This window comes from Sphingopyxis sp. (genome assembly GCF_035998965.1).
In the GTDB taxonomy this organism is placed as follows: domain Bacteria; phylum Pseudomonadota; class Alphaproteobacteria; order Sphingomonadales; family Sphingomonadaceae; genus Sphingopyxis.
Map to the genome: position 1 here is coordinate 1 of NZ_DASYHE010000062.1, position 56,635 is coordinate 56,635.

Sequence of the window (56,635 nt, forward strand, 5' to 3'; positions counted from 1 at the left end):
ACAGCTTCTTGCGGCCCTGGGCGCGGCGGTTGGCGAGAATCTTGCGACCGCCGACCGTCGCCTTGCGGGCGCGGAAACCGTGGCGACGGGCGCGCACGAGGTTGCTCGGTTGAAAGGTACGCTTCATCGCGGTTGTCCCTAAATCTCTTGCAAGGCTCTAACAGAAAAGGGCCGCCAAACGTGGGCGGCCACTGATGGAGGCGCGGATAAGCGAGAGTCGGCGGAAAGTCAATTGCCCCCGATCGCGTTCGGCGATCAATTGTCATCGCGGCGGTTTTTCCAGCGCTTCGCCATCGGCGGCGATCACCGCCTCGCGCGCGCGCCGCCGCGCTGCGCTGGTCCGCCGCATCACCCGGTCGGTCCAGGCGGCATAGCGTGGGTGGCGCCATTTGAAGCGGACATAGACGCGCTTGGCCCACGCGCTGTTCTGGAGGCACAGCATCAGCCCGAGCGGGAACAGGATCAGAAAGCCGGGGCCGGGGAGCACCCCGACGATCGGCGAAATCAGGATCAGCAGCACGCCGAGCACGAACAGCGCGAGCCGCACCTGCGCGGTCGATCGCAATCGCTGGTAAAGGCTGCGTTTGGCCATGAGGACCGATGTGGGTAGGACAGCCCCGCGCAGCAAGACCAAAACAGTGGGGGCGCGGCAGCGACGCACCCCGCATTCGCCCCGGCCCAGCGGTCTTTTGGAACGCTTCGGCCAGCGCGCCACCGACACCAAGGAACGATCCTTTCACCCCACCGTTGCCCAAGCATCGAAACGAAAGGGGCGGTTGGCCCTGGTGTCGGAGAGAGAGAATGAAAAAGCTTCTGACGATTTTTGCGATCAGCGGGTCGATGTTGTTCCTGTCTGCGTGCAATACCGTTGACGGTGCAGCCAAGGACGTTGAATCGGTCGGCGACTGTGCCGATGGTGTCCAGGGCAACTGCTAGGCGCTAGGAGCGCCCGACCCATGATGATCAGTTGAGCGTGACGAACCGCGCCATGTCGTCGCGGGTCAGGTAACGCACCTCGTCGAACGGGGTGCTGTTGGTCAGCGCGTAAAAGGCGCGTGCCTTGGCGTCGTCCATCCCCATTTCGCGGTAATATCCCAGATATTCGGCATGCACCGGGTCGCTTGCGGCATAGTCATTCGCCTCGCGCCCCGTGTCGTCGGCCCAACTGTGCACGCCGAATTCGGCGTCGGGCGCGGCGCGGCGTGTGGTTCCTGCAAGCCAAAGCTCGACCGCGCCCGACCGCACCGAACCGCCCCTCGGCACGACGGTTTCCATCCCCGCGCGGCGGATCGCGCGCGCCAGGATCAGATTCGCGTGCTCGTCGAGGCTGCCGGGACAGTCGACCATTTCCAGCCGCTTTAGCCGCGGAAACGCCGCGAGCATCGCCGCGAACTGGCGCGGCGTCGCCGAGGTCACGTCGCCCGCCATGCGCACGGTGCTCGCGTCAATCACCGCAAAGGGACCATAATGCGCCTTGGCCCGGCCCAGCGTGGCCAGCGTCGCGCTTGGTGCGTAACGCCGCGTTGCCGCCATATCGGCGTCCTCGGCCAGCGCGTCGCCGTCGAGCAACGTATCATCGTCGTCGAAGACCGCGCCATCGTCATCAACGTCGCCGGACTCGTCCCACGTCCAGCTCACGCTCGTGGTGACGGTCAGCCCCTGCTGCGCCTGCGCGGGCGCGAACGCCAGCACCGCCGCGCAAAGCGCGACGAACAGGGTGCGGACAAGAGCGACGGGCGAAACCATGCCCCCGCTCTCGCGCCCGCGCGCTTGCCAAAAAGCAAAGCAGCAACGTCAGCGCCGCGTTAACCCCGTTGCGGGACGCTTTCCGCGTCAGTCGCGGTCAGGGGCGCCGCCGGGGAAATAATGGCGATAGGGACGTGCGCCGTCGATCGCGCGCGCGACCGACGGCCGTGCGAGCAGCCGCGCGCGATAGGCGCGCAGATTGGCAAACTGCGCCGGAATTTCATGCACCCAGTCGGCGTAGAACAGCGACGGCGCCGCGGCACAGTCGGCCAGCGTGAAGCCGTCGGGGGTCGCCCAGCCGCCACCCGCCAATTGCGTGTCGAGCCAGCGATAGATGGTGTCGAGCGCCGCCCGCGCCTTGGCGACGATCATCGGCGCATGTCCCTCGGGGCCGCGAATGCGGTCGTTCACAATGTCCTGCATCACCGCCATCACATGCAGGTCGAACACGCGGTCCATCTGCCGCACCCGCAACGCTGCATCGGGATCCGCGGGAATCAACCGCGGCTCGGGCTGCACGCGGTCGAGATATTCGATGATGATCGACGTCTCGAACTGCGTCCGCTCGCCATCGACGAGCAGCGGAAATTTCCCCACCGGCCACAGCGTGCGCAATTGCTCGCCATGCTCGGGAAATTCGGGATCGACATTGCGATAGTCGAAATCGATCCCCTTTTCATCGAGCGCGATCTGCGCCTTCCAGCTGTAGGACGAAAAGGGGTGGGCATAGAGGATCAGCATCGCTCAGCCCTTCACCGCGGCTTCGATCGCCGCAATGTCGATCTTGGTCATCGTCATCATCGCCTCGAACGCGCGCTTGTTCACCGCCGGGTCGGGGTTCGCCATCGCGTCGGTCAACACGCGCGGGGTGATCTGCCAGTTCAGACCCCATTTGTCCTTGCACCAGCCGCACGCGCTTTCCGCGCCGCCATTGTCGACGATCGCGTTCCACAGCCGGTCGGTCTCTTCCTGGGTGTCGGTGTGGACCTGAAAGGAAAAGGCCTCGCTGTGCGGAAAGATCGGGCCGCCGTTGAGCCCGATGCACGGCACGCCAAGTACAGTGAATTCGACGGTCAGCACGTCGCCTGCCTTGCCGCCGGGGAAATCGCTCGGTGCGCGGTGGACGGCGCCGACATGGCTGTCGGCAAAGGTCGCGGCATAGAAATTCGCCGCCGCTTCGGCGTCCTTGTCGTACCACAGGCACAGGCTGACGGGGTGTCGGTTCGTGCTCATCTGTCTCTCCTTGTTCCGTGCGCCTCTCTGGCGGGGAGGCGCGTCAGCGCTTGCGCGGCCCGACAAAGCCGACGGCGGCGCCTTGCGGGTCGATCGCGTTCAGGGAAAATTCGCCGCCGGGGATTTCCATCGGTTCGCTGGTCACTGTGCCGCCATTGGCGGTTACCGCAGCATGGGCGCGGTCGATGTCATCGACGCCGATATAGAAATTCCACACCGGGACCGGATAGCCCTCCATCAGTGGCATCACCGCGCCGATCATGTCGCCCCCGCGCTGGATAAAGCGATAGGCGCCGAGTTCGCCCATCGGCATCTCGCCCTCCTGCCCCCAACCGAAATGCTTGGTGTAGAAGGCGATGGCTGCATCCGGGTCGGATGTCGCCAGCTCGTTCCAGCGGATATGCTGCGGCTCGGTCATCGAAAACACGTCGCTGGGTCCTTCGGGGGCATCGGCGGGCGGGATCGGGTCCATGATGTAAAAGGGCGCGCCCTGCGGGTCGGTGACCATCGCCATGCGCCCGACGGGCAGGTCGGTCGCAGGCATCTGCACCGCGCCGCCATCGGCCTTGATCGCCGCGATTGCGGCATCGACATCGTCGACTTCCAGATAGCCGATCCAGAGCGGCCGCGCGCCACCGGCGAGCATGTCGGCATTCAGCGCCAGCACCCCGCCGGCGTTGCCGCCCCCGCTGCGCCCGATCATGCGATAATCCATGTCGCCCGCGGCGGGGTCGGCGTGGGGGGCGATCGTCCAGCCGACCACGGCGCCATAAAAGGCGGCGGCACCGTCGGGATCGGGGGTCATCAGTTCGTACCAGATAAAGTTGGTGGGGTTGTTCATCGTCTCTCTCCTTTCAATCCTCCCTGTCGCGGAGCGATGGGGAGGTGGCAGCGCGGAGCGCTGACGGAGGGGCCATTGCGCGACGTCGCCGCCCCTCCACCACCGCTTCGCGGCGGTCCCCCTCCCCATGGCTTCGCCACAGGGCGGATGGTTGCATCACGCCTCGACGATCGGCGTAAAGCCGCCATAGATCATGCGTTTGCCGTCGAACGGCACTTCGGTGCCGTCGGGCTGCATCCGCTCGTCGGCCATGACCTTTTCCCAGCCCGCGACGCGCGCTTCCTTGCTCGGCCATTCGACCCAGCTGAACACGACGGTTTCGCCGTTCTGCTTGTGCGCGGCGCGGGCAAAATCGGTGACCTTGCCGTCGGGGACATCGTCGCCCCATGCCTCGACGACGCGCGTCGCCCCATGGTCGCGGAACACTCGCGACGCCTTTTCGGCGAGCGCGCGATAGGCGTCCTTGTTACCGTCGGGGACGGGCAGGACATAGCCATCGGCGTAACCCATTGTGCCGCCCGCGCGGTCATCGACAATCGAATCGAAACCGCCGATGATCATCCGCTTGCCGTCGAACGGCATTTCGCCGCCCATCGCCGCCATGCGCGGGTCGCTCATCATCTTTTCGTTCGCGGCGTCGCGGGTGGCCTTGTCGGGATATTCGAACCAGCTGAACACGACGGTCTCGTCGTCCTTCGCCTGCACCGCGCCCTTCAGGTCGTTGACCTTGCCGTCGGGGACATCGTCGCCCCACGCCTCGACCATTCGCGTCACGCCAAATTCCTTGAACAGCGGCGCCGCATCGGCGGCATGTTGGCGATAGGCTTCCTTGTTGGCGGTCGGCACCGCCACGACAAATCCTTCAACATAGGTCATCTTGTCTCTCCTTAGGGGGGTGGGAAATTCAGGCCGTAACCGGCTCTTTGCTTAACGATAACAGCTGCGCGTCCATCGCGCGCTGGAAGGCCGGACGTGCCGTGCAGCGATCGAGATAGGCGGCGAGGCGCGGATATTCGGCGATCAGCCCCGCCTCGACGCCTTCGCGCAGCACCGTCGCCATCGCGATGTCGGCGATGCTGAATTCGCCGACCAGATAGGGCTTGTCACCCAACGCATCGGACAGGCGGCCAAAGCGGGTGCGAATAAACTCGATCAGCCCGGGGCGGCGCAGCTTCGCCCATTCCTCGTCCTTCGAGAATATATCGACATTGCCCAGTTCGAACATCATCGGCTCGACGCTGTTCAGCGCCGCGAACACCCAGGCGGTCGCGTCGGCGCGGGCCTGCGCCCCGGTCGGCAGCAACCGCGCATCCTTCGCCGCCAGATGCAGCATGATCGCGCCGCTTTCGAACAGGGTGATGGCGCCATCGCGCAACACCGGCACCTGCCCCCAGGGTTGCAGCCGATAATGATCGGCGGGGCGATCGACCGCGCTGATCAGCTTTTCGGCATAATCGATCCCCAGTTCCTCGCACGCCCAGCGCGGACGCAGGTCGCGGACAAAACCGCGGGCAAAGTCGGGAACCCAGTCGAAGGCGATGATTTCGATATTGGCATTGGGATTGACGGGCATGATCTAACTCCTCTTGCCTTTGATGTACGCGACGATCGACATCGCGTGACCGTGGCCCAGGTCGAAATCGCGCTTGAGCCAGTCGATCACCGCACCGGGCTTGACCCCGGGCGCGAGACCGGTGGCGTCGGCCAGCCCCGCGTCGATCGCAATCGCCTTCAGTTCGTCGGCCGACTTGCCGGTCTTGGCCTCGACATTGTTCAGATAGGCCTGGAAACTCATCATCGGTCTCCCGTCGGGAAGGGAACGGCGGCCTTTTTTGCAAGGGTGGCTATCCGTTCCCCTCCGCGGCTCGGTCAGGCGGCGGCTTCGGCGGGCTCGCCGGCAGGGATCGCGGCGGGGTCCATCCACATCACTTCCCAGATATGGCCGTCGGGATCTTCGAAGCTGCGCCCGTACATGAAGTCGCCATATTCCTGGGTCGGGGTCGGGTCGGGCTTGCCGCCCGCGGCGGTCGCCTTGGCAACTTGCGCATCGACGTCGGCGCGGCTGTCGGCGGACACGCAGAGCAGCACCTGCGCGCTCACATGCGCGTCGGGGATCTCCTTCGACGTGAAGGTCGCCCATTTTTCATGCGTCAGCAGCATGACGTGGATCGACCCTTCGGCGACCACCATGCACGCAGCGGTGTCGTCGGTGAAGGCGGGGTTGTTGACCGCGCCGACCGCTTCATAAAAGGCCTGCGACCGGGCAAGGTCGGTCACCGGCAGGTTCACAAAAATCATCTGGGGCATCGTCTCTCTCCTTGGGGGGTAGGTTGGGGTAAGTCAGCGCGGGGGGCTGACGGGGCAATGACCTGCCACGTCAGGGTGCACCGCGCGGTTCAAACAACATGCGGACATAACGCTTCAGATGGGTGACGCTTTCCCGCGCAATCGCCGGGTCGTTCGTCGTTTTGGCCAGGATGAAGCTGCCCTGCAGCACCGCCTGGATATGCTGCGCCAAACCGAGCGCGGTGACATCTTCGGGGGCGCCGTAAACTTCCATGGCGGCTGCAACATCGGGGGCGAGAGCTTCGCAATAGGCGTTGATGCTCGCCTCGCACGCCGCGCGGATCGGCTCGCTCGTCGCAAAGGCTTCCTGCACCATCGTGCCGACGAAGCAGGTGAAATCCTCGACCGGACCGTCGAGCATCGCAAAGCGGAAATCGATATGGCCGAGCAGACGGGCGAGCGGGTCATCCAGCCTGGTGTGCGGCGGCATTTCGAACATCGGACGCGCGCGCTCGGTCCACGCCTCGGCGGCGGCGACTGCCAGCGCTTCCTTCGACGCGAAATGGTGGAAAAATGCGCCTTTGGTGACCCCGGCGGCGGCGCAAATCTGGTCGACCGTCGTCGCGGCATAGCCCTGTTTGCGCACCGTCGTGTGCGCCGCCGCGATCAACGCCGCGCGCGCACTGCCGCGCGGCGCGCGGACCGCGGCGATGCCCGCGCCGACGCCCGCCACCGCCTTGTCGGCGGGGCGAGCCTCGGGGGTGGAAGAGGGCTGATTCGGGTTCACGCGAATGGGCATACCGACTGGTTGGTATGTTGTCAAATGCCGATCCGACCCCACGCTACGCGGCACCTTCGTCAACATCCGAACCGGTACAAAAAGCGACTCGACCGCGCCCCATTTTGTCGCCAAAAAGGACGGAACAAACAGGGGACATTGATGGTCGCGATCGTTTCCACCGTCGCCTATCTCGGGCTCGAGGCGCGCGGGGTCGAAGTGCAGTGCCAGATTACCCCCGGCCTGCCGCGCTTCGTCGTCGTCGGCCTGCCCGACAAGGCGGTCGGCGAAAGCCGCGAGCGCGTCCGCGCTGCGATCGCCGCGATCGGCCTCGCGCTGCCGCCCAAGGTCATCACGGTGAACCTGTCGCCCGCTGACCTGCCCAAGGAAGGCTCGCATTACGACCTGCCGATCGCGCTCGCGCTGCTCGGCGCGATGGGGGTCGTCGATCCCGAAACGCTGTCTTCCTATGTCGTAGTCGGCGAACTTGGCCTCGACGGCCGCGTCGCCGCATCACCCGGCGTCCTGCTCGCCGCGCTCCATGCGGGCAGTCAGGACCGCGGGCTGATCTGCCCGGTCGCGCAGGGGCCGGAAGCGGCGTGGGCGGGGAATGTCGAGGTGCTCGCGGCACCCGACCTCCTCTCGCTGCTGAACCATTTCAAGGGCAATGCGCTGCTCCCGCCGCCGCGCCCGGGCGAGGTTGAGCAACCGCGGCGCATGGCCGATCTGGCGCAGGTCAAGGGGCAGGAGGTCGCCAAGCGCGCGCTCGAAATCGCCGCGGCGGGCGGGCATAATCTGTTGATGGTCGGGCCGCCGGGGGCGGGCAAGTCGCTGATGGCGGCATGTCTGCCGGGCATCTTGCCCGACCTCGACCCCGCCGAAGCGCTCGAGGTGTCGATGATCGCCTCGGTCGCGGGCGGGCTGGAGGGCGGCCGGCTGATCCGCGCGCGGCCGTTCCGCTCGCCGCATCATAGTGCGTCGATGCCCGCGCTCGTCGGCGGCGGGCTGCGGGTGCGGCCGGGCGAGGTCAGCCTCGCGCATCTGGGCGTCTTGTTCCTCGACGAACTCCCCGAATTTCAGCGCACCGTGCTCGATTCCTTGCGCCAGCCGCTGGAGACGGGCGAGGTCAGCGTCGCGCGCGCCAACGCGCATGTCACCTTTCCGGCACGAGTGCAGATGGTCGCCGCGATGAACCCGTGCCGCTGCGGGCATCTGGGTGACCCGGCGCTCGCGTGCAGCCGCGCGCCGCGCTGCGCCGCCGATTATCAGGCGAAGGTCTCCGGCCCGCTGCTCGACCGCATCGACCTGCATGTCGAGGTGCAGGCGGTCAGCGCCGCCGACCTTGTCCTGCCGCCCCCCGCCGAGGGCAGCGCCGAGGTCGCCGCCCGCGTCGCCGCGGCGCGGGCGCGCCAGACCGCGCGCTACGCCGAGCACAAGGCGCGCACCAACGCCGAGATCGACGGCGAGTTGATGGAGGCAGTCGCGACCCCCGACGAAGCGGGGCGCAAATTACTCGCACAGGCGGCAGAGGCGATGCGGCTGTCGGCGCGCGGCTATACGCGGGTCCTGCGGGTGGCGCGGACGATCGCCGATCTGGCCGGGGCGGAGGCGATCGGGCGCATCCATATTGCCGAAGCGCTGAGCTATCGGCGGCAGGCACCGAGGAACTGATGCTGAGCTTTGAGACCGACATCATCGAATGGCGCGGCCCGCCGCCCTATCTGTTTGCGCCGGTCCCCGATCATCTCGTCGGCGAGGTCCATTATGCCGCGCGCGAGGCGAGCTATGGCTGGGGCATGGTCCCGGTGAAGGCGCAGATCGGCGGAACAGAATTCACCACCTCGCTGTTCCGGCGCGGTGACACCTATGTCCTGCCGATCAAAGTCGCGGTTCAGCGCGCCGAGGGCTTGGGGCTGGGCGATCGGGTCGCGGTGACGATGGAGATCAGCCGCGTCATCCGCCGCTGAGGTCGCGGTTGAGCGCGGTGCATGGCCGCTATCGACCCAATTGCGGACATCAAATTAACGTGTAGATTGACGAGCAATGGGCAAAGTCACGACCACATTTCGGGGGATTTTGAAGCAGGTTGTGGAGACGTTTTCTATCGTTTTCACTGCTGCGGCGCTGACTTCCCATTTGCTGAGGGGCGATGCCCGCATCGAATCCGCTGTGCTAATTGCGGGTTTCTTGGCCACCGTCCAATTTCTGTATTGGTTTTTCCCGGTACTTTTTCGCGCCGGAGTAGCCGGAAATCAATTCCGCAGATACTAAGTAGCCGAACCCGCAGGTTGAGAGCGGCAGCTTCCCACCCCGTAGCGGTCCTTCCCCGTAGCGGTCGTTAGCCCAGGGTCAGATGCCCAGCGCCGACTTGTTCTCAACGACTTCCAGCGGTGGCGGCGCTTTGACGGCGCCCGCCCCGTGGCGGCGATGCGCCAGCTTGCCGTCGATCTTGCCGCCATTTTCGATCGTGATATTTTCATACACGACATCGCCGGTGATCCGTGCGGTGGCGTGGACGATCAGCGTCTTGGCCTCGATCGACCCGTCGACCAGCCCCGCAATTTTCGCGGTCTCGGCGACGACGGCGCCCTTGATCTCGCTCGCCTCGCCCTGGACCAGATTGGCGCATTTCAGATCGCCGTCGATCTTGCCGTCGACGTGCAGGTCGACGCTGGCGGCGACATTGCCGGTGACGACGACGTCCGATCCCAGGATCGAAAAGGTCGTGTGCCGCGCGCCGGTCGCCATCTTAGCGGGCGCCACGGGCGGCAGCGACGGATCCGACTCGCTGCCTTGCGTCGTCTTTGACTTCGAGAACATCGGCTTTGGCCTCCAGGAAGCGGCGCGGGTTGACCGCGACACCGTTTAGACGGACTTCGAAATGCAGGTGGCTGCCGGTTGAACGACCGGTCGAGCCCATTTTGGCGATTTGCTGGCCGGCGGCGACTTGCGCCCCGACCTTCGATGTAAACCCCGACAAGTGGGCATATCGGGTCATGATGCCCTGACCATGATCGACCTCGACGACATTGCCATAACCCGATTTGGTGCCGACGAAGCTGACGCGGCCGGGAGCGGCGGCAAGGATCGGGGTGCCAATCGGACCGCGGAAGTCTAGCCCCGAATGCATCGCGGCGCCGCCGGTGAAGGGATCGCTGCGATAACCGAAACCCGACGACATCATCAACACGTCGGCGGGGTTGCCCGACGGGACGGCGACGAGGGTGCGTTCGAGCACTTCCATGCGGAACAACGCGCCTTCGAGCGCGGCGAACGAGGGGCCGAGCGACTTCGCTTTGCCCATGCGGCCCTTATACGGAATGAACGGACCACCGCGGCCGGTTGCGGCGCCGCGTATGATCGCGGTGGGATTGAGCCCGAGCTGCGCCACGGCCGTTTCGGCATTGGCGGCGCGTTCATTGACCGCGGCGAGCAGGCGCGTGGACAGCGCCTCCTGACGCGCGGCGACGCGCGCGAGCGCCTGTGCCTCGGGGGGGAGGCTGGGGTCGATGGCACTGGTTTTCAGGGCAGGCTGGGCGGTTTCGCCATTCGTGTCGCTCACGCCTTCGGCAATCGCGGCGGGCTCGGACCCGAAATATGTTTTCTGCCACTCTTCGAGCTGGTTCTGCCGCTCTTCGAGATCGGCGGCGGTTTCGGCGACGCGGTCGCGATATTGCGCGATCCGCTTTTCGGAAGCAGCAGCCGCCGCGGATTGCTGCGCAACGGCGGCGCGTTCGTCGGCGGTGAGCAGCTGGGTGACCAGCACCGCGAGCGTCGCGCCAGCCCAGGCAAGCAGCACGACGGCAGCGATCAGCGCGACGCGCTTTTGCCAGACGGCGCTGATCCGCAGGAACCGGACATGGCCGTGGGTGCGAATGAAGATTTCATGGTCCTGAAACAGCGCGTTAAAGCGCTGGCGCCAATGGCGCAGGCCCGTAGATTTCGATGACAAGTGGCGACCCCATCTTGTTGTTCTGTGGAGCCCTCCGCCCCGATTGATGGGCGCCTTAACAGGCCGTTTGCGGCGCGGCGAATCTTTGCAGGGCGACTCGCGCCGAGTCGAACCGGCCATGCGGTGAACGGTGTCAAACGACGGGAACGCTGCCATTTTGGCGAGAAATCCGCCGCGAATCGCCGAAATATATTGACGGCTTGCTTACCAATTTTTGCTAGGGCCAAGCGCATGGATTCCATGGTCGAAACCGCCGCTCCGGGCACTCAAGACGCGTCCGGGGCGCCGCCCTCGGCCCGCACGACGCGCCCGCGGTCGGCGGTCAGCGCGGGGGTAGGCATTGTCGGCCTCGCGGGGCTAGTCGGATATTTGCTGCTCGCGCGCTACGCGCCCGACATCGCCGCCTTCCTCGGTATTGATTGGGGTACGCGCGGGCCGATGAACGGCCCGAACTCGGCGATTGCCAGCGTGCTGGCGTGCGGGGTGCCGATGGTGTTGTGGTCGGTGTTCGTCGATAAGGTGCATCGCAATCCATCGACCGGGATCGACTGGGCGCAGCGCCGTCCGTGGCGCGAAACGGTCGATATCAGCCTGACCAAGCTCGCCGGGCTCTGGGCGACCTGGGGGCTGATCGCGTTGATTTACGCGACGATGCGCTATTATTGGACGGGCAATTACGCCTTTTCGATGGATCTGCTTGAACGGGTGGCGCCGTGGCTGCTGCTCGTGTCGGTGCCCTATATACTGTGGCTCGACCGCCGCATGGTCGAACCGCGCGACGGCTGTTATCAGTTCGGCCGCTGGCTGATTGCGCCCGGCCAGCCGGTCGACGGCCGCGCGATCGGCCATCATCTGCGCGCCTGGGCGGTGAAGGGGTTTTTCACCGCCTTCATGCTGTCGATCGTGCCGGGGAATTTCTCGGCGCTGGTGACCGTGCCGATGAACGAGGTGCTGGCCAATCCCTATATGACGGGCATCTGGACACTCAATTTCCTCTATCTGATCGACGTCCATATCGCGACGGTTGGCTATATCCTGACCCTGAAACCGCTTGATGCGCATATCCGCACCGCCAACCCCTATGGCATGGCGTGGGTCGCGGCGCTCGTCTGTTACCCGCCCTTCATCCTGATGAGCGGCGGCCCGCTCGACTATCAGTTGTACGGTGCCGACTGGGGGCATTGGCTGGCGGGCCATGAGACGTTGCTGATCGTCTGGGCGATCATGCTGGCGTTGCTGACTGCGATCTACAGCTGGGCGACGATTGCGTTCGGCATCCGCTTTTCCAACCTGACCCACCGCGGCATCATCACCCACGGGCCATACCGCTTCACCCGCCACCCCGCTTATGTGTCGAAAAATCTGAGCTGGTGGATCGGCGCGATGCCCTTTCTCGTCACCGCGGGTGGCTGGGTCGAGGGTGTGCGTAATGTGGTGCTGCTCGGGCTGGTCAGCGGCGTTTATTATTGGCGCGCCAAGACCGAGGAAAAGCATCTCCTCGCCGACCCCGCTTATGTCGCTTACTGGAACTGGGCGCAGGCCAACGCCTTGGTCCCGCGCCTGTTCGCGCGGCTGACAGGGCGCGAACGTCCACTGATCCGGCTCGAACCCGACGAGCGCGTCGGACCGGTCGCTTGAAATCTCGTCCTCCCCATGGTTTCGCCACAGGGAGGATGGAGCGGACTCAGAACTTCACGCTGGCTTCGACCCCATAGATTCGGGGTTCGTTGACGTAGCTGGTGATGTTGTTGAAATCGATGCCGCCGGTCGGCGATGCATCGTTGGTGATGTTGCGGACGAACCCCGCGACATCGAAGCGGTCGGTGCGATAGCCGACGCGCAAACCACCCTCGATCATCTTGTCGTCCGAGAACTCGACCGACTGATAGAGGAAGAACTGGATTTTTGAGCGGTAATACCAGTCGGTGAAGGCGTAGATCGCGCCGTTGCCGACGGGGAATTCATAACCCGCCGTCCCGTTCAGCGTCCATTTCGGCGACTGCGGCAGCTGGTTACCGTCGATCGAGAAGATGCCTGGGCTACCAGGACGCGCCGGATCGAGCACGGTGCAGGGCGTCGCCGAACCGCAGCCCGCGACGAAGGCATTGGCGTCGTCGATCTTGGCGACATTCCACGCCCCGCCGATCGAGAAGGTCAGGCCTTTGGCGGGTGCCGCCTGCAATTCAGCCTCGATCCCGTGGCCCTTGGCGTCGACGTTGAGCAGGCTCGCCACGTTAGACGTGCCGCCGACCGCCGTGAGCTGCAAATCCTTGGTGTCGAAATAATAGCCGGTCAGGTTGAAGCGGACGCGGTCGTCGAAGAACGCGGTCTTGATCCCCGCTTCATAGGACATCGTCTCTTCCTGATCGGCGGTCGAGATGGTGCGCGAGAAGGTCAGGCGGCCCTGCACCGACGGCGCACGGTAACCGCGCGCGACACGGGCGTAAAAGGTGAGGGCGTCGGACGCCTCATAGGTTGCGCTGGCGTCCCACGTCAGCAGCTTGCCCTTGACCGTCGCGGCCTGCGGCGGGACCGGGGTGTTCGGATCGACGACGAAATTTGGGCGGGTTTCGATCGGACGCGACGCGACGAAATCGCGCGTGTCGTGGTTGTAGCGCGCGCCGGCCTGCAGTTTGAAGCCATTGTCGAATTCATAATTGACCGAGCCGAAGATGCCATAAGCTTCGCTGTCCTGGCGCTGGATCGCGATCGCCGACGGGGTGGCATCGGTCGGCCCGCCGAATTCGAAGCTCGAGATGTCGAGGCCTTCGTCGAAATAGAAGGCGCCGAACTGATAGCCGAGGCCGCCGCTGTTGTTGGACGCGATGCGGATTTCCTGCGTGAACTGGTCGAGGCTGGGTACATTGTCCTGGCTCTGCGCCTGGAACGGGATGAGCCCCGGACCCGATACCGGCAGGAACACCGCGCCGAAGCCGCCGTCGATGTCGCCGCGGCTGCGGAAATTGCCGTTCCAATAGGAGGTGATCGAATAAGCGGTCACCGGCCCGAAATCATATTCCAGGTTCAGCCCGACATTATAGGTGTTGAGCTTCTGGAAGTTCAGGCCGTCCTGATAGACTTCGTCGCGCTCGAATTCGGTGCCCGCGCCGCCGAGGCCGACGAGCTTGTTGCTGCCCGGCACCTGCGTGTTGGCGCGGAAGATGATCGCCGAACCGTCATAGATGCGGACCTGACCGGTCACGCGGCCGGTAAAGGGACCGCTTTCATATTGCAGCTGGAACCGCGCGGCGATGTCGTCATAGCCGCCGAGATCCTTGGCTTTCGTCGTCGCGATATTGTCGACCCAATTGTCGCGGTGCTGGAACAGGGTCGACAGGCGGACCGAGAAGCCGTTGTCGTCCGCGGCGCCCGCCGCGACCTCGACCTGGGTGGTGCCGTAGCGACCATAGCTGGCGCGGGCATAGCCGCCGGTCTTGCCGGGCTTGACGGTGTCGAATTTGACGATGCCCGCGGGGGTGTTGCGGCCGAAGAGCGTACCCTGCGGCCCGCGCAGCACCTCGATGCGGTCGAGGTCGAAGATCGGGAAGCCCTTGAGGATCGGGTTTTCGAGCACGACGTCGTCATAGACGAGGCTGACCGGCTGCGACGCGTTGAGGTCGAAATCGGTGTTGCCGAGACCGCGGATATAGAAGCGCGGGAAGGTGCGGCCGAACGAGCTTTCGATGTTGAGGCTGGGGACGCGGCCCGCGAGCACGCGCACGTCGCTGCCCGACGAGGTGATTGCATCCAACGTATTGCCCGACAAGACGCTGACGGCCACCGGCACGTCCTGCAAGCTCTCTTCGCGGCGCTGCGCGGTGACGATGATATCGCCGAGCCCGCTGTCTTCGGCGGCGGCAGGCACATCTTGCGCGGCGGCGGGCGCGGCCCAGCCAGCCGAGGCGAGTGCAAAAGCTATAGCGGTGGCGGAAGGAAAGTGGCGCATGGGCAAGCTTCCTGAAACGGAGTGACGATGGGAGAGGCGAAAGACCAACTTCTCTTTGGCTTTCGGCGCGCGCACGATCAATCGCGGAAGCGGGCGCTGCTGACTTTCGTGTCAGCAGTGTTGCGCAATTGCTGCACTTTTGGGACGAAAATACCCCTAGAAGCTGAGCTCGTCGTAGATTTTCGACAGGTCGTGGTTCCACGGTCCTTCGTAGCGGTCCATCAAATCATGCGCGGGCGATTTGCCGCTCTTGGCGATGCGGCGCAGCGGTTCGAGGAAGCCGACTTCATTGTCGCCCATCGAATTGACCTCGCCGCGCGCGGCAAGGCCAGCCGCCGCGATGTCGAGCACGCGGTGGGCAAGCTCGCCCACCGTGCCACCGCCGGGAGCCGGGGCGTCGAGCCCTTTGCTGGGAACTGTGTCGCGCAGCAGCTGCTGGTCCTCGATGCTCCAGCCTTTGACCAGATCCCACGCGGCGTCGAGCGCACCCTGATCGTAGAGCAGGCCGACCCACAAGGCAGGGAGCGCGCAGATGCGGTTCCACGGGCCGCCGTCGGCGCCGCGCATTTCGAGGAAGCTTTTCAGTCGCACTTCGGGGAAGGCGGTTGAGAGATGATCATTCCAGTCGGAGATCCTCGGTTTTTCGCCGGGGAGCGCGGGCAGATCGCCCTTCAGGAAGTCACGGAAGCTTTGCCCTGCGGCGTCGATATATTTGCCGTCGCGGAAGACGAAATACATCGGCACGTCGAGCATATAGTCGACATAGCGTTCGTAACCGAAGCCCTGCTCGAACACGAAGGGCAGCATCCCGGTGCGCGCCGGGTCGGTGTCGGTCCAGATATGGCTGCGATACGACATGAAGCCGTTGGGCTTGCCCTCGGTGAACGGCGAACTGGCGAAGAGCGCGGTCGCGATGGGTTGCAGCGCCAGCGACACGCGGAATTTCTGCACCATGTCGGCTTCGGAGGAATAATCGAGGTTGGTCTGGATGGTGCAGGTGCGCAGCATCATGTCGAGCCCCATGCTGCCGACGCGCGGCATATGGTCGAGCATGATCTTGTACCGTCCCTTGGGCATGATCGGCAGTTCGGCGCGCGTCTTGTCGGGCCACATGCCGAGCCCCAGGAAACCAAGCCCGAGTTCGGCGCCGACTTCCTTCACCTGTTTCAGGTGGCGGCCGGTTTCGGCGCAGGTCTGGTGCAGATTTTCGAGCGGCGCGCCCGAGAGTTCGAGCTGGCCCGCGGGTTCGAGGCTGACGGTGCCGTCGCTACCGGCGAGCGCAATCACCTTGCCGCCCTCGATCACCGGTTCCCAGCCGAAGCGGGTGAGCGCCATCAACAGATCGTGGATACCGCCGGGTTCGTCATAGGACGGAGCGCGATGATCGGCGGTGCGATAGACGAATTTCTCATGCTCGGTGCCGATGCGCCAGCGGTCCTTCGGCTTTTCGCCCTTGATCATGGGGACCGCGAGCTGATCGCGGCTTTCGACGATGGGATCGTTGCTGTCCGAGGCGGTGCGCGTGCTCATGTCGCGCCATTATACGGTTCGGTACAGAATGCAATCGACTGTTGAAGGCGCGCTATTTTACCAGCCCGCGCAGGTTGAGGGTGAAGCTCGACCCCGGCACCATCGCTCCCTTGGGACGAATGCGGACATGGGTGACATTGGCGTCGACGCCATTGGCATCGATAGTCGGCACATAGGTCCAGCTCGCGCCGCCATTGTTCGAAAATTCCAGATCGTCGGTGGCATTCGCCAGACTGGTGAAGCTGTAGGTCAGCCCGCTGCTGCCTGCGGTAAAGCGCACCGGGCCGGGGCCGGGGGCATAGGTGCCGACGAACAGGCTGAGGTTCGCGGGCAGTGCGTCGGTGACGATGACGCTGTTGTTCGTCGGGCTGGTGCTGGCCGGTGCGGTGACGGTCAGCGTGTAATTGGCAAAGCCGCCGGGGATCAGCTTGGGATTGGTGAGGCCATTGATTGGGTCGCTGAACGCGGCCGACGTCTTTGTGATCGCCAGCGGCGCCACATAGCTGTTGGTGAAGGTGCAGACGATCGCGGTGTCGGCAGCATTCACCGTCAGGAGGTTGCCCGCGAGCGCGGTCGCGTTCCCGGTGCAGGCCAGTGCTTGCCCGTAATTGGCACCATTGCCGACGGTGAAGGTCTCGCTGAGCGTGGCGCTTTCGGCGGCATAGACAGTGACCGCGGCGTTGGTGTCAGTCTCGTTGGCGCTGTTGGCGACCGACGCCAGGATGGCGTTGTTGATCAGGCCGCTGGTTGCCACGGTGACGGCGTTCGCCAGCACCGCATTGACCCAGGTCTTGCGCACGACGAGCGTCGCCGAGCGGCGGCTGTTGGTCCAGGTGCAGGTGAGCGAGCTGCCCGAAGGCATTACGACGGTGCGGCTGAGCCCGCTGCCCGCGGTGGCGACGATGGCATTGTCGCTGTTGCGGCGGCATTCGATGCTGCTGTTATAATTGACCGCCGCGCCGGTCGTATAGGCTTCGGTCAGGGTCAGCGTGCTGCCGGGAGCCGCGACTGCGGTGGCGTTGGTTGCCGCGCCGCCGACGGTCGACGATCCCGCGGTCGGTGCCGAGCCGCCGGTGATCGCCAGGCTGACCGCGTCGCCAGCGATGCCGGTGACCCAATTCTTGGTCAGCACCACCGGCGAATCATTGTCGGTGATCGTATAGGTGCTCGCGGTGCGTGCCGCGCCGCCGCAACTCGACGTACTGGAAACGGTGTAGCCGGTACCCGTTCCCAGCGCGATCTGGATCGTTTCGCTGCCTTCGGTCAAGGCGTCATCGATAATCTGGATGCCGAGCGGAACCGCGGTGTTCTGATACGTCCCCGCGGGAATGGTGACGGTAAAGCTCGCGCCGCCGCCGGGGGTCGTATAGTCCGTACCGCGCACCGCAGTGCCGCCGGTGATGCTGACATTGACGGTGCGCGCGGTGAACAGCGTGCCGTTGACGGTCAGCGTCGGCAGGTTCGCCGTCGCCAGCGATTCTACGCCTGACGCCGAAGTGGTCGACAGCTCGACAAACGGGTTCAGCGTGATCCGGATATCGTCAAGGAAGTTCCCAAAACTGCCCGGATCGGTGGTAATGAACTGGACGCGCTGGACGCCGGACGCGCCGCTATAGGTCGCCGCACCGTTGTTGACGTTCCACACATTGTTTATCGTCGATGCCTGGGTCGCGAGATTCTGGATGAGCGCGCCCGACATATTGGCGATTTGAAACCGCGCGGTCTGCGTCGCGGGGCCGCCTGACCGGGCGCGATGGGCAAATGTCCACTCGATCGACTCGCCATTGACCATGCAGATATTCTGGTAAAAGGCGCCGGGAACATTGGCGTTCATTTCGGCAAACACCGACCCCGCGAAGGCCGGGACGCCGTTGAAGTTCGTGTCCCAAAGCTCGATTTCGCCTGATGCTGAATCCCAACCGGGTACCGCGCCGTTCGAGTAGATCTCGTAATTTGCGGCGCCCGGTCCCTGTGGGTCGTTCGATTCGAACGATGGGTTGACGATGACGCGCTGGGCCAATGCCGGGGGCGCCGTCACGAACGCGGCAAGCATAAACAGGGCGCTGCACCGGAATCGACAAGGGCGCGGCATCAGTTGATCGTCACGTTGAAGATGATCGCGAGCGCGGTTGCGGGTGCCAGCGTCGGCGCGGTGGCAGCCACGGTGGTGCCGGTGATCGATGCGCCGAAGGGGTCGCTTTCGTCGGCACCGCTGGCATTGTCGTCCTCGACCGTCGCCGCCCCTGCGCAGGTCGTGCCGCTGCGTAGCGAACCGGGGACAAAGGCCGTTGTCGCGGGCAGCGCATCGGCGACGTTGATCGCGGTCGCGGTGCCGCTGCCATTGTTGGTGACGAGGATGCAATAGCGCATCGTCGCGCCGGGGGTCGCCTTGGGATCGGTGGTGCCGTTGGTCGGATCGCTGATGACGCTGCTGGTCTTGGCGATCGTCAGATTGGCGGTCGGACGACAGAAGGTCATGTCGTGGATCGCGGCGCCTTGCTGCCCCGGATCGGCGGGCGCCAAGCCATGGCTGCCATAGGTGATGACGATCGTATCGACCGGCGTCGCAAAGGTGACGACGACATTGCCGTTGGCGCTGTTGTCGGCCGAGGTCACGTCGCCATAGGCGCTGTTGCCGATGACATAATTACTGATCCCGTTGGTCAGCGTCGGCGTGACCGGCGCGCCATTGAAGCTGCCGGTCACGGTCAGCCGGTCGGCGAACTGGCCCGCGGCATAGTCGATGTCGAAAACCCGGAACTGGGCACCGGGGACCGCCGTCGGCAAGGTCATCGTCGTGGTGATCGCGCCCGACTGGCTGGCGAAGTCGGCGATCTGGAAGATCGAAAATTGTGCTGGGGACAGGCCGCCGGTGACGATATTCTGCCGTGTCGGCGACTGACCGCCATAGGTGGCGTTATTCAGAAATACCCCGCCGCTGATCCCGATATTGAAATTCAGCGTGCCAATCGCGGTCAATGCATAGGTGCCGCTGGTCGATCCTGCGGCCCAGCTGACGCCGTCCCAATCATGCACCGTGCTGCCGACCGGGCAGACGAGGGTCGGCGGCGTCCCGGCGACGCGGGTTCCCGTTACGGTGAAGCTGGCGGTGTCATAGTCGTCCTCGCCCGCCGCGCCATTGCCGGGGGTCGAATCGAAATCGAACGCCGATGAGGCGCTGACTTCGGCGACATTGGTGATTGTTGCACCTGCGGTCGCGGTAACGGTGCCGGTGATCGTCAGGGTGCGGGTGGTGCCGGGCGGGATGCTGCCGACCGTCCAGACTCCGGTGGTGCTGTTATAGCTGCCGAACCCTGAGGCGCCGGTGAAAGCGAAACCGGCGGGCAGCACATCCTGCACCGTCACCCCGCTCGCGGTCAGTGCCGATCCGCTGGCGTTGGTGACGCTCAGCACATAGTTGATGCTGGCGCCCACGGCAGGCGCGGCGTTGCTCACCGATTTGGTCAGCGACAGATCGGCCGATGGCGCGATGGGCACCGTTGCCAGCGTCAGGTCGCTGCGGGTGAAATTTCCGGTGTCGCCGTTCAGCGAATCGCAGATGGTCAGCTGCCATATGCCGGCAGACCCTTGGCCGTTGAAACTCGCGAGCGAGCCCTCCGGGCTAAAGGTCCGTTGATAGGGCGGCGCGGCGGTGGTATTATCGTTTGCGGTGTGGGTGGTTATGCTCGTCGCGGCGCTGTCGTCGAACAGGACGTTCAGATGGTCAGCCGACGTGCCGACATTGGTGATCAGATTGACCACCGTGCCGGTCGGCGACACCAAAGTCGCCCGAATGTCGCCGCGATAGCTGTGGCTGAATTGCACCCCGATGTTCACGTCGCTGATCTGTGCGTTCGCGGCGACGGTGAAATTGCGCACCATCGGACTGGTACAGGTGGTCGCGGTCTCGCTAATCGTGCCGGTGATGGTGTTGCTATAGGTCGTGGTCGTCTGCGCCACCGCCGGATTGGCGACGAGCGTCAGCGCCAGCCCGACGAACGCCACCAAGGTTCGTATAAGCTGCGCATACTGGCCCCCACGCCAGCAAGATCGGCTCTGGTCCTGCCGTTGCATCGGGCCGCTATGCCCATGCACAGCTAATATGCGGTTAAAATCGGGGACTTGGATCGAAATCTGTCCGGGAACGGAACAGCTTCGCGCGTTCAGGCGCCGTCCGTCCAATCACCATGCTGCGCCATCCACAAGCCGATGGCGGCAATCGCTGCCGTCTCGGCGCGCAGGATGCGCGGACCAAGCGCGATACGGCGCACCTCTGAGGTGGCGAGCAACAGGTCACGCTCGCGCGCTGTAAAGCCGCCCTCGGGGCCGGTCAGGATTGCGGCGGGGGCGGGCGCGTCCACGGCGGACAGCGGGACGCCGCCCGCTTCGTCGGCAAACAGCAAGGCGCGGTCGGCGGGCCAATCGGCCAGCAACTGCGCCAATTTGATCGGTTCGCCCAGCACCGGCAGCGCGGTGCGACCGCATTGCTCACATGCCTCGACAATCTGCGCCTCCAACCGCTCGCGCTTGACGCGTTCGACGATCGTGCGTTCGGTAATCACCGGCTGTAATCGCGCGACGCCCAGCTCGGTCGCCTTTTCGATGATCCAGTCGAGCCGGGCTTTTTTGACCGGCGCGAAACACAGCCAAAGGTCGGGAACGCGTTCGATCGACCGCGTCTGATGGTCGATACGGACGGTGAGCGATCGTTTCCCTGCATCGGCGACGCTGGCCAGCCATTCGCCGCTGCGGTTGTCGAACAACAGGATCGGCGCACCGATTTTCAACCGCATGACATTCAGCAGATAATGGGCGGCGGGACCGTCGATCGTCGGCCCGGCATCGACCGCCAGCGGCATATCGACAAACAGGCGGGGCGTGCTGGCGGGCGGCCAGGCGGGCGTTGCGGGCATGGTTCAGCGATAGCAGACGCCGACATTTTGCACAGCCGCCGCGTGCAGCGCGCCAACTTGTCCCGATCCGGGTCAAATACCGCCATTCGGCGGCATATCCCGCGGCCTCCGATTAGCGATTTGGTAAGCAGTTCCGCCCTAGTGCGAACTACCAGCCACGCATCTGTAGTGGGCCGCGTGTCTGGACCAAGAGGGGTTAGACCATGCGAGGGACCGTTTTCAGCCGACTGCGGCTGGGTACCAACAGTCTGTTGCGCGACAAACGCGGCAACGCGATGATGCTGACGGCGGCGGCCATTGTACCCGTGCTCGGTATGATCGGCTCCGGGATCGACATCGGCCGCGCCTATATGGCGCAGCTGCGGCTGCAGCAGGCGTGTGACGCGGGCGTGCTGGCCGGTCGCCGCGCGCAGGCGGGCGGCACCTATACGGACGCGGCGAAGGCCGAGGCGAACAAGATGTTCGCATTCAACTATACCGCCGGCGCCTATGGCAGCACCGGCGTGACCTTTTCGTCGCAGGCTTTGAATGCGTCGGATGTCACCGGGTCGGCATCCGCCCGCCTTCCGACCGAGATCATGAAGATATTCGGGTTTGACGACTTCAACCTGGCCGTGACCTGCACCGCCAAACTGGAAGTGTCCAATACCGACATCATGATGGTGCTCGACGTGACGGGGTCGATGAGGAACGTCAATTCGGGCGACTCCGTAACCCGTTTGGAGGCGCTGCAGGCAGCGTCGATCGATTTTTTTGACACGCTCACCACTGCCGACATGGGCGATGGTCGCCTGCGGTTCGGCATCGTCCCTTACAGCAACACGGTAAATGTCGGCGCGATCCTGCTGGAAGAAAATCCAAGCTGGATCGCGGACCAGGTGGAAATGCCGACGCGTTTCCCGACCTTTATCGATGTGTGGGGCACCGGGACAACAACGACCGGGTCGCCCAGTGGCAGCACCTATCCAGGCAACCCCACGTCGGGCAGCAACTGGTCCGGCTGGTCCAACTTTGGAAGCGGCATCACGCAAGCCAATTGCAGCATTCCGACGCAGGCAGAAGGTGGAACAGCGAGCAAGTCGGGCGCCGCGCGCAGCACGCAGACCGACCAATATGTCGATGGCAACGGCAACCGCATTACCACGTCCAACGTCGAACAGGACTGGACCTACACGCGCTATGAATATCGCTGGAACACCGGCTCCAACCCCAATCGCTGCCAGCGCCGCACCAGACCGCACATCTATACCGAAACATCGCCCTCCACGCTGACGCAGCCGCCGGTGAAGCAGTTCAGCTATTTCACTTATAAAAATAGCAGCGAAGATGACGAAATGGACGTCAGTCCGGCCAAATATGGCAATCCGCTCACCTTCAAGACCGGTACGCGCGGCGTCGAAGAGACTTTCACTTGGGATGGCTGCATCATCGAGCGCGCGACCAAGCCGTTCGGTCCGACCAGTACCGCGCCGTCCGACGCCTATGATATGAACATCGATCTGGTTCCGACGTCCGATCCGCTGACGCAATGGCAGATGTTTCTGCCGGAATTTGCCTATAGCCGCAGTTCGCAGACGGAAACCACATCCAATGCCATAACGAACGTCAACAGTTTCGGCGATCAAGCGGATAGCGGTTCGGACACAGCTGCTTGCCCACCGCCAGCGATGCGGCTGACCACCATGACCGCTGCTGATCGCGACACATTTATCGACCGGATCGAAACCTTGCGACCACAAGGCTTTACCTATCACGACGTCGGAATGGTATGGGGCGCGCGGCTGTTGTCGCCGACGGGCATATTGGCGGGCGATAATGCGACCGCGCCGAACAACCGCCCGATCAACCGCCACATCGTGTTCATGACCGACGGCGAACCGACCGCGCCGCGCAACAATTTCTCGTTCCAGAGCGAGGAGCGCTCGACCGGCCGTATCGGGGCATCCAGCGACACCGATGCGGTCAACCGGCACACCAACCGCTTTCAGCAGATCTGCGCGCAGGCCAGGGGCAACAATACCACGATCTGGGTCGTCAGTTTTGGTACAAGCCTGACCACGAACCTGCGCAACTGCGCGTCGCCCGGCGCCGCCTATCAGGCGAATAACGCCGCGCAGCTCAACGAGCAGTTCCAGGCGATTGCCCGGCAGATTTCCAAGCTGAGGCTTTCGCAATGATCCGCCGGTTGATCATCAATCGCCGCGGCCTTGCGCGCGATCGCCGCGGCACGGCGATGGTCGAATTTGCCCTGACCGCACCGGTCTTTTTGCTGCTGCTGCTCGGCATCATCGATTATGGTTGGAAATTCTATGCCCAGCATGTGCTGCAAGGCGCCGTCAGCAATGCGGCCCGCGCCGCAACGCTGGAGGGCAATGCGCTGAATCAGGCTGGCCTTGATGCGTCCGTCCGGGAAAAGGTGCTGGTGGTATTCAAGGATGCACAAGTCAGCTTTTCGCGCAAAGCCTATGAAAGTTATGACGCAATCGGCAGGCCTGAGCCGTGGGTCGAAAAGTTGCCGGCGAACGGCGTCCGCGACGCCAACGAGTGTTTCACCGATCTGAACAACAACAATAGATATGATGATGACCGTGGTCTGGAGGGCAATGGCGGTGCCGAAGACGTCGTTCTTTATACCGTCAGCATGACCTTCACCAACGTGTTGCCGGTCTGGCGCATGCTGGGTCAGTCGGACCAGACGACGCTCCGATCGACCACTGTGCTGCGCAACCAGCCCTACAACAACAACACCGAAACAAGCAGGCCCATATGCCCATGACCGCTTTCCCTTTTTGGACAAAATTGGCTGTCCGCCGCATGGCGCGGCGTCGGCTCGCGCGCGACAACCGCGCGACCGTCTTGATCGAAATGGCTTTTTGCATTCCGCTGCTGGTCCTTGTCGGTTTTGGCGGAATCGAAATGGCCAATCTGGCCTTGGTCAACACCCGAATCAGCCAGATCAGCCTCAGCGCTGCCGACAATGCGTCGCGAATCGCGTTCGGCACCAATATGTCGCTGCCGCAGGTCCGCGAACTCGACATCAACGAGGTTTTCACTGGCGCCGAGGAGCAGGCGCGCGGGCTGAATCTGCGGGGGAGAGGGCGAATTGTCTTGTCCAGCCTGGAACGCAACGCCGATGGCGGCCAAACGATCAAATGGCAGCGCTGCTATGGCGACTTGCCGGTTCAGTCCCTCTATGGCCCCGCGGGTACTGGAGCCACCGGGACGGGATTTCCAGGCATGGGACCCGTCGGCAAGCGGGTGGTCGCGGTTCAGGGCACCGCGGTGATGGTGGTTGAACTCACCTACACCTACCAACCGATTGCCTATGGCAGCTGGCTGGGGCCAAAGACGATTCGGTCGGAGGCCGCGTATAATGTTCGTGAAGGACGCGATCTGACGCGCGTCTATCCGTCCGCGGGCGTGACGCCGTCGCTTTGCACCACGTGATGAACGCCGTCGTCTGACGAACAATCGGGCATTTATCGACGACGCAACGGCTGCTATCGCCCGCGCTCCATGACCGCCACCCATCCTCCCGACTCCCAGCTGCGTGGTTTTGTGGCGCTGCTGCCCGCTGCGGTGCGGCCCTATGCGCTGCTCGCACGGTTCGACCGGCCGATCGGCTGGTGGCTGCTCTATTGGCCCTGCGCTTTCGGGCTGGCGCTGGGTGGCGGCGCGGTCAGCCATTGGCCCCTGTTTTTGTGGCTGCTGCTCGGCGCGATCGCGATGCGCGGCGCAGGCTGCGTTTACAACGACATCGTCGATCGCGACTTGGACGCCAAAGTGGCACGCACCGCGTCGCGCCCGGTCGCCAGCGGCGCGGTTTCGGTGCGCAATGCTGCGCTATGGGCGGTGCTGCTGTCGCTGGTCGGCCTGCTCGTGCTGCTCCAATTGCCGTTGCCCGCGCAGATCGTCGCGCTCGCCAGCCTCATTCTGGTCGCCGGTTATCCCTTCATGAAGCGCATCACTTGGTGGCCGCAGGCGTGGCTGGGGCTGGTGTTCAGCTGGGGCGCGCTGGTTGCTTGGGTCGCGGTCGGCGGCGGCGGCGGTATGGCGCTACCCCTGCTTTACGCGGGCTGCATCGCGTGGGTGATCGGTTACGACACCATCTATGCATTGCAGGATATCGAGGACGATATGCTGATCGGGGTCAAGTCGAGCGCGCGCGCGATGGGGCGCCATGTGAAGGGCGGGGTCGCGCTATGCTATGGCTTTGCACTCGCTTGGTGGGGCGGCGCGTTGTGGGCGGTACGGCCCGATCCGCTGGTGCTGATCGCGCTGCTGCCCGCGGCAGTGCATCTGACGGGGCAGATCGTGACGCTCGATCCAACGAATGGCGAGGATGCGCTGGCGAAGTTCCGCAGCAACCGTTTTGCCGGGCTCCTGGTATTTGCCGCGATGCTGGTCGTCGGAATGGCGCCCTGATCACTCCGCCGCCAGCAGTTCCTCCGCCGCTCCCAGATCGACCGACACCAGCCGACTGACCCCCTTTTCGATCATCGTCACCCCGAACAGGCGGTGCATGCGCGCCATCGTCACCGCATTGTGGGTGACGATCAGATAGCGCGTGTTGGTCTCGCGCGTCATGCGGTCGAGCAGGTCGCAGAAACGTTCGATATTCGCGTCATCCAACGGCGCATCGACTTCGTCGAGGACGCAGATCGGCGCCGGGTTGGTCAGGAACAGGCCAAAGATCAGCGCGACTGCGGTGAGCGCCTGCTCGCCACCCGACAGCAGGGTGAGCGTACCAAGGCGCTTGCCGGGCGGCTGGGCCATGATCTCCAGCCCCGCTTCCAGCGGATCGTCCGAATCGACGAGTTCGAGATGCGCCTGGCCGCCGTCGAACAGGGTCGTGAACAGGCGCTGAAAATGGCCGTTGACGGTCTCGAACGCGGCGAGCAGGCGGACGCGGCCCTCGCGGTTGAGGTTGCCGATCGATCCGCGCAGGCGGTGGACGGCTTGCGTCAGCTCCTCGATCTCTGCGGTGCTCTTTTCGCGCTCGGCGTCGAGTTCGACCAGTTCGTCGGCGGCAACGAGGTTGACCGGGCCGAGTCGTTCGCGCTCGGCGATCAGCCGGTCGTGCAGCGCGGACTCTTGGGTCGCGTCCGACACGCTCTCACCGTCGAACCCGACCTTTTGCGGCAACAGCGGCGGTGGACATTCAAAGCGTTCGCCCGACAGGCGGCCCATCTCGATGCGGCGCAGCTCGGCATTTTCGGATCGCGCGATCGCACCCGCACGGGTTTCGCGCGCCGCGGCGACACGCTCGCGGATGGCACTCAGTGCGGTTTCGGCCTCGCGCAGCGCGGCTTCTGCGGCGCGCTCCTGTGCTTCCGCCGCCGCGACCTTGTCGCGCAGCGCAGCTTGCTGCGCTTCGGCGGCGGCGCGCTGTTCGGCGAGCTTGGCCGGGACGTCGGCGAGCTTGGCGGCTTCGGCAGTGAGCGCATCGGCGCGCTTGTCCATCTCGGTCACCCGCCGCGCCGCTTCACCCGCCCGGGCCTTCCAGCTCTTGATTTCAGCGCTTACGACCGCTTGCCGCTCGCTCAGGCTGGCGAGGCTGCGTTCGTGCGCGGCGAGGGCTTCGCGGGCGCTGTTGGCGTCGCCTCGCGCGCGTTCGGCGACCTGTTCCTCGGCATCGAGTGCGGCGCGCGCGATGCTGTCATCGGGGAGCGCGGCAAGCGCCGCTTCCTGCACGGCCAACGCCTCGGCAGCTTCTTTTGCCGCATCAGCGATCTCGGCGAGCCGCCGGTCGAACAGCGCCGTGGCATCGCGATGCCGATCGAGCGCAGCCTGCGCCTGATCGGCGGCGCGCAGCGCCGTGCGACGCGCTTCGTCGGCCTGCGCCAGCGCCTTGCGCGCCGCGGCGGCGGCTTCGGTCAGCTCGGCGGCTTTGGCGGCGGTGGCATCGCGCCGGTCGCGCAATTCCTGCACGCCCAGCTCGACTTGCGGGCGCTGCGCCGCCAGCGCGTCGAGGCGGTTCTGGCGTTGCAGGCGCTCGGTCGCGGTGGCGCCGTCGCCGCGCGCGACAAAACCGTCCCAGCGGCGCATCACGCCATCGGTCGTCACAAGCCGCTGGCCGACCGCGAGCGGCTGGCCGCTGTCGGTGTCGGCGACGGCAACTTGCGCCAAGCGGCGCGCGAGTGCGGCCGGCGCTGTCACGAATTGCGCGAGCGGCTGGGTACCGGTCGGCAGCGCGGGATCGTCGGCTCGCGTCTCAGCGCCGCCCCAGCTGCGCGCTGCGCCGCCGTCGGTCCCGGCGTCGAGATCATCGCCCAAAGCAGCGGCGAGCGCGGCCTCATAGCCCGGCGTGACGCGCAACTGGTCGAGGATGCGGTCTTCGTCGCGACGCCCGGCGGCCAGGGCGCGTTCGAGTGTCGCCGCTTCGCCGTCGAGCGCAGCGAGTGTGGTACGCGCTTCGGCCAGTCCGGCTTCGATGCCTGCCAGATCGGCGGCGGTCGCTTCGCGGTCGGCTTCGGCGTTTTGCAGTGCGGTTTCGGCGGCGGCAATCGCGGCTTCGGAGGCTTCGGCGGCCGTCACGCTGTCGGCATGGGTCGCTGCGAGCGCGGCGCTGTCGCCCAGCGCGGCGATTTCGGCCTCTACCCGCACCTTGTCGCTCGCGATGCGGCGGACCGTGGCGTCGGCGCTGTCGCGCGCCGATACCGCAATGCGGCGATCGGCGGCCTCGCTCGCGGCCTTGGCACGCGCCTGTGCCAGCGCAACCTCGGCGTCGCGGAGGCGCGCCTGCGCCGCGAGATTGGCGTCGGCGAGCGCCGCCTTGCCCGCGTCGTGCGCGGCGATGGCCTGCGCCAGGGATTTGGTTTCCGTATCGAGCGCGGTCAGCGCGCCATGCGCTTCGCGGGCCAGCTCGCCTTCGCGATCCCGGTCGTCGGCGAGGCGCGCCTGCTGCGCCGCCAGATCGTCGAGGCGCTGACGCGCGGCGCGCTCTTCGCCCTGCAAGCGGACCTGCGTCGCGGTTGCTTCGGCCAGCGCGTCGCGCTGCGCCTGCGCATCTTGGCGCGCGGCGGCGACCCGCGTGGCGACCTCGGTCTGCGCGGCAGAGACGGTTTCCAGCTCGTGCTGCGCGGTTTTGACCGCCGCCTCGGCGGCATCCGAGTCACGGCGCGCCTGATCGGCGGCGGCGGCGGCATCGCGCCAGCGTGCGTAGATCAGTCGCCCCTCGGCGATGCGGATGTCATCGCTCAGCTTCTTGTATTTCTCCGCCGCGCGCGCCTGCCGCCGCAGTGCATTGGCGCGTACCTCCATGTCGGCGGTGATTTCGGACAGCCGCGTCAGGTTGGTTTCGGTCGCGCGCAATTTCTGCTCGGCATCCTTTCGGCGGACATGCAGCCCGGCGATCCCGGCGGCTTCTTCCAGCATCGCACGGCGCTCGGTCGGTTTGGCGGCGATGACATTGGCGATCTTGCCCTGGCTGACCAGCGCGGGGCTGTGTGCGCCGGTTGCCGCGTCGGCAAAGATCAGCGCGACGTCCTTGGCGCGCACGTCGCGGCCATTGGCGCGATAGGCGCTGCCGGTACCGCGCTCGATACGGCGGATGATTTCCAGGTCGTCGCCGTCGCCGCCATCGGACAGCCCCGCGACGAGGGCGCCTTCGGTGTCGCAATGGAGTGCGACCTCGGCAAAATCTCGCGCCGGGCGCGATGCGGTGCCGGCAAAGATGACATCTTCCATGCCGCCGCCGCGCATCGATTTGGGGCTGGATTCGCCCATCACCCAGCGGATCGCCTCCAGCAGGTTCGATTTGCCGCAGCCATTGGGACCGACGACGCCGGTGAGCCCGGGCTCGATGCGCAGTTCGGTGGGTTCGACGAAGGATTTGAAACCGGTCAGGCGCAGGCGTTTTATCTGCACGGAATGGCCCCGTGCAGGTCAGCGAATCGCGGATGGTGCAACGCTGCTGTCACATTTCCCCCTGCCAGCCGTCATGCCGTGCGGGCGGGGGAGTCGCAAGGGGCAGATATCGATCCTCCCTGTGGCGACGCCATGGGGAGGTGGCAGCGCGAAGCGCTGACGGAGGGGCTTTGGCGCTGGCGTCGCTGCCCCTCCACCACCGCCTGCGGCGGCGGTCCCCCTCCCCACCGCTTCGCGGCAGGGAGCATTGCATATTTTCAGCGCGCGCCCATCGTGCGCAGGCGGTCGCGGAGCGGACCCCAGGTGTTGATGCCTTCGACGACCTGGCCGTTGAGCACAAAGGTCGGGGTGCCGGTGATCTGATATTTCTCGACCCCGGCATTGGTGCCCTTTTCGATCGCCGACACATTGTCGACCTTGCTCAGGCACGCCTGGATGGTCGCGGCGGGGACGCCGCGCTGCTGGTAAAATTGATCGATGCCCCAGCCCTTGGCGAGCGCGGTGAAGCGCTGTTCGGGGGGCAGCTGCATGGCGGCCTCGATCCCCGGCTGCGGCTTCTGCGCCCCGGCGATGAACGCCTCATGCTCAAGGAAGGTCGCGTCGGCGAGCGGGAAGAAACGGTCGGGGCCGGCGCATTTTGCAATGGCTCCGGCGATGGCATCGACCGGATGCAGCATGAACGGGGTCAGCTTGTACGACACACGGCCGGTGTCGACGAAATCGCGCTTCAGCTCATCGTGCGAATCCTTGGTGAACTGGGCGCAATGGCCGCAGGTAAAGGCGCCAAATTCTTCGAGCTTGATCGGCGCGTCGGGGTTGCCCATCACCACCCCGTCGCCGTCGAAGCTGACGACCTGCGACCAGCTCTTGCCTGCGGGCGCCGCCACCTTGGCGACGACATCCTGTTCCTTGGTGGTGTCGCTGGCGCCGCCGCCGCAACCGGCCAAGGCGAGCGCGCCGAGCGAAGAGAGAAGGGCGGTACGAAGCGATGCGGTCATGATATGCTGTTCTCCGGAAACAAGATGGCAGGCTTTTACGATCCCTTGATCGCGAGGTCGAGTTTCGATTTGAGCGCCGGCCAGGCGACGACTTCGGCGTTGCGGCCGTTGATGAAAAAGGTCGGGGTACCGCCGACGCGATCGGCGCTGCGTCCGATATTGGTCATCCCGGTGAGTTCGGCCTGTGCCACCTCGCTATCGAGCGCGGCGTCGAGCTGCGCCTGCGTATAGCCGCGCGCGCGCATCAGCGCGGTGAGGCCCGTATCGGCGGCGATCTTGCGCGCGCGTTGGCCAGTGGTGCCTTCGAACCAGCTGGTCTTCTGGGCGTCGGTGGCGTTCTTCACCTTGGCCGTCCACGTATCGAAAGCAGCAAAAATCGCCTGATGATTGCGCGCGAAGGCGGCAGGACCGCCACAGCGTGCGAGCAGCGCCGCCGTCATGTCGAACGGGTCGCGCACCAGATTGCGATATTCGAACAGGACCAGCCCGCGGTCGATATACTGCGTCTTGAGCGGCGCCGAGCCCAGCTTTGCGAAGTCGGCGCAGACGTGGCAGGTGTAGCTGAAATATTCGACCAGCCGGATTTTGGCCGCGGGGTTGCCGACGACATGCGCACCGATCGGGCTGGTGGTCACGGTCGCGGACCACAGTTTCGCCTTGGTAGGCGTCGCGGCGATCAAGGTCAGTGCGGCGCCCGACAATGCCAGTACCGCAGTACGGCGATCGAGCGGGGAATCGTCATATGCGGCCATCGTCGGCGGGTCTTTCTTCAACTGATCCGGGGAAGTTTGGGTGCGGCGGCCAGTCCTGCCGCCATGCGTTCGAGCACGGTGCGCAGTTCCGGGTCGCCAATGTCGCGCAGGCTGTCCCCCAGCTCGGCGGGTACGGGTTTGAGCATGGCTGGTGGCTGAACGGGCGCGGCGGGGGTGACGTGGCCATGCGTCATCCGCACCTGCGCGACCGCGGCATAGCCAAAGAAGCGGTTGACCGCGGCGATGATGTCGGGGGCGAAATGCTGCAACATCGGGGCGTGCGCGCCGCTGATCGTCAGGTGCAGCGTGCCGCCTGCTTTCGCGCCGACCGGAAAGCGGATCATCGCGGGCTGGGTCACATCGGCGAGCCGGTCGCCGACGATCTCGCGCCAGCGGCTGACCACCGAGCTTTGGATGAAACCGAATTTGCGAAAGGCGGCGCGGCCGATTTCGGGGACAAGGTCGGAAATCATACGCGCCTCGCCGCCGCGCGGACGTTCATAGACGCGCGGCGCGGGCTTGGCGGGCTTTTTCGCCCCGCCTTTCGCCTTGGCCTTCTTGGTCGGCCCGTCGTCTCCCGCGTCTTTCGTCATCGCGGGTGCCATGCCATAGGCGGGGGGTGAGCGTCCAGACTTCCGACATCGATGAGGTTAGCGCGCGCGATTTCGCGCCGCGGTTGCTGGCGTGGTACGACCGCGCCGCGCGGGTGCTGCCGTGGCGGATCGCGCCGGGCAGCGGCGCAGTGCCTGATCCCTATCGCATCTGGCTGGCCGAAGTCATGTTGCAGCAGACCACCGTCGCGGCGGTTGCAGCCTATTTTGCGCGCTTTACTGAACGCTGGCCGACGGTTGCCGATCTGGCGGCGGCGGAGGACGCCGATGTCATGGCGGCGTGGGCGGGGCTCGGCTATTACGCCCGCGCCCGTAATCTGCTCGCCTGCGCGCGGGCGGTGGTTGCCGAGCATGATGGGCGCTTTCCCGATAGCGAGGCGGCTTTGCGCGCGCTGCCGGGGATCGGTGACTATACCGCGGCATCGGTCGCGGCGATTGCCTTTGGCCGACCGGCGGTCGTCATCGATGCCAATATCGAGCGTGTGATCGCGCGCCACCGCCTGATCGAAACCCCGCTACCGCTCGCCAAACGCGAGATTCGTGCGGCGTTGGCACCGCTGGTGCCGCCGGATCGCCCGGGCGATTTTGCGCAGGCGCTGATGGATCTGGGCGCGACTATCTGCACCCCGCGCGGCCCCGCGTGCGCAATCTGCCCGCTGCTGGCCGATTGCCGCGCGCGCGGGCGCCCCGATATCGAGCGCTTGCCGCTCAAGCCGCCCAAGAAAGCGAAGCCGCATCGCCACGGGCTGGCGCATTGGATCGAGCGCGACGCGCAGGTGTGGCTCGTCCGCCGCCCCGACAAAGGCATGCTCGGCGGGATGCGCGCGCTGCCGGGAGGCGAATGGACCGATGCGCGCCCGAGCGAGTCGGGCATCGCCGAGGTCGACCATGGCTTCACCCATTTTGACCTGACGCTGAAACTCGTCCGCCGCGAACCTCCCCCCGAAACCCGCGATGCCGCAGCGGAAGGCATATGGTGGCCGATCTCGGACCTTGACGCGGCGGGGCTGCCGACGCTCTATCGCAAACTGATCGACAAGATGCTGGAGAGAGACGGATGAACATGATGGTTTCGCGCCGCGCGCTGCTGGGCGGTCTGGCGCTGGGTGGCAGTGCCGCGCTGCTGCCGCGCGCTGCCTTCGCGTGGAAGGAAAGCGGCGCACAGCTTTACCCCGCGACCCACGCTTTCATCAAAGGCTTCGTCGACCGCCGCGAACTCGCCGGTACCCTCGCCGCGATCGGCAAGGGACAGGCGCCCGCCGACTTTTTCGGCGCCGGGGTGCAATCGATCAGCGATGCGGTGCCGGTCGGCCCCGACACATTATGGCGGCTCTATTCGATGACCAAGCCGGTGACCGGCATCGCCGCGATGCTGCTGATCGAAGACGGCAAGATGAAACTCGACCAGCCGATCGCCGATTTCCTGCCCGCTTTCGCCCAAATGCAGGTGCAGGTTACCCCCGACGGGTCGATCATCGACCTGCGCCCCGCCAAGACACAGATTACGGTGCGCCATCTGCTCACCCATACCGCGGGGCTTGGCTACAACATCATTCAGAAAGGCCCGATCAAAAAAGCCTATGATGACAATGGTATCGTCGGGGGGCAGGCGAGCCGGATGGCGCTGCCGGGCTTTGCTGATGTGAAAGCCGCGCCGAGCTTGGCGGTGATGGCGGATCGACTCGCGGCGCTGCCGCTTGTTTATGAACCCGGCACCAAATGGAGCTATTCGATCAGTCTCGACCTGCTCGGCCGGGTCATCGAGGTGGTGTCGGGGCAGCCGTTCGACGCGTTTTTGAAGGCGCGGCTGTTCGATCCGCTGGGGATGACGAGCACCGGCTTCATGGTCGAGGCCAAGGACGTCGGGCGGTTCACCAGCAATTACGCGGCGTTCGGCGGCGCGTTGATCCCGTTCGACCCGGCGACCAGCTCGATCTATCTCGACCCGCCCCCTTATCCCTTTGGCGGGGGTGGGCTGGTGTCGAGCGCGCGCGATTATGACCGCTTCCTCGCGATGCTGCTGGGCGAAGGCGAGACGGACGGCAAACGGGTCATGAAGGTCGAGACGGCGCGCCTTGCGATGTCGAACATGCTGAGCGATGCTGTCGATCGCAAGGGCACCTTCGTCGATGGCCAGGGCTTTGGCGCCGGGGGGCGGGTGTCACTGCCAAGCTCACCCGGCGGCGAGGGATTGTTCGGCTGGGCGGGCGCCGCGGGAACGATCGGATTTGTCCACCGCAAACTTGGTTACCGCGTCGGCGGCTATACGCAGATCATGCCCCCCGAAACCGTGTCGTTCCAGGCAAAGTTCGGTGAGACGGTGATGAAGGATGTGATGGCCTGATGCCGCTCCCGCTGGGTTTCACCGGGGCGTGGCTGGACCGCGCCGACCAGCTGCGCAGTGATACCGCGAAGTTCGCAGCCGCCGCCGCCGATCCGCGCGCGCGCTGTCTGGCGCTCGACGGGATCGATTTCGTGCCGGGCGAGGGCGGGGGGCTGCGCTGGGACGCGCTTGATCTCGCGGACGACCGCGCGCTGCTGCTGCTCGGCCTCGACGAAGGGGGCATTCCGCATTTCGTTCGCGAAGCAGCGCCGGGTGGGCGCATCGACGCGCGCTCACGCACCGTCATGCGCCTGCTGCCCTTGTTGTCGGGGCCGGAAGCGGCGCTGTACGGCGGGGCGCGTAGCCTGATCGACTGGCACGCGCGGCATCGCTTCTGTGCGGTGTGCGGATCGCCGACCGACGTATTTCGCGCCGGCTGGGGGCGCCGCTGCGGCAGCTGCAACGCCGAACATTTCCCGCGTGTCGATCCGGTCGTGATCATGCTCGCCGAGTGCGACGGGCGGGTGCTGGTCGGGCGGCAGGGCGGCTTTCCGCCAGGCTTTTTCTCAGCGCTGGCAGGGTTCGTCGAACCCGGCGAATCGCTGGAGGAGGCGGTGGCGCGCGAATTGTTCGAGGAGGCGGGGATTCGCGTTGCCGACGTAACCTATGTGGCGAGCCAGCCGTGGCCCTTTCCGTCATCGCTGATGATCGGCTGCCGCGCCGTGACCAGCGATCCGGCACTGACGCTCGATACGACCGAGATCGAGGCGGCGATGTGGGTCGACAAGGCCGAGGTGCGCGCCGCGCTGGCGGGTGACATGGGGGCGCCGTTCCTGGCGCCGCCGCCACTGGCGATCGCGCGTTATCTGCTGGAGGATTGGGCGGGATAGATCCTCCCTGTGCCGCAGGCATGGGGAGGGGGACCGTTCGCGAAGCGAATGGTGGAGGGGCCTTGCGACGGTAGCGCCAAAGCCCCTCCGTCAGCGCTTCGCGCTGCCACGTCCCCATGGCTTTGCCACAGGGAGGAAGTTTAGATTAAATCCGCCGCCCGGTAATCCGGCTGATTTCCTTCGCCACCATCGCCTCGACCAGCGACGGCAAATTGCTGTCGAGCCAGTCTTTCAGCATCGGGCGCAGTGCGTCGAGGACGACGTCCTCCATCGTGCGGCCCGCAGCGGCAGGCGCCGCAACCGTCGCGGCGGCAACGGCGGGTGCGATCGCGGCGGTCAAGGCTTCGAGCGATTGGCGCGCCGCATCGGCGCTGGCTTCGGATACCAGCTCGTCAGCCGCCGCAGCGGTTCCGGCGCCGTTGTCATCTTCTTCGTCCTGGAGGTCCAGAATGTCGTCGGCTTCGGGGACGCGGATTTCGCGCGCGGCACCGGGGGCTTCATCGCGTGCGATCACGCGCCTGATCGACGACAAGATATCTTCCATCGATGGTTCCCGCGACATATCGCCCATAACCAACCCCCTAAACCATCGCGATTACCGGATGGTTAACTATGCTCTTACCGATTGGGGGCGTGTTTTGCCAAGCCTTATTGTCGCGGCAGCGCGGGCGGGCCAACCGGAACGCTCGCGGTCGCGGCGGGAACGGCGCGGGTGTCGGTCGCCTGTTGCTGCGGCGCGGGATCGTCGGCCCAGTCAGAGATCTGACCTTTGACGCGGTTGTAGTTGACCTCTGGGTCATAAAGCGCGCCGCCTTCGATCCCCAGATCGCGGGCCTCAGCCTTGCCCATCGCGGCGAGGACCGAGAAGGCGGCGACATAGGAGTTGCGCTGCGCCGACACCAGCTGGACCTGCGTGTTCAGATATTCCTGCTCGGCGTTCAAAATGTCGAGGATCGACCGGGTGCCGACACTGTTTTCGGCGCGCACGCCCTCCAGCGACAGGCCGTTGGCGCTCACCGCTTGCTGCGTCGCGGCGATGATCTGCTCATTGGCGCGCCACGCGGCATAGGCGCCGCGGGTCTGGGCGATGACGCTGCGTTCGACCTCGACGTAATTTTCGATCGCCTGGCTGGTGCGCGACTGCGCTTGGCGCACCTGCGCCGACGGGCGGCCGCCCTGAAAGATCGGGATTGACAGGGACAATCCGGCCGAGGCGCTTTTCGTGACATTCTCGGACGTCGGATCGTTCACCGAATTCAGGTTGTTGTTGTACCCGCCGCTGGTCGTCGCCGACAGCTTGGGCAGGCGGCTGGCGCGCGCGACGCCGATGTCGGCGCGGCTGGCGTTGACGATCTGGTTCGCGGCTTCGATGTCGGGATTACTGATCAGCGCGATCGCGACCGCCTCGTCGGGCGAGGCGGGCAGGTTCGGCAGCTGCGGCGGCTGTTCCAGATCGACGGGCGCCTCGCCGACCAGGCGGGTGTAGGATTCGCGGCTGGCGACCAGGTTCGCCTCGGCGGTGCGCAGATCGCCTTCGGCGAGCGCGAGACGCGCCTCTGATTGCGCGACGTCGGTGCGGGTCAGGTCGCCAATTTCGAAGCGGTCGCTCGTCGCCTGCAAATTGGTGCGCAGCACCGCGACATTTTTCTGGTTGAGCTGGACGATCGCCTGATCGCGGATGACGTCCATATAGGCGCCGACGGTCTGGGCAAAAATGCTCGCCTCGGTCGCGCGAAGGTCCGCTTGGCCCGCCTCGACGCGAAATTTGGCGGCCTTGACGGCGTTGCGTACCGCGCCGCCTTGATAGATCGGTACCGACAGCTGGCCGCCGACGCTGACGAAGCGCTTGGGCGAGAAAAAGCTGTTGCCCGGGATCACCAGATTTTCCTGATAATCGACCCCGACGCCAACATTCGGCAGGCCGCTCGCTTTCTGGATTGGGACATTTTCATCGTTCGCGCGCTGTCCGGCGCGCGCCGCGGTCAGCGTCGGGTTGTTTTCATACGCCTTCGCCAGCGCCTCCTGCAAAGTTTCGGCCTGCGCCGCCGACGACAGGGTCAAGGCGCCGACGGCCAGACCGGCAAGCCAGCGGGCGCGGGGGAGAGGCCGTTTCTTATCGGTATCGAGCATCGTCATGTCAGCCTGAAACAGGGAGGGAAATGGCTTTTAGAATGTAAAGCCCGCCGGCGCGGCAAAGCCGGGCAGCGGCGCGACGTCCATGTCGGCAAAGCTGCGCAGCGTGATCGCATCGCCCGCCTTGACCCCCTGGACCAGCCGCGTCACCGCGCCGTCGGGACGCGCGGCGACCAGGCGGCCGCCTTCGGCCAATTGCGCGGTGAGCGCGTCTGGCAGCGTTTCAATCGCGCCTTCGACCAGGATGCGTTCGAACGGCGCGGCGCTCGGCGCGCCCGCGCTTAGAGGTCCGGCGACCCAATGGATATTGGCGTCGGCGGTCGCCGACTGCGCGATCGCCATCAGTTCAGCCTGTTCCTCGACCGCATGAACTTCGGCGCCGAGCCGCGCGAGCAGCGCCGCAGTATAGCCGGTCGCGCTGCCGATCAGCAGCACGCGCTGGCCGGGGCGGATCGCGGCGGCCACCAGCATCCGACCGGTGACCAGCGGTGGGTTGAGCGCGCGGCCGTGGCCCAGCGCGATCGCGCGGTCCATATAGGCGACGCTCGTCAGATGGGCGGGCACATGCGCCTCGCGCGGTACCGCCGCCATCGCGCCGACCACCGCCGCGTCGATGACGTCGTTGGTACGCAGCTGGCTGTCGATCATGGCAGAGCGCATGTCCGCCGCGGTGATTTCGCTAAACTTGGTCGCCATCAGCCTTTTCCGATTCCCTGGGGGCATGAACCTGTGCGGGGCAGCTCTAGCCCAACCCATGCTGTATTGCAATAGTAATACAGCATCTGTCCGCATAGACGCGCATAGCGGGCAACGCCAGCGCCGCCAACCCCGCATCATGGGCGCAGCGCGGTGCGCGGGCGAATCCTTGACAAGGCGGCGAAACCCCCTCACTAGCGGCGCCGTCCAACCCCCGGCCCATCCTTCAGGGATGCGGTTATTTGGCATGAGGCCCGATGGCGGAGTGGTGACGCAGCGGATTGCAAATCCGTGCACGCCGGTTCGATTCCGGCTCGGGCCTCCAATACCCTGTCAGCAGACGGTTGCTGATGGTTGAAAAACCCCTAGTTTTCTGCTAGTTATGGGGCATTCACTGATTGCCGGTGATGGTCCCTGATTGCCCGTAATTATGGCTGTTGGGGGCTTTTTTTGGGGCAGCCGAGGCCCCCAAATTTGCGAGGCCCCCAAATGGCTCTGACCGATGCGGCGATCCGACACGCCAAGCCAAGAGAGAAGCCCTACAAGGTTGCGGATGCAAAAGGTCTGTACCTCCAGGTCAACCCGAGCGGCAGTAAGCTGTGGCGGGTGAAATATCGCATCAATGGAGTTGAGCGGAAGTTGGCACTCGGCTCGTATCCCGAGATCAGTTTGGCCGAGGCGCGGGAAGCACGTGACGCCGCCCGCAAGCAGATAGCGCATTCGATCGATCCAAACTTCACCAAGCGGGAAGCGAGAATTGAAGCGGCTGTGCGCGCTCGCAACAGTTTCGCGCATGTGGCCGACGATCTGATCCAGAAGAAAACTCGCGAAGGTCTGGCCGCGCCGACGCTGAAAAAGATGCGTTGGTTCGTAAAGCTGCTCGGTCCTGAATTCGGCAGGCGTCCTATCACCGACATCACCCCGCATGAGATTTTGCATGAACTCCGCAAGCATGAGCGTCGGGGTCGGCTGGAAACAGCAAATCTCCTGCGGTCGTTCGTCAGTCGTGTCTTCCGTTATGCCGTGGCGACCGCGCGCGCGGACCGCGACCCTGCGCATCTATTGATCGGCGCGCTGACCATTCCGAAGGTGAAGCATTTTCCTGCAATTACGGAACCCGTGGCGTTCGGCGGATTACTGCGCGCGATCGATGATTATCAGGGTGATCCGGCCGTCATGGCGGCCTTGAAGCTAACGCCGCATTTGTTCCAGCGTCCCGGCGAGATGCGCCAGATGGAATGGAGCGAGATCGATTTTGACAAGGCGGTCTGGACGATCCCGGAGGGCAAGATGAAGATGCGCCAGCCGCATGCCGTGCCCCTTTCGCGGCAGGCGCTGGCTATCCTTGCGGACATGCGGATCCTCTCGGGTTCCGGCCAATATGTCTTTCCGTCGGTTCGCACGCGGTCCCGGCCCATCAGCGACAACACGCTGAACGCCTCGCTGCGGAGAATGGGATTTCCGAAGGACCAGATGACGGCGCATGGATTTCGCACCTCCGCATCATCGCTTCTCAACGAATCGGGCTATTGGAATCCCGACGCGATCGAACGGGCACTTGCGCACGCGGTCGGCGGCACAATACGTCGTATTTACAATCAGTCAGCCTATTGGGCCGAACGCGTCGAAATGGCCCAATGGTGGAGCGACTATCTCGACGATCTGCGTGAAGGAGGAAACCGATGCCCGTCGCCGAGACCTCAGCTTCGACCGGCGTATGGCATCGGCCGGCCGATGCACATCGGAGCCTCGCGCGGATTGCCGCTCGCCTCTTATACGCCAAGGACAAGGAGGAGCTGGGGTTAGAAGAAGTCGACCGCGTCGCGGTCGCCATCGAGCGCGCGGTCAGGCGCCGATTCCTGATCCTGGCTACGTCATTCCTGCTCTGCATTCTGCTTTTGTTGCTCCTTCTGGTCGTCTGGGGCGCGGCGGCATTGAATGGAGATGACATGGGTCGGGCCGCTTCTGTTGCGGCGATCGCCCTGCTCGCGATTGCGGCCTGCGTTGCGGCGTACTGGCGGCATTTTCAGTACGGATTGGGGATCGCCGAGAAAAAGCGAGCTCCCCTCTACGGTAGTAGCCGCCGTTCAACCGTCGAAACGCTCGAGAAGCTCTTCGACTATCTCGGTCGCCGAACCGGGCCTGCAGCCTATTACTACGACCGCGGAGGCAGGCGGCATCCAATCCACCGCCGCCACTTTTACGGACGGCTGCGCGGCTTGCTGTTGTCCGAAGTCGCCAGCGACCGCGCGATCGTGCTCCCACCGCATGGCTTCTGGTTCAGCGCTCAGATCTTCGTCGATGCTGAGCCGGAGGACGTAATTCAAGCTCTGAAGGTCCGGCCCAGTAGCGGGGGGCGCCCGAAGGAATATGATTATGCGGCAATGCTGCTCGCCTTGATCGAGCACCCGACGCTTCGCGCGATCGATCCGGACGAATATCGCGCCGAAAGCAAGATCATGGATCTCATCAGAGATCGCTGCGAACCGAGCGACGAGCACGGTAACGATATTCCCGTTCCGGAGAACACGCGACTGCGGCAATTTGCGAAGGACATCGTCGCGGCAGTAAAAATAAATCGGGGCGCCGGCTAGATCGGAGCTTCGGGAGATACCGAAAACTCGCCGAAAAGCGCCAAAATCATTAGGACGCAGTTACCGAAATTTCCAACCGCTCGCAGATTTGCGCGGGTTCGGGTTACCGGACGACGCATGCGCAATCATGTGCAACCTGAGCTGTCTCCCACCAACAATCGTCACACACGGAGACCCTCATGGAACCTCTCGTCCTTTCGATCAACGAAACCGCCAAGGCGCTCGGCATTGGCCGGTCGTCTGTGTACGCCCTCATTAAATCGGGATCGCTCGACGCGATCAAGATCGGTACGCGCACCTTGCTGACGACAGAATCGATCCGGCGCCTGGCTCAATCCGACAGATGATATAGTCGGCGGCAAAACCGCCGATTTTCTTCGCAACATTAAAACAGGAAACACAAAGCCGAGTTCAAATGGAGCGCGGCCTGAAATGAGCGCGCACTGGCGGCGGCAGGCTGCCGCCAGAGATCGCGCGTTTTTGCGGTAGGCCGCGCAGCGCTCTCGGCTCGCTGATCTTGGCGGGGCGGCGGCTAAGCCCAAGCCCGCACGCACGCCGCCCCGCCTGCGGCTTCGCCAAGGGCGCGTCTGTTGTCCGATGTTGACGCCGCGCTGACCGCACGGCGGCGTTGCCGGGTTTGCCGGCCACGGACTGCGTGTCGTTCGGCGCACGGCTATGGGACCGCTCGGCCGTCGCGCAAGCCGGGCGATGCCCGGCTCTTCCACTTCGTTGCAGCCCTTCGGGTGCGCGCCGGCCTTTGGCGCGGTCCCGTCGCCTTTTCTCGCCGCCCGCCCCGCCGTCCGGGGCCGGGTGTGGTGAGAAAAGGAAGAAAGTCATGAAGCTGGATTTCATTGATCTGGGCAACCTGTCCATCGCAGCCGCCAACATGCGCGGGAAGGGGAAAGACCCCGACGTCGCAGACCTTATGCCGAGCATCCGCGCGCGGGGCGTGCTCGTTCCGCTGCTGGTCCGTCCGAACTGCTCGGAAGGCCATTACGAGATTGTCGCGGGGCGTCGGCGTTTTACCGCCGTGGGCGCGGTGGTGCGCGAGGGTGGGGCAGTTCGGCCCATTCCCTGTGCCATTCTCGACGAGGGCGACGACGCCGATGCGCTTGAAGCCTCGATGCTCGAAAATCTCGCACGGGTGCAGCCCGACGAGGTCAGTCAGTGGGAGGCGTTCGTCGCGCTCGTGAAAGCGGGGCGGTCGGTCGAAGAGGTCGCGGACAGCTTCGGGTTCGAGCCGCGCGCGGTGAAGCGCATCCTTGCGCTCGGCAACTTGCTCCCCCGCATCCGCACCCTCTATCGCGGCGGCGAGATCGATGCGGGCACCGTCCGGCATCTGACCCTGCATCGAAGACCCAGCAGAAATCGTGGCTGGCGCTGTTCGACGATGAAGGGGTTTATTGCCCGAGCGGCCATCAGCTGAAAGCATGGCTGTTCGGCGGCACCGCCATCGCGGTCAAGCACGCGCTGTTCGATATCGAGGAAGCGAAGCTTGCTGTCGTGTCCGACCTGTTCGGCGAGGACAGCTTCTTTGCCGACGCCGATGCCTTCTGGTCGGCGCAGACCGCCGCCATCGAAGCGCGCAAGGCCGCCTATCTCGAAGCGGGGTGGTCCGATGTGGTCATCATGGCGCGCGGCGACTGGTTCCGGTCCTGGGATTATGCCCATGCGGGCAAGCGCAAGGGCGGACGCATCTATGTCGAGGTTCGCGAGAGCGGCGAGGTGAGCTTCCACGAAGGGTTCGTCACGACCAAGGAAGCGAAGCGGCTTTCGGGCGGCGGTGGGAGGGGCGAGGGCGATGCCGTGATCGCCAAGCCCGTTCGTCCAGAAGTGTCGGGTCCGCTCAATGCCTATATCGACCTTCATCGCCATGCGGCGGTGCGCGCCGATCTGGCAGGGCATGGCGGCGTTGCGCTGCGGGCGATGCTCGCGCATGTCATCGCGGGTGCCGACCTCTGGAGTGTCGATGTCGAGGCCCAGCGCGCGCCGAAGGAAGATATCGCCGAGAGCGTGGAGACATCTTCGGCTGAAACGGCGTTCGACCTCAAACGCCGCGCGGTGCTGGCGGTGCTCGGGTTCGACGAGGAAGCGTCCACCGTCACGGGAAGGCCGATGAACCGGCCCCCTTTTGCCCCACTATTCGCGCGGCTGCTCGAACTTCCCGATCCGGTGGTGCTGGAAGTTGTGGCGATTGTCATGGGCGAGACGCTGCAGGCGGGAAGCGAGGCGGTGGAGATGATCGGACTTCATCTGGGCACCGACATGCGCCAGCACTGGTCGGCGGACGCGGCGTTCTTCGACCGGCTTCGCGACCGCGAAGTGCTGCTCGCCATCGTCGGCGAGGTCGCGGGACCGGAGGTTGCCGCAGCGAACGCCGGTGAGAAGGGCAAGGCCTTGAAGGCCATTGTCTCCGATTGCCTTGAGGGGGCCAACGGTCGGGGCAAGGCCGAACCATGGGTGCCGCAATGGATGGCCTTTCCACCGTCGGCCTACACAACGCGCGGAGGGGTGGGCAGCGTGAAGTCGGCGGCGAGTGTCCGCCATGAGCTTGCGGTCAGCGCCGAGGGCGAGCTCGCGGAAGCCAACGAGGGCGATGGCGAGGAGCATCCGCCTCTCGCAGCCTGAGAACATGGGGCGGGCGGCTTCGGTCGCCTGCCTTTTTTCGCGCGGGGGAATTGACGCGCCGGTCTCGACCGGCGCGGCGTAGTTTATCCCGCGCGCGCCGCTGCCGCAAACGGCAGCGGCGCGCGCCCATAAAAAGGAAAAGCGGCGCGAAGAGTCCTTCGCGCCGCCCGACGATGGTGGTGATCATCGCCCCCCACCCCCGACGCAGGCTTTAGGTCGCATGGCCCGCGCCGACGGAGAATCGCTTCGATCTGGATATGGCCATTGCGTGTTACCGAATAGCGAAATGCGATAAGACGTTACGGAATCTTCGCTCCAGACCCTGCGACGTTGGGTTTCGGCATGATCGACGGCTCAGAATAGGACCGCGGCGAGGCCACACGTTAACGCCACAAACGGGAGCCGGACCTTTATGAGGCGGTTGGGAGCGGTTGCCGCCACCCCGATGCCTCATCATGCCGGTCAATCCAAAAGACTGCCGTCCTCTCCGACAGACGACGGCCCATCCCCGGCGACGGGCGATTGGACCTGGACCAGCGCGGCGCCCCGCGAAAGTGCGGCGCCGCGATTATTTCCCCGCCGGCTGCGCCGGCTCCTCGCGGCCGCTTCGCTTCAAATAATCGCGCCGCCGCACTCCTCCGCTTCGCTGCGGCCCTGCGGGTTCACGGGAACACCTCATGCGCCGGCCCTTGGTCCGCCCATGCCGCAGGGATGGTCCCGCGGCTCATTCAAGGAGACGACCAATGGCAGCTATCGGCTTTGTAAACGGCACCATCGAACAGGGCTTCGTGGGCCAGCTGAAAACCCTCTCGATCCGCGCTGCGATCGAAATCCGGACCAACCGATCGAAGGCGGGCGATGTCCAGCCCGACTACCGGGTCTATTCCGAGGGCGTCGAAATCGGTGCCGGCTGGATCCGCGTCGGTCAGGTTTCGGGCGAACAATATGTGTCGCTGAGCCTCGCAGCTCCCGAGTTCGGTCCGCGCCGGCTCTATGCGAACCTCGGCCGCGCCGCCGGTCAGGACGGCGAAGACGGTTTCGCCCTCATCTGGAACCCCGCCGATTGAGGCGGGCTTCCACCCCGCGCCGCAGATGCAGCGCGGGGCTTTGTCGTGCAGATCAGGCGGCGTCGCGATCGTCGTCGCGCTTGAGGTCGGCGACGGTGAACGAGATCGGATTGCGGAGCCAGATATCGACTTCGCCTGCGCGCCAGCCGCAGCAGCGTTCCGCAAGCTTGTGCTGCGGCGGGAAGGTGCCGGCTGCGATCTTCCGGTAGAGGGTCGCGCGGCTGAGGCCGGTCAGGGCCAGGACTTCATCGAGGCGCATCATGCGCAAGGGTGACTGATATGCCAAGGGGTATTTCTCCATATGCTGGGGGTTCATACGTCGACGTGAGATCATAGAAGGGTATTGACCGGGCCATCGTCAACACCGCAGAAAAGCGCCACTAATGGCGTCGTGCGCTGTCGTTTGGCCGCCCGCATCCGTGGCCGTATCTTGGCATCTGCGGATGATCATAGTGCAGGCGACAATATTTTTCTCACAGCGTCTCGCCACGCACGTCCGAAAGCGAAAATGAGGCGGTCGGCGACGGCCGCGCCTCGAAATGACGCGCCGATTACGGCGCGGCGCGTGTCCGATTCGCGAGGGGAGGGCGCGTCTGGCGCGCGTACTGTCGCCGCGTCGCGGCGGCGTCGATGGTCCCCGGCAGGACGGGGGCAGGGTGGGCGTCACTCGCCTTAGCCCCGCCCGGCCGGGCCGCAACCCACGTGCCGCGGGTCCTTCTCTTCGTTCCGGTCCTTCGGATGCAGACCGACCGATGATGCGGGTCTGCCGGCTCCCTCCTGCCGCCCACCCCGCCCCCTTCCGGGCCGGGGTGCGGTGGCTGGAAGGAGAAGGGACATGCGTGCAGAACGAAAGGAGCGGGCCAGCCTCTACAGCGAGGTCACCAATCGTATCATCGCGGAACTGGAAGAAGGACGGCTGCCTTGGGTGCAGCCGTGGGATAGCGCTGCGTGCGGATGCACGATGCCGCAGAATGCGGGCACCGCTCGCAAATATAGCGGCATCAATGTGCTGATCTTATGGGCCGAGGGCATTGCCAAGGCCTATACCTCGCAGCGCTGGCTCACCTACCGGCAGGCCGAGGCGGCAGGCGGCAATGTCCGGCGCGGTGAGAAGGGCACCGTCATCTGCTACGCGGACCGGTTCACGCCCAAGGCCGAAGCCGAGGCGGCGCGGGGAGAGGATCGCGAGGCGCGGCAGGTGGCGTTCCTGAAGCGCTTTGTCGTGTTCAACGTGGACCAGTGCGAAGGTCTGCCCGAAGATTTTACCGCCCCAATGGTCGGCCCCGATCCGGTGCTTGCCATCGCCGAGGCCGACGCGCTGATTGCGGCGAGCGGCGCGCGCTTTCAGATCGGCGGCGATGAAGCCTTTTACAGCCCGAGCCATGATTTTGTGCAGGTGCCGCCGCAGGCCGCGTTCCACGAACCGGTGAACTGGTACCGCACCGCGCTTCATGAGCTTGGTCATTGGACTGGTCATAGCAGCCGTTTGGATCGCGAACAGAAAGGCGGGTTCGGGTCGGAGGCCTACGCCAAGGAAGAGCTTGTCGCCGAGATGGCGGCGGCTTTCACTTGCGCATCGCTCGGCATCGCGCCGACGGTCCGGCATTCGGACTATCTCGCGTCGTGGCTGTCGGTGCTGCGCGATGACGAGAAGGCGATCTTTCGCGCCGCGAGTGGGGCGAGCAAGGCGAGCGATTATCTCCTCGCCTTCGCGGGGGATGATCGGTGAGCGCGCGTATTGCCCGCGACGACCGGCTGCGACTGTGGCGAGCCGAGCGCGCCGTTGACCGGATGGAAGAGATGGACCGCAAAATCTTCCTCGCGATCCGTGTCGAGGAACTGAGCTATCCCGAAATCGCCGTGCGGTTCGGCATCACGGTCGCCGAGGTTGAATGGCATTTTGCGGGCGCCCTCCGCGTCCTCATGATCGCCATGGACGAAAAGGATCCATGGTGGTGGCGATTCCGGCTTTAGGAGGTCGCGCGGGCCCGATGGCGCTTGCCATCCGGCCCGCGCAATTACAGGGTGAAATCAATGCGTACCGGCCTTGATCATCTTCCGTCCAACAAGCAGCGCGAAATCGAGCGCGTGAAGAACATCATCTTCGAAGAATTTGCCGACAGCATCGCGCTCGCCACCCAGAACTGGAAGAAGAAGGGGCGCATCGAGAAGCTGATCCTTTACGGCAGTTACGCGCGCGGCGGCTGGGTCGACGAGCCGCACACCGCCAAGGGCTATCGCTCGGACTTCGATCTGCTCATCATCGTCAGCGACAAAAGGCTCACCGACAAGGTCGATTATTGGCTGAAGGTAGAGGATCGGCTAAACCGCGAGCTCGCCATCAACAAGACGCTGCACACGCCGGTGAACTTCATCGTCCACACCATGCAGGAGGTGAACGACGGCCTCGCGCACGGGCGCTATTTCTTCATGGATATCGCGAAGGACGGCATCGCGCTCTACGAGTTTGATGACAAGGAACTGCACACTCCCAAGCCGAAGACTTCGCAGCAGGCGCTCGCGATGGCCAAGGAGTATTTTGACGAGTGGTTTCCCGCGGCGATGCGTCGGAACGATTTTGCGAAATTTGGAATCGAGAAGGGACACTTGAAGGAAACAGCGTTCGAACTGCATCAAACCGCAGAAACGCTCTATCATTGCGTTCTTCTGGTCTGCACCTTCTACACGCCGCACGTCCACAATCTCGGCTTTCTTCGCACGCAAGCCGAGCGCATCGACATGCGCCTCGTCGATGCCTGGCCGCGCGAAATCAAAGCCGACCGTTCGCGCTTCGAAAAGCTGAAAGAAGCTTACGTCAAGGCGAGATATTCAAAACACTTCCGAATCACCGAGGAGGAGCTTCTCTGGCTCGGCGAACGTGTCGAAGAACTGGGTCGCGCAGTGCATGCGATTTGTTCGGAGCGCATCGCGCAGCTAGAAGCTGCGGCAGCCAAGGCCAAGTAGCTGGCGTTATTGCCCGCGATAGGGCTCGCACGCGATCCCGTCATTGTCGGCATCGAGGCCATCGCGGTATCCCGGTTCGCCGCGATAGATCGGCGCCGATCCCGCCGCGCGCGCATCGTCGCAGCGCCGCCAATGATCGCCCGCCTGCGGCGCGCGCTCGCGGGCGAGACCGGTGGCGACGCTGAACTCTTCGGCGGCGGCATAAAGCTGCGCGCGGCCATCCGACGTCGTGCTGACCGAGCCGACACCGACGATCGCGCCGAGCAGTCCGGCGCCCAACAATATGTGGGACGCCGAAGCTTTGCGCCGATGACGCCTGCGAGGTTTCCAGTGCCGCGCCATCGGACCGACATAACTGTGCGTGGTAAATGTTCGGTATCGCGACCGTCATGCCGCATTATCCTCGAAGGCGCGTTTGCCGCGACGGCGCCAGAGCAGCAGTTGCTGTTCGCGTTCCTCGCCGCGAAGCTTCGCGCCCGCCTCGACAAGAAGGCCGAGGATCACCGCGCGATCGTCACCTGTCAGCTCGATCAGATCGGCCTTGGCGACGAGCCCGCCGAGTTCGATTAGCTGCCGCGTGCGTTCGCGGCGCTTCACCTGCCACTCGCGTTTATCATGCCGCGCCCGCTTCGCCTGAAGTCGATTGCGCGCCTGCACCGCTCGGCGCGCCGCCGCCCGCGTTCCGGCCAGCGCCTTTGCGAGCGCGGGCGCCTTCGCCACGAAAGAATGCCGCGCCGCTCTTGCGCCACGTCTCCTTCCGCGCCGCGTCGGCGCCGATGGCGTCAAGCAGCGCGCCCGCCAGCTGCTCGATCGACAGCGCATCGGCACCGGTGGCAACGACTAGCTCGCCGAGCTGGCCTTGCTTCTTCACCTTCAACGCCCTCGCCTTGTCGGTGAGTGCCTGGAGTTCGGCATCGAAATCACGCGGTTTCCGCATCGTCTGTCCTTTCCATGAAATGGGGTCGGACGATCCAGCTATGTCAGGTTTCGATGGCGCACAAGACGCTGAAACCTCTTGCGACTTTGTGATCCCGAGCGCGATGAAATCGTGTGAGGGCGCGCTTATACGTCGTGCCGACGTGCCCGTTTTGCTGTAAATGGATCGCCCTCATGGCGATCTATCATTTCTCGGCAAAAGTCATTTCCCGCGCGGTCGGCAGCAGCGCGGTCGCCGCGGCCGCCTATCGCTCGGCCGATCGGCTGCACGACGAGCGGCTTGGCCGCAGCCATGATTTCTCGAACAAGGCGGGCGTGGTGCACAGCGAGGTGCTGCTGCCCGACGGTGCCGACGAACGCTGGCAGGACCGCGAGCAACTCTGGAACGATGTTGAGGCGGCCGAGCTTCGAAAGGACGCGCAGCTCGCGCGCGAGATCGAGTTCGCGATCCCGCGCGAGATGACCGAGGCAGAGGGCATCGCGCTGGCTCGTGATTTTGTGCAAGCCGAGTTTGTCGATTGCGGCATGATCGCCGACCTCAATGTCCATTGGGACATCGGCTCCGATGGTCTGGCGCGGCCGCACGCGCATGTCATGTTGACGATGCGCGAAATCAAAATCGGTGAGGACGGCAGTGCCGGGTTCGGCGCCAAGGTGCGCGACTGGAACCGTACCGAGCTACTGACCCATTGGCGCGAAGCTTGGGCCGAGCATGTCAATGAGCGGCTAGCTTCGCTGGATATCGATGCGCGCGTCGATCACCGGACTCTGGAAGCGCAGGGCATCGACCTTGAGCCGCAGCACAAGATTGGACCGGCGGCGTCACGTATGGCGGCGCAAGGGCTGGAGTCCGATCGGCATGGCGAACATCTCGAGATTGCCCGGTCGAATGGCGACAAGATCATCGCCAATCCGTCGATCGCGCTCGACGCGATCACGCACCGGCAAGCGACATTCACGAACCGCGATCTTGCGGTGTTCGTGCATCGGCACAGCGACGGCAAGGAGCAGTTTGATGCCGTGATGTCGGCGGTCAAATCCGCTCCTGATCTGGTCGCGCTTGGTCGGGACGGACGCGGCGAAGACCGGTTCACTTCACGCGCGATGATCGAGACCGAACAGCGCCTCGAACGCGTGACCGCGACGCTCGACGCGCGCCGCAACCACGCCGTCCCCGATCGCCAGCGCGAACGTGCGCTTGCGCTTGCGTCGCAGCGCGGCCTCGACCTCTCCGCCGAGCAGCGCGGCGCGCTAGAACATGTCACCGGCGCGCGCGGGATTAGCAATGTCATCGGCTATGCCGGGACGGGCAAGAGCGCGATGCTCGGGGTCGCGCGCGAGGCATGGGAGGCGGCGGGCTATCAGGTGCAGGGTGCGGCGCTCTCAGGCATCGCGGCCGAGGGGCTCGAGCTCGGTTCGGGCATCGGCTCGCGCACGCTCGCCAGCCTCGAACATCAGTGGGGGCAAGATCGCGAGCGGCTGACCGACAGACATATCCTCGTGATCGACGAAGCCGGAATGGTCGGGACCCGACAACTCGAACGTGTCGTGTCCGAAGCCGAACGGCAGGGTGCGAAGGTGGTGCTGGTCGGCGATCCGCAACAGTTGCAGGCGATCGAGGCAGGAGCGGCGTTCCGGTCTGTCGCCGAGCGCCACGGCGCCGTCGAGATCATGGATATCCGCCGGCAGCTGGCGGAGTGGCAGCGCGAGGCAACGCGCGAGCTCGCAACCGGGCGGACGGGTGAAGCGATCGCGCGGTATGCCGAGGCTGGCCTTGTGCATGCAGCCGAAACGCGGGAAGCGGCGCGAGCCGACCTGGTTGATGCCTGGGATCGTGATCGCCAGCATTATCCCGATGCCAGCCGGATTATCCTCACGCACACCAGTGACGAGGTGCGCGTGCTCAACGAGGAGGTGCGCGATCGGCTGAAAGCGAGCGGGGCGCTTGGCGTCGAGGTCGCTATCACCGTCGAGCGCGGCGAGCGAATGTTCGCCGAAAATGACCGTGTGATGTTCCTCAGGAATGAGCGGAGCATCGGCGTGAAGAATGGCTCGCTCGGAACCGTCCAGAATGTCGATCGGATGCGCATGGCGGTGATGCTCGATGATGGGCGCAGCGTGGCGTTCGACCTGAAGGACTATGCCCATGTCGATCATGGCTATGCCGCCACGATCCACAAGGCGCAGGGCATGACGGTCGACCGCGTGCAAGTACTCGCGACGCCGGGGGTAGACAGCCACTCGACCTATGTCGCGCTGTCCAGGCATCGCGAGCAGGTGGACCTATATTATGGACGCGACGATTTTGCGAGCCAGTCGAAACTGGTTCGCGCCGCATCGCGCGAGCGCGGTAAGGACATGGCGAGCGACTATCGAGTGCAGGAACCCGCTCCGAAGCGCAGCATGTTCGCCGGCCTAAAGATCAATCGCACTGTGTCGGCCAAGTCGCTCGGCATCATGCCGGCTGAGCAGCCACAACAATCTCGCCCGCGCGAACACCGCGTCTCCGTTCGCGCGATCGATCCTGCTCCCGAGCGGAGCGCGCTGAGCAAAGCGGTCGAACGGTTTGCGCGCGCGCAGCGCGACATCGATGGCATGCACGCCAAGGGGTTGTCGCCTATCGGTCATCAGCGCAAAAGCCTCGACGCCGCGACGCGCGACATCGACGCGCTTAGGACCAACGGAGCGAAGGATCTTGCAGCGGCGCTTCGCAATGATCCCTCACTCACTGCCGAGGCGGCGAACGGTCGCACAAACCGCGCGGTGGAGGCGATGCGCGCCGAGACGAAGCTCCGCATCGAGGCACCGGCCCGGGCGGATCGCTTTGTCGCCGAATGGCAGGCAGGCGCGAAGCAACTTCGAGAGCATAGGGCGAACTACGACCATGCCCACGCCGAGCGCGTCGGGGCAAGGCTCACCGACATGGCGAAAAGCCTGCACCGTGACCCGCAGCTCGAGTCGCTGCTTCGAAATCGCACCAGCGAGCTTGGTCTTAAGGCGATCGAGAAAAAATCGATGTCTCAGGCGCTCCAGGATTATCTCCGCCCCTCGCGTTATTTGGGAATTGGGATTTAGCTCGCGTGATGAGCCACAATCACCCCGAAAATGTCAGCGGCGACGATAGCGTGGCCGCTGATGACATCGCCCTCGACGAAGCCTTCAACAGGTTGTCGAGCCGCATATCCACCCTCACGAACGCGTTTGACAAATTTGCCGACAGGCAAGAGCAGCTTGTCGGGCGAGACTACAGCGAAGAACTCTCCCAGATCGACAAGAAATGGGAAAAAGCGCGCGACGCCTTCAAGCAACTAAACGAACGGCCAGCGCTGGCCCTCACACCAGAAATCATATCGGAACAGATCCGATCCGCCGGCACGCGGCTACGTGATGATGAGCAGCGCGCGCTGCGCGAAGCGGGTTCGCACCTCGACGACGCAGTTCGCTCGCTCAAATCCGTCGTGTCGTCAGCGCGGGCGCAGAGAAAACAAAATCTTTGGATTGCGGTAAGCGCAACGGCGGCGGCGATCTTGGCGTTCATCGCCGGCTGCACTGTTCCGTCAGCAATCGATCGGTCGGTACCCACGGACTGGTACTGGCCCGAAAGACGTGCCGCCGCGCAGATGCGGCTTGGGCTTTGGGATGCTGGTGCACGGCTGATGAAAATAGGCGACCCGGAGCAATGGCAAAATGTCTCTCGGGCGTTACGCCTCTACCAAGCGAATGAAAGCGCCATAGCGAAGTGCGAAAAGCAGGCAGCGCGGCGGAAGATTGAAGTCGGCTGCTCGATCAAAATTAGTGTTGGGAAATGAAATGATGACGTCGGGTTTGCGCCCGATTGTGGTCGTTCCAGTGAAATTCGACCAAGCTTGAAAGCGGACAGTCGCCGATCCAAAGGGGCCGGCATATACCATAATTAGAGGGTGCGTGCCTGGCGTCATAGGCCAGCGCCGAAAATTCGACCTAGCTACTCAGCAATGTAATCGAGATGATGGCGACCCACGTTAGGGTCAACGGCGCAATTGCAGCGGGAACGCCGATTGGCCGGCTTTTTGTTCGAGGGCTGCCCGCCCAGTGCCAAAGCATAGAAAGCATTTCTGTTCGATGATTATGGCGCCGCCGGATGACCGGCGGCGCCATCCTTGCTTCAATTAGAACTCGCCGGCGATGCCCGCGCGAACGGCCGTATCTTTGCCGCCGCTATGCGAAACGCCGGCCGTGAACGCGACGGGCGTGTCGAGGTTGAAGCGATGCATCAGCGAGAAGCTTACGGCCACTTCACCGCGATAGACCGCACCATTCGCCGCATAGCTGGTCCGACCCGGTGCCGACGGAAAGGGTGCGTCGGCCATTGCCACGGCCGCGGCAATGCCTCGGCGCGCTTCCTTCTGGTTCGTGCGCGTCAGATCGAAAAGAAGCGTCTGATTGGCCTCAAGTCCCGCGATCTGGTTGCCGAGATTGGTCAATGCGGTGCCGATAGCTGCAAGAGCCGGACGCAGGGTCGTGTCGCGACCGACGGTGCCGCTGGCATCGACAGTCATGATATCGGTCGGGCCGACCTGGGCGGCGGTGCTCGCAGCGATGTCGCCCACGCTGACCGAGCTTCCCGATCCGCCGACCGCAACCTGATTGCCGCGGGTGGTGGTTGCCCCCGCGCCGATTGCAGTCGAATTGACGAATCCGGCCGTCGCGTTGCTCCCGAGGGCGAGCGAGTTCGTCGCCGTTGCACTCGCATCAAAGCCAAGCGCAGTGGATGCTTCGCCGGTTGCCGAGGCGCTGATTCCCAAGGCCGTTGATCGGCGTGCGGTTGCTTCTGCCAGACGGCCGACTGCCGTGGATTCGGATCCCGAGGCCAAAGCCTGGTGCCCCGATGCCAGCGAGACATCGCCGGTCGCGCGCGCCTGCCATCCAAACGCTTGCGCGCCGCGGCCCGAAGCGACGGCTTCGCCGCCCAAAGCCGTCGAGTGGAATCCGGTGGCCTGTGCCTGATCGCCCAGCGCGACCGCGTCGTCCTCGCTTGCGACTGATCCGTTGCCGATGGCGACGCTGGTGACGCCGATCGATTCGGCGCCATTGCCCATGGCAATATTGTTGTCGCCGATGGTGTTGGCGTTCACGCCGAACGCTATGGCCGCTACGCCGTTCGCCGTTGCATTCAGGCCCGTCGCATTGCTGCCCAGCCCAGTCGCTTCGGCATTCTGGCCGAGCGCGATAGACGACAGACCGCGTGCTTCGGACTGGTCGCCGAGCGCCAGTGCGCCGTCGCCGAGGGCGCTGTTGTTTGCGCCGATCGCGACTGCGCCGGTGCCCACTGCCGTATTGGGGTCGCCGATGGCCACGGCGCCATTGCCTGTCGCCGAGTTGTCGAGTCCGATGGCAACCGCTGCGCCCCCTTGGGCCGTTGCACCATGGCCGATCGCCACAGCATCAGCCGACGCTGCCGTGGCGTCGTCTCCGATCGCGAGCGACGACTGACCGGCGGCAACAGAATTGATGCCTGCTGCGAAGGCGTTTTCGGCATCGGCCACCGTGTTCGCGCCGATCGCGGTGCTGCCCGCAAAGCGAGCCTGCGCAAAATCGCCGAGGGCGGTTGCGTTCGTTCCGGTCGCGGCTGCATTGGCGCCGATCGCGATCGAGTCTTCTTCGCTTGCGGTCGAATCCGAACCAAGCGCGAGGGCGTTTGCGCCGAGTGCGAGGGCGCCTTCGCCGACGGCGATGCTGTCGGCGCCCTGTGCGGCAGCGCTGTCGCCGAGGGCGACAGCGGATGTGCCGATTGCCTGGGCGTCGATCCCGATCGCCGTGGCACGGTCAGCGTCGGCTAAAGCGGTGCTGCCAAGCGCGATGCTGCCGGCGCCATTCGCGGTCGTCGAGGCACCGAATGCAAGCGAGGCATCTCCGCTGGCGCTGGCGAAGTTGCCGAGCGCGACGGCTTCCGAGCCACCCGCAAAGGAGTCTGAACCGAGCGACATGGCGGCGTCGCCGGCGGCGTTCGAACGCTGACCCACGGCAACGGCAACAAATCCGGCGGCATTCGCATCCTGACCAAGCGCAACAGCTTGGCTTCCCGAGGCTTCAGCCGCGTCGCCAAGCGCGACCGACTGTGTTCCGGACGCTGTGGAGTCGGAACCGAGGGCTGTTGCTTCGAAACCGCTTGCTTCCGCGTTGACGCCAACTGCGGTCGCGCCCGCTTCGAACGCCTGAGCATTCGCCCCGACGGCGGTTGCGCCGACATCGGAATCGTCATTCCCCGCGATGGCATTGCCGCCGAGGGCCGTCGTATCGCCCGCGTTCGAAGCAAAGCTCGAAGCACCCACTGCTGTCGAGAACGTGCCTTCGGCGGCACTTGCACCACCGACCGCAACCGAGGCGACGCCGGATGAACTTGCGATCCCGCCGACCGCGACCGAACTGTCGCCCGGCGACTGGGCACCGACACCGCATTCGAGACTAGCGAGGCCGGTGCCGGTGTTGCACTCGGGAGTCTGGTCGGCGTGCGCAGCGACGGGCGCAAGCATCGCTAGGCTGGCGGCCAAGGCGAGCTTTGATGGGGTATTCTGAAGCTTGTTCAACATTTTAAGTCCTTAGTAATGGACGCAACAAAGCGGCGCGAAAGGCGTGCCTTCGCGTGCGATGTTGCCGGAGTTATTGGGGATGCGGGTCGGGCCGTTGCCCTCCGCGTTCAGATCAATGGTCGTCTATCAACGCATATTGCGAAACTTCATGGCTGCTCCTTGGGTCTGGGGTGTTGCGAATGAGGTGGCGGGCCGTCCTTCGGCCGTTGCTTCGGCAAATGCCGCGGCGCGTGCGCCGATCATAGCCACGGCGGCATTGGGATGGCCGCGGGGGAGCTGTGGCATGATCGAGGCATCCCCGATCCAGAGGCCGCCTATGCCGTGGACGGACAGGTCCGGCGCAACCACGGCGTCGGCGTCCAGGCCCATCCGGCAGGTTCCAGCCGGGTGGTAAACCGTCTGCATCACCGAACAGGCCTGATCGAAGATCGCATCGGGGGCATCGGGAAGATCGGGTACAGGTACCAGATGGCGTGCCATCGCCGGCGACTGCGCGACCCGATGCGCCCAACGCACGGCTTCGATCATCGCTCGCCGGTCCTGCCCTTCCGCATCGGTGAACAGGCCGAAATCGATCAGGGGCGGCGAAAGCGGGGCACTGGTGCGTAGCGTCACGCTGCCTCGGGATAGAGGATGCGCAAGCGCGGCGCCGATGGAAAAAGCGTGTATCGCTGGCGGGGAGAGGGCTTCATTTCGCCATTCGAAAGGCGCGAAGATCAGTTCCATGTCTGGCGCAGGGAGCGACGCGCACGACTTCGCAAATGCAATGGCTTCGGCTGCGTTGGACGCAAGTGGACCCGATCGGGCCAGCAGGTAGCGCAGCAAGTTCAGCGGACTCTCTGCCGACTTGTAGGTGCTGTTGTGGCGCGTGGGGAAGGTAAGCACCGCCATGGCATGATCGTGAAGGTTCGTGCCGACGCCCGGCATATCCCGCAACACGTCTATGCCATGGCGGCGCAACTGCGCAGCAGGCCCCAGTCCCGAACGCATCAGGATCATGGGCGACCCGATTGCCCCGCTAGTAAGGACAACCCCTGCTTTTGCACGCAGTTCTCCGGGGGCAGAGAACCCGGCCAGCTCGACGCCGACGGCCCGGTCGCGGTCGATGAGGAGCCGTGTCACATGGCACCCCGTCATTACGCGCAGGTTTCGTCGACGCATGGCTGGCTTCAGAAAGGCATTCCATGCAGAGAAGCGCTTGCCACGCCGATGCGCGATTTCAGCGACCCAGGCCCCTTCATATTGCTCGCCATTGTAATCCCTTGTCGGGCGGTCGACCCCGGTCTTCGCCGCTTTGACAAAGTCGCAGGTTGCCCGATGTGCGTGCGGATTTACCGCAACATGCATGGGTCCTGTGTGACCGCGGTTCGGATCATCCCCATCTGCGACACACTCCATGGCGGCGAAGTGCGGCGCGACGTCGTTCCATGACCAGCCTGGCGCTCCTCCCTCGGCCCAAGCCATATAGTCGGCGGGATGGCCCCATTGATGAATTTGCGCGTTGAGATTGGCAGACCCCCCAAGCATTCGGCCGCGCGGGACGAAGATACGCCGTCGCCCCGCTTCCCGCTGTGGAACCGTTTCTAATGCCCAATCGAACCGGGACTGGAAAAGCTTTGCGAATCCGGCAGGTATGCCGATGAAGGGGCTGGTGGGCTTCCCGCCAGCTTCAATCAGCAACACGCGGTTCTTGCCGGAACGGGTCAGCGCCTCCGCTGCAGCACAGCCGGCCGTGCCCGCGCCCACGACGATATAATCGAATTCCATAAATCACGTTTCCATCGCTTTCGAAAGCCGCGAAGCGCGGCCACTCGATATTTTTGATAGCGATACTATGTATGTATACATTGCGCAACTATGTTTAATTTTTATGGCGCAAGACATTGATAAATATGGCATGTTCTGGATATTGGCTTAAGAAGTATCGTGCGCTAACGCGTCAACCGCGATGCGTTTGAACCCATATTCCGATGATCGATTCGAGTAGCGTCATACACGAATCGATGGAGACACCCTTCTCGTCGCGTGCCAACGCGAAGGCCGTCTCGTTGAGGTATCCAAGGACAAGAACAGCCATCGGCATGACATCGGCATCCGGGAGTTCGGGTTTGTTCACCAATATTCGCAACACGGGTGCGATCGTCTCCAGGCCCAGCGCGCTATCGATCTTACGCCATTCGGATGTTCCCAAAACCGCTGGGGCATCGATCAGGACAATCTTTTGATAGGATGGCTGCTGCGAGAAATTCAGCGACGCCCGAGCCCCTGCGCGAAAGGCATCCACACCTTGGCCTGAACTCCGCGCGTGGCGCTCAATCTCTTCATGAAATTCGTCCTGTACCTTCTTGACCACTGTCTGAAACAGTTCGCGCTTGTTGCG

Annotated in this window: 53 protein-coding genes, 1 tRNA gene and 1 pseudogene (1 of these 55 cut by a window edge); 22 read left to right on the top strand and 33 right to left on the bottom strand. The window is 64.6% G+C overall.

Translation table 11 applies throughout. The features are described from left to right. Both rpmH and VGN68_RS11490 read right to left on the bottom strand, forming a co-directional pair. Positions 1-127: 50S ribosomal protein L34 (gene rpmH / locus VGN68_RS11485; protein ID WP_327476863.1), on the bottom strand; the 127-nt coding region annotated here is incomplete at its 3' end. 135 nt (positions 128-262) lie between these two features. Further along, positions 263-592 carry a hypothetical protein gene (locus tag VGN68_RS11490; RefSeq protein ID WP_327476753.1) on the bottom strand — a complete coding sequence of 110 codons (330 nt, stop codon included), beginning with the start codon at positions 590-592 and terminating at the stop codon, positions 263-265. Between the two features lie 209 nt (positions 593-801). Between VGN68_RS11490 and VGN68_RS11495 the strand changes: the two genes are divergently transcribed. Then, the gene (locus VGN68_RS11495) at positions 802-936 is read left to right on the top strand and encodes an entericidin EcnA/B family protein (protein ID WP_293699368.1); all 135 of its coding nucleotides are present in this window, start codon (positions 802-804) and stop codon (positions 934-936) included. Positions 937-963: 27 nt separating this feature from the next. Here the strand turns inward: VGN68_RS11495 and VGN68_RS11500 are convergent, their stop codons facing one another. The 10 genes and pseudogenes from VGN68_RS11500 to VGN68_RS11545 all read right to left on the bottom strand — a co-directional run bounded on the left by VGN68_RS11500 (position 964) and on the right by VGN68_RS11545 (position 6,893). Beyond that, entirely contained in the window at positions 964-1,746 is a 783-nt protein-coding gene (locus VGN68_RS11500) for an alpha/beta hydrolase (protein WP_327476759.1), read from the bottom strand. An 87-nt stretch (positions 1,747-1,833) separates the two neighbouring features. Further along, complete coding sequence (locus tag VGN68_RS11505) at positions 1,834-2,487, bottom strand: glutathione S-transferase family protein (RefSeq protein WP_327476761.1); 654 nt, start codon at positions 2,485-2,487, stop codon at positions 1,834-1,836. Between the two features lie 3 nt (positions 2,488-2,490). Continuing rightward, entirely contained in the window at positions 2,491-2,979 is a 489-nt protein-coding gene (locus tag VGN68_RS11510; RefSeq protein WP_327476763.1) for a VOC family protein, read from the bottom strand. Between the two features lie 43 nt (positions 2,980-3,022). Beyond that, complete coding sequence (locus tag VGN68_RS11515; RefSeq protein ID WP_327476765.1) at positions 3,023-3,820, bottom strand: VOC family protein; 798 nt, start codon at positions 3,818-3,820, stop codon at positions 3,023-3,025. Positions 3,821-3,976: 156 nt separating this feature from the next. Continuing rightward, on the bottom strand, positions 3,977-4,330 hold the full coding sequence (locus tag VGN68_RS11520; protein WP_327476865.1) for a DUF1428 domain-containing protein: 354 nt from the start codon (positions 4,328-4,330) through the stop codon (positions 3,977-3,979). 69 nt (positions 4,331-4,399) lie between these two features. Beyond that, positions 4,400-4,696: pseudogene (locus VGN68_RS11525) on the bottom strand (DUF1428 domain-containing protein); the annotation flags it as partial. Positions 4,697-4,724: 28 nt separating this feature from the next. Continuing rightward, a complete protein-coding gene (locus VGN68_RS11530; RefSeq protein ID WP_327476767.1) occupies positions 4,725-5,393 on the bottom strand; it encodes a glutathione S-transferase family protein in 669 nt (222 codons plus the stop codon). 3 nt (positions 5,394-5,396) lie between these two features. Then, positions 5,397-5,618: a DUF4287 domain-containing protein gene (locus VGN68_RS11535; RefSeq protein WP_327476769.1), complete on the bottom strand. Its 222-nt coding sequence runs from the start codon at positions 5,616-5,618 to the stop codon at positions 5,397-5,399. A gap of 71 nt (positions 5,619-5,689) precedes the next feature. Next, complete coding sequence (locus tag VGN68_RS11540; RefSeq protein WP_327476770.1) at positions 5,690-6,127, bottom strand: VOC family protein; 438 nt, start codon at positions 6,125-6,127, stop codon at positions 5,690-5,692. A gap of 70 nt (positions 6,128-6,197) precedes the next feature. Then, on the bottom strand, positions 6,198-6,893 hold the full coding sequence (locus VGN68_RS11545; RefSeq protein ID WP_327476772.1) for a TetR/AcrR family transcriptional regulator: 696 nt from the start codon (positions 6,891-6,893) through the stop codon (positions 6,198-6,200). Between the two features lie 153 nt (positions 6,894-7,046). On the opposite strand from VGN68_RS11545, the gene VGN68_RS11550 reads away from it, so the two are divergent. Next, entirely contained in the window at positions 7,047-8,555 is a 1,509-nt protein-coding gene (locus VGN68_RS11550; RefSeq protein WP_327476774.1) for a YifB family Mg chelatase-like AAA ATPase, read from the top strand. Then, positions 8,555-8,851, top strand: coding sequence for a DUF1905 domain-containing protein (locus tag VGN68_RS11555; RefSeq protein ID WP_327476776.1), 297 nt, complete (start codon positions 8,555-8,557; stop codon positions 8,849-8,851). Before VGN68_RS11550 ends, VGN68_RS11555 begins: the two co-directional genes overlap by 1 nt. Before the next feature lie 382 nt (positions 8,852-9,233). Here VGN68_RS11555 and VGN68_RS11560 read toward each other — a convergent pair whose 3' ends face one another. Further along, the gene (locus VGN68_RS11560; RefSeq protein WP_293699404.1) at positions 9,234-9,632 is read right to left on the bottom strand and encodes a bactofilin family protein; all 399 of its coding nucleotides are present in this window, start codon (positions 9,630-9,632) and stop codon (positions 9,234-9,236) included. Between the two features lies 1 nt (position 9,633). Then, positions 9,634-10,836, bottom strand: a complete 1,203-nt coding sequence (locus VGN68_RS11565; protein ID WP_327476780.1) for a M23 family metallopeptidase — start codon at positions 10,834-10,836, stop codon at positions 9,634-9,636. Positions 10,837-11,067: 231 nt separating this feature from the next. Between VGN68_RS11565 and VGN68_RS11570 the strand changes: the two genes are divergently transcribed. Further along, positions 11,068-12,474 carry a methyltransferase family protein gene (locus tag VGN68_RS11570; protein ID WP_327476782.1) on the top strand — a complete coding sequence of 469 codons (1,407 nt, stop codon included), beginning with the start codon at positions 11,068-11,070 and terminating at the stop codon, positions 12,472-12,474. A gap of 46 nt (positions 12,475-12,520) precedes the next feature. Here VGN68_RS11570 and VGN68_RS11575 read toward each other — a convergent pair whose 3' ends face one another. The 5 genes from VGN68_RS11575 to VGN68_RS11595 form a co-directional block, all read right to left on the bottom strand. Beyond that, positions 12,521-14,782, bottom strand: a complete 2,262-nt coding sequence (locus tag VGN68_RS11575) for a TonB-dependent receptor (RefSeq protein ID WP_327476784.1) — start codon at positions 14,780-14,782, stop codon at positions 12,521-12,523. Positions 14,783-14,938: 156 nt separating this feature from the next. Then, positions 14,939-16,312, bottom strand: a complete 1,374-nt coding sequence (locus VGN68_RS11580; RefSeq protein ID WP_327476787.1) for a glutamate--cysteine ligase — start codon at positions 16,310-16,312, stop codon at positions 14,939-14,941. A 52-nt stretch (positions 16,313-16,364) separates the two neighbouring features. Continuing rightward, positions 16,365-18,365, bottom strand: a complete 2,001-nt coding sequence (locus tag VGN68_RS11585) for a hypothetical protein (RefSeq protein WP_327476789.1) — start codon at positions 18,363-18,365, stop codon at positions 16,365-16,367. Between the two features lie 38 nt (positions 18,366-18,403). Then, a complete protein-coding gene (locus VGN68_RS11590; RefSeq protein ID WP_327476791.1) occupies positions 18,404-20,317 on the bottom strand; it encodes a proprotein convertase P-domain-containing protein in 1,914 nt (637 codons plus the stop codon). Positions 20,318-20,475: 158 nt separating this feature from the next. Continuing rightward, the gene (locus VGN68_RS11595; RefSeq protein WP_327476793.1) at positions 20,476-21,225 is read right to left on the bottom strand and encodes a 16S rRNA (uracil(1498)-N(3))-methyltransferase; all 750 of its coding nucleotides are present in this window, start codon (positions 21,223-21,225) and stop codon (positions 20,476-20,478) included. Positions 21,226-21,428: 203 nt separating this feature from the next. Here VGN68_RS11595 and VGN68_RS11600 point away from each other — a divergent pair, with 203 nt between their 5' ends. The 4 genes from VGN68_RS11600 to ubiA all read left to right on the top strand — a co-directional run bounded on the left by VGN68_RS11600 (position 21,429) and on the right by ubiA (position 25,650). Next, positions 21,429-23,402, top strand: a complete 1,974-nt coding sequence (locus tag VGN68_RS11600; protein ID WP_327476795.1) for a TadE/TadG family type IV pilus assembly protein — start codon at positions 21,429-21,431, stop codon at positions 23,400-23,402. Then, positions 23,399-24,001 carry a TadE/TadG family type IV pilus assembly protein gene (locus tag VGN68_RS11605; protein ID WP_327476797.1) on the top strand — a complete coding sequence of 201 codons (603 nt, stop codon included), beginning with the start codon at positions 23,399-23,401 and terminating at the stop codon, positions 23,999-24,001. Before VGN68_RS11600 ends, VGN68_RS11605 begins: the two co-directional genes overlap by 4 nt. A 38-nt stretch (positions 24,002-24,039) precedes the next feature. Further along, positions 24,040-24,672, top strand: coding sequence for a hypothetical protein (locus tag VGN68_RS11610; protein ID WP_327476799.1), 633 nt, complete (start codon positions 24,040-24,042; stop codon positions 24,670-24,672). A gap of 69 nt (positions 24,673-24,741) precedes the next feature. After that, positions 24,742-25,650: a 4-hydroxybenzoate octaprenyltransferase gene (ubiA, locus tag VGN68_RS11615; RefSeq protein WP_327476801.1), complete on the top strand. Its 909-nt coding sequence runs from the start codon at positions 24,742-24,744 to the stop codon at positions 25,648-25,650. On the opposite strand, the gene smc is transcribed toward ubiA, so the two are convergent. From smc to VGN68_RS11635, 4 genes are all read right to left on the bottom strand, one after another. Next, complete coding sequence (smc, locus tag VGN68_RS11620; RefSeq protein ID WP_327476803.1) at positions 25,651-29,094, bottom strand: chromosome segregation protein SMC; 3,444 nt, start codon at positions 29,092-29,094, stop codon at positions 25,651-25,653. A gap of 257 nt (positions 29,095-29,351) precedes the next feature. After that, positions 29,352-30,092 (bottom strand): thioredoxin domain-containing protein, encoded by a 741-nt coding sequence (locus VGN68_RS11625; protein ID WP_327476805.1) that lies wholly within the window; start codon positions 30,090-30,092, stop codon positions 29,352-29,354. A 35-nt stretch (positions 30,093-30,127) separates the two neighbouring features. Beyond that, a complete protein-coding gene (locus VGN68_RS11630; protein ID WP_327476807.1) occupies positions 30,128-30,844 on the bottom strand; it encodes a thioredoxin domain-containing protein in 717 nt (238 codons plus the stop codon). Positions 30,845-30,861: 17 nt separating this feature from the next. After that, positions 30,862-31,437 (bottom strand): DUF721 domain-containing protein, encoded by a 576-nt coding sequence (locus VGN68_RS11635; protein ID WP_327476809.1) that lies wholly within the window; start codon positions 31,435-31,437, stop codon positions 30,862-30,864. 26 nt (positions 31,438-31,463) lie between these two features. On the opposite strand from VGN68_RS11635, the gene VGN68_RS11640 reads away from it, so the two are divergent. From VGN68_RS11640 to nudC, 3 genes are read left to right on the top strand one after another with little or no spacing between them, the layout of a single operon-like run. After that, positions 31,464-32,516, top strand: coding sequence for an A/G-specific adenine glycosylase (locus VGN68_RS11640; protein WP_327476811.1), 1,053 nt, complete (start codon positions 31,464-31,466; stop codon positions 32,514-32,516). After that, positions 32,513-33,799, top strand: coding sequence for a serine hydrolase domain-containing protein (locus VGN68_RS11645; RefSeq protein ID WP_327476813.1), 1,287 nt, complete (start codon positions 32,513-32,515; stop codon positions 33,797-33,799). Before VGN68_RS11640 ends, VGN68_RS11645 begins: the two co-directional genes overlap by 4 nt. Further along, positions 33,799-34,668, top strand: coding sequence for an NAD(+) diphosphatase (gene nudC / locus VGN68_RS11650; protein ID WP_327476816.1), 870 nt, complete (start codon positions 33,799-33,801; stop codon positions 34,666-34,668). The genes VGN68_RS11645 and nudC overlap by 1 nt, the downstream gene beginning before the upstream one ends. Before the next feature lie 145 nt (positions 34,669-34,813). Here the strand turns inward: nudC and VGN68_RS11655 are convergent, their stop codons facing one another. From VGN68_RS11655 to VGN68_RS11665, 3 genes are all read right to left on the bottom strand, one after another. Continuing rightward, complete coding sequence (locus VGN68_RS11655; RefSeq protein ID WP_327476818.1) at positions 34,814-35,212, bottom strand: DUF2497 domain-containing protein; 399 nt, start codon at positions 35,210-35,212, stop codon at positions 34,814-34,816. Between the two features lie 104 nt (positions 35,213-35,316). Continuing rightward, complete coding sequence (locus tag VGN68_RS11660; protein WP_327476820.1) at positions 35,317-36,798, bottom strand: TolC family outer membrane protein; 1,482 nt, start codon at positions 36,796-36,798, stop codon at positions 35,317-35,319. Between the two features lie 36 nt (positions 36,799-36,834). Beyond that, a complete protein-coding gene (locus VGN68_RS11665) occupies positions 36,835-37,497 on the bottom strand; it encodes a protein-L-isoaspartate O-methyltransferase (RefSeq protein ID WP_327476822.1) in 663 nt (220 codons plus the stop codon). A gap of 251 nt (positions 37,498-37,748) precedes the next feature. Here VGN68_RS11665 and VGN68_RS11670 point away from each other — a divergent pair. From VGN68_RS11670 to VGN68_RS11695, 6 genes are all read left to right on the top strand, one after another. Then, positions 37,749-37,822 (top strand) — tRNA-Cys (locus VGN68_RS11670). Positions 37,823-37,986: 164 nt separating this feature from the next. Further along, complete coding sequence (locus VGN68_RS11675) at positions 37,987-39,303, top strand: tyrosine-type recombinase/integrase (protein WP_327476824.1); 1,317 nt, start codon at positions 37,987-37,989, stop codon at positions 39,301-39,303. Between the two features lie 967 nt (positions 39,304-40,270). Beyond that, positions 40,271-40,438, top strand: a complete 168-nt coding sequence (locus VGN68_RS11680) for a helix-turn-helix domain-containing protein (protein ID WP_054731595.1) — start codon at positions 40,271-40,273, stop codon at positions 40,436-40,438. A 488-nt stretch (positions 40,439-40,926) separates the two neighbouring features. Then, entirely contained in the window at positions 40,927-41,517 is a 591-nt protein-coding gene (locus tag VGN68_RS11685) for a ParB/RepB/Spo0J family partition protein (protein ID WP_327476830.1), read from the top strand. A gap of 77 nt (positions 41,518-41,594) precedes the next feature. After that, entirely contained in the window at positions 41,595-42,719 is a 1,125-nt protein-coding gene (locus VGN68_RS11690; RefSeq protein ID WP_327476832.1) for a chromosome partitioning protein ParB, read from the top strand. A gap of 743 nt (positions 42,720-43,462) precedes the next feature. Beyond that, positions 43,463-43,786, top strand: coding sequence for a DUF736 domain-containing protein (locus VGN68_RS11695; RefSeq protein ID WP_327476834.1), 324 nt, complete (start codon positions 43,463-43,465; stop codon positions 43,784-43,786). Between the two features lie 52 nt (positions 43,787-43,838). Here VGN68_RS11695 and VGN68_RS11700 read toward each other — a convergent pair whose 3' ends face one another. Further along, complete coding sequence (locus tag VGN68_RS11700; RefSeq protein WP_327476836.1) at positions 43,839-44,048, bottom strand: helix-turn-helix transcriptional regulator; 210 nt, start codon at positions 44,046-44,048, stop codon at positions 43,839-43,841. Between the two features lie 573 nt (positions 44,049-44,621). Here VGN68_RS11700 and VGN68_RS11705 point away from each other — a divergent pair. The 3 genes from VGN68_RS11705 to VGN68_RS11715 are packed head-to-tail and all read left to right on the top strand — an operon-like array spanning position 44,622 to position 46,750. After that, positions 44,622-45,515, top strand: a complete 894-nt coding sequence (locus VGN68_RS11705) for an ArdC family protein (protein WP_327476838.1) — start codon at positions 44,622-44,624, stop codon at positions 45,513-45,515. Then, positions 45,512-45,760: a sigma factor-like helix-turn-helix DNA-binding protein gene (locus VGN68_RS11710; RefSeq protein WP_327476840.1), complete on the top strand. Its 249-nt coding sequence runs from the start codon at positions 45,512-45,514 to the stop codon at positions 45,758-45,760. Before VGN68_RS11705 ends, VGN68_RS11710 begins: the two co-directional genes overlap by 4 nt. Before the next feature lie 60 nt (positions 45,761-45,820). Further along, the gene (locus VGN68_RS11715; protein ID WP_327476842.1) at positions 45,821-46,750 is read left to right on the top strand and encodes a HEPN domain-containing protein; all 930 of its coding nucleotides are present in this window, start codon (positions 45,821-45,823) and stop codon (positions 46,748-46,750) included. 6 nt (positions 46,751-46,756) lie between these two features. On the opposite strand, the gene VGN68_RS11720 is transcribed toward VGN68_RS11715, so the two are convergent. The 3 genes from VGN68_RS11720 to VGN68_RS11730 all read right to left on the bottom strand — a co-directional run bounded on the left by VGN68_RS11720 (position 46,757) and on the right by VGN68_RS11730 (position 47,687). Beyond that, positions 46,757-47,032, bottom strand: coding sequence for an excalibur calcium-binding domain-containing protein (locus VGN68_RS11720; protein WP_327476844.1), 276 nt, complete (start codon positions 47,030-47,032; stop codon positions 46,757-46,759). A 105-nt stretch (positions 47,033-47,137) separates the two neighbouring features. Continuing rightward, positions 47,138-47,347: a conjugal transfer protein TraD gene (locus tag VGN68_RS11725; protein WP_327476846.1), complete on the bottom strand. Its 210-nt coding sequence runs from the start codon at positions 47,345-47,347 to the stop codon at positions 47,138-47,140. Between the two features lie 16 nt (positions 47,348-47,363). Next, complete coding sequence (locus VGN68_RS11730) at positions 47,364-47,687, bottom strand: conjugal transfer protein TraD (RefSeq protein ID WP_327476848.1); 324 nt, start codon at positions 47,685-47,687, stop codon at positions 47,364-47,366. A gap of 173 nt (positions 47,688-47,860) precedes the next feature. Here VGN68_RS11730 and traA point away from each other — a divergent pair, with 173 nt between their 5' ends. After that, positions 47,861-50,761, top strand: a complete 2,901-nt coding sequence (gene traA / locus VGN68_RS11735) for a Ti-type conjugative transfer relaxase TraA (protein WP_327476850.1) — start codon at positions 47,861-47,863, stop codon at positions 50,759-50,761. An 8-nt stretch (positions 50,762-50,769) separates the two neighbouring features. Further along, on the top strand, positions 50,770-51,495 hold the full coding sequence (locus VGN68_RS11740; protein ID WP_327476852.1) for a DUF6118 family protein: 726 nt from the start codon (positions 50,770-50,772) through the stop codon (positions 51,493-51,495). Between the two features lie 339 nt (positions 51,496-51,834). On the opposite strand, the gene VGN68_RS11745 is transcribed toward VGN68_RS11740, so the two are convergent. The 3 genes from VGN68_RS11745 to VGN68_RS11755 all read right to left on the bottom strand — a co-directional run. Then, positions 51,835-54,255 carry a hypothetical protein gene (locus tag VGN68_RS11745; RefSeq protein ID WP_327476854.1) on the bottom strand — a complete coding sequence of 807 codons (2,421 nt, stop codon included), beginning with the start codon at positions 54,253-54,255 and terminating at the stop codon, positions 51,835-51,837. A gap of 126 nt (positions 54,256-54,381) precedes the next feature. Further along, positions 54,382-56,022 carry a GMC family oxidoreductase gene (locus tag VGN68_RS11750; protein ID WP_327476856.1) on the bottom strand — a complete coding sequence of 547 codons (1,641 nt, stop codon included), beginning with the start codon at positions 56,020-56,022 and terminating at the stop codon, positions 54,382-54,384. A gap of 172 nt (positions 56,023-56,194) precedes the next feature. Beyond that, a protein-coding gene (locus VGN68_RS11755) for a TetR/AcrR family transcriptional regulator (RefSeq protein WP_327476858.1) crosses the window boundary here: on the bottom strand, positions 56,195-56,635 show its 3' portion. 156 nt of this gene lie beyond the right edge of the window; only the last 441 of its 597 coding nucleotides appear in the window; the start codon falls outside the window, past its right edge; the stop codon is at positions 56,195-56,197.

Excerpts from the sequence above, each read along its gene's own strand:
- VGN68_RS11490 (WP_327476753.1), bottom strand. The coding sequence starts at position 592 with ATGGCCAAACGCAGCCTTTACCAGCGATTGCGATCGACCGCGCAGGTG.
- VGN68_RS11495 (WP_293699368.1), top strand. The coding sequence starts at position 802 with ATGAAAAAGCTTCTGACGATTTTTGCGATCAGCGGGTCGATGTTGTTC.
- VGN68_RS11500 (WP_327476759.1), bottom strand. The coding sequence starts at position 1,746 with ATGGTTTCGCCCGTCGCTCTTGTCCGCACCCTGTTCGTCGCGCTTTGC.
- VGN68_RS11505 (WP_327476761.1), bottom strand. The coding sequence starts at position 2,487 with ATGCTGATCCTCTATGCCCACCCCTTTTCGTCCTACAGCTGGAAGGCG.
- VGN68_RS11510 (WP_327476763.1), bottom strand. The coding sequence starts at position 2,979 with ATGAGCACGAACCGACACCCCGTCAGCCTGTGCCTGTGGTACGACAAG.
- VGN68_RS11515 (WP_327476765.1), bottom strand. The coding sequence starts at position 3,820 with ATGAACAACCCCACCAACTTTATCTGGTACGAACTGATGACCCCCGAT.
- VGN68_RS11520 (WP_327476865.1), bottom strand. The coding sequence starts at position 4,330 with ATGGGTTACGCCGATGGCTATGTCCTGCCCGTCCCCGACGGTAACAAG.
- VGN68_RS11530 (WP_327476767.1), bottom strand. The coding sequence starts at position 5,393 with ATGCCCGTCAATCCCAATGCCAATATCGAAATCATCGCCTTCGACTGG.
- VGN68_RS11535 (WP_327476769.1), bottom strand. The coding sequence starts at position 5,618 with ATGATGAGTTTCCAGGCCTATCTGAACAATGTCGAGGCCAAGACCGGC.
- VGN68_RS11540 (WP_327476770.1), bottom strand. The coding sequence starts at position 6,127 with ATGCCCCAGATGATTTTTGTGAACCTGCCGGTGACCGACCTTGCCCGG.
- VGN68_RS11550 (WP_327476774.1), top strand. The coding sequence starts at position 7,047 with ATGGTCGCGATCGTTTCCACCGTCGCCTATCTCGGGCTCGAGGCGCGC.
- VGN68_RS11555 (WP_327476776.1), top strand. The coding sequence starts at position 8,555 with ATGCTGAGCTTTGAGACCGACATCATCGAATGGCGCGGCCCGCCGCCC.
- VGN68_RS11560 (WP_293699404.1), bottom strand. The coding sequence starts at position 9,632 with ATGGCGACCGGCGCGCGGCACACGACCTTTTCGATCCTGGGATCGGAC.
- VGN68_RS11570 (WP_327476782.1), top strand. The coding sequence starts at position 11,068 with ATGGATTCCATGGTCGAAACCGCCGCTCCGGGCACTCAAGACGCGTCC.
- VGN68_RS11575 (WP_327476784.1), bottom strand. The coding sequence starts at position 14,782 with ATGCGCCACTTTCCTTCCGCCACCGCTATAGCTTTTGCACTCGCCTCG.
- VGN68_RS11580 (WP_327476787.1), bottom strand. The coding sequence starts at position 16,312 with ATGAGCACGCGCACCGCCTCGGACAGCAACGATCCCATCGTCGAAAGC.
- VGN68_RS11585 (WP_327476789.1), bottom strand. The coding sequence starts at position 18,365 with ATGCTTGCCGCGTTCGTGACGGCGCCCCCGGCATTGGCCCAGCGCGTC.
- VGN68_RS11595 (WP_327476793.1), bottom strand. The coding sequence starts at position 21,225 with ATGCCCGCAACGCCCGCCTGGCCGCCCGCCAGCACGCCCCGCCTGTTT.
- VGN68_RS11600 (WP_327476795.1), top strand. The coding sequence starts at position 21,429 with ATGCGAGGGACCGTTTTCAGCCGACTGCGGCTGGGTACCAACAGTCTG.
- VGN68_RS11605 (WP_327476797.1), top strand. The coding sequence starts at position 23,399 with ATGATCCGCCGGTTGATCATCAATCGCCGCGGCCTTGCGCGCGATCGC.
- VGN68_RS11610 (WP_327476799.1), top strand. The coding sequence starts at position 24,040 with ATGGCGCGGCGTCGGCTCGCGCGCGACAACCGCGCGACCGTCTTGATC.
- ubiA (WP_327476801.1), top strand. The coding sequence starts at position 24,742 with ATGACCGCCACCCATCCTCCCGACTCCCAGCTGCGTGGTTTTGTGGCG.
- VGN68_RS11625 (WP_327476805.1), bottom strand. The coding sequence starts at position 30,092 with ATGACCGCATCGCTTCGTACCGCCCTTCTCTCTTCGCTCGGCGCGCTC.
- VGN68_RS11630 (WP_327476807.1), bottom strand. The coding sequence starts at position 30,844 with ATGGCCGCATATGACGATTCCCCGCTCGATCGCCGTACTGCGGTACTG.
- VGN68_RS11635 (WP_327476809.1), bottom strand. The coding sequence starts at position 31,437 with ATGACGAAAGACGCGGGAGACGACGGGCCGACCAAGAAGGCCAAGGCG.
- VGN68_RS11645 (WP_327476813.1), top strand. The coding sequence starts at position 32,513 with ATGAACATGATGGTTTCGCGCCGCGCGCTGCTGGGCGGTCTGGCGCTG.
- nudC (WP_327476816.1), top strand. The coding sequence starts at position 33,799 with ATGCCGCTCCCGCTGGGTTTCACCGGGGCGTGGCTGGACCGCGCCGAC.
- VGN68_RS11655 (WP_327476818.1), bottom strand. The coding sequence starts at position 35,212 with ATGGAAGATATCTTGTCGTCGATCAGGCGCGTGATCGCACGCGATGAA.
- VGN68_RS11660 (WP_327476820.1), bottom strand. The coding sequence starts at position 36,798 with ATGCTCGATACCGATAAGAAACGGCCTCTCCCCCGCGCCCGCTGGCTT.
- VGN68_RS11665 (WP_327476822.1), bottom strand. The coding sequence starts at position 37,497 with ATGGCGACCAAGTTTAGCGAAATCACCGCGGCGGACATGCGCTCTGCC.
- VGN68_RS11675 (WP_327476824.1), top strand. The coding sequence starts at position 37,987 with ATGGCTCTGACCGATGCGGCGATCCGACACGCCAAGCCAAGAGAGAAG.
- VGN68_RS11680 (WP_054731595.1), top strand. The coding sequence starts at position 40,271 with ATGGAACCTCTCGTCCTTTCGATCAACGAAACCGCCAAGGCGCTCGGC.
- VGN68_RS11685 (WP_327476830.1), top strand. The coding sequence starts at position 40,927 with ATGAAGCTGGATTTCATTGATCTGGGCAACCTGTCCATCGCAGCCGCC.
- VGN68_RS11695 (WP_327476834.1), top strand. The coding sequence starts at position 43,463 with ATGGCAGCTATCGGCTTTGTAAACGGCACCATCGAACAGGGCTTCGTG.
- VGN68_RS11700 (WP_327476836.1), bottom strand. The coding sequence starts at position 44,048 with ATGATGCGCCTCGATGAAGTCCTGGCCCTGACCGGCCTCAGCCGCGCG.
- VGN68_RS11705 (WP_327476838.1), top strand. The coding sequence starts at position 44,622 with ATGCGTGCAGAACGAAAGGAGCGGGCCAGCCTCTACAGCGAGGTCACC.
- VGN68_RS11715 (WP_327476842.1), top strand. The coding sequence starts at position 45,821 with ATGCGTACCGGCCTTGATCATCTTCCGTCCAACAAGCAGCGCGAAATC.
- VGN68_RS11730 (WP_327476848.1), bottom strand. The coding sequence starts at position 47,687 with ATGCGGAAACCGCGTGATTTCGATGCCGAACTCCAGGCACTCACCGAC.
- traA (WP_327476850.1), top strand. The coding sequence starts at position 47,861 with ATGGCGATCTATCATTTCTCGGCAAAAGTCATTTCCCGCGCGGTCGGC.
- VGN68_RS11740 (WP_327476852.1), top strand. The coding sequence starts at position 50,770 with ATGAGCCACAATCACCCCGAAAATGTCAGCGGCGACGATAGCGTGGCC.
- VGN68_RS11745 (WP_327476854.1), bottom strand. The coding sequence starts at position 54,255 with ATGTTGAACAAGCTTCAGAATACCCCATCAAAGCTCGCCTTGGCCGCC.
- VGN68_RS11750 (WP_327476856.1), bottom strand. The coding sequence starts at position 56,022 with ATGGAATTCGATTATATCGTCGTGGGCGCGGGCACGGCCGGCTGTGCT.